The organism is Nonomuraea zeae, assembly GCF_005889725.1.
In the GTDB taxonomy this organism is placed as follows: Bacteria; Actinomycetota; Actinomycetes; order Streptosporangiales; family Streptosporangiaceae; genus Nonomuraea; species Nonomuraea zeae.
In genome coordinates this window covers 1-55,178 of sequence record NZ_VCKX01000004.1, presented here as the reverse complement: position 1 = coordinate 55,178, position 55,178 = coordinate 1, and the positions used below count along the sequence as shown (strand labels likewise).

At 70.6% G+C, this 55,178-nt stretch carries 59 protein-coding genes and 1 pseudogene (1 of these 60 running past the window's edge); 34 read left to right on the top strand and 26 right to left on the bottom strand.

The features are described 5' to 3' along the window. Window positions 1-102, bottom strand: partial view of an MFS transporter gene (locus ETD85_RS02305; protein WP_138687895.1) — the 5' portion only. 1,164 nt of this gene lie to the left of the window's left edge; only the first 102 of its 1,266 coding nucleotides appear in the window; its start codon is at window positions 100-102; its stop codon lies beyond the left edge, outside the window. A 99-nt stretch (window positions 103-201) separates the two neighbouring features. On the opposite strand from ETD85_RS02305, the gene ETD85_RS02300 reads away from it, so the two are divergent. After that, entirely contained in the window at window positions 202-1,287 is a 1,086-nt protein-coding gene (locus ETD85_RS02300; protein ID WP_138687894.1) for a helix-turn-helix domain-containing protein, read from the top strand. A gap of 324 nt (window positions 1,288-1,611) precedes the next feature. Then, entirely contained in the window at window positions 1,612-1,935 is a 324-nt protein-coding gene (locus tag ETD85_RS02295; protein WP_138687893.1) for a hypothetical protein, read from the top strand. 142 nt (window positions 1,936-2,077) lie between these two features. Here the strand turns inward: ETD85_RS02295 and ETD85_RS02290 are convergent, their stop codons facing one another. The 3 genes from ETD85_RS02290 to ETD85_RS02280 form a co-directional block, all read right to left on the bottom strand. After that, window positions 2,078-2,644, bottom strand: coding sequence for a hypothetical protein (locus ETD85_RS02290; protein ID WP_138687892.1), 567 nt, complete (start codon window positions 2,642-2,644; stop codon window positions 2,078-2,080). Between the two features lie 198 nt (window positions 2,645-2,842). Further along, entirely contained in the window at window positions 2,843-3,205 is a 363-nt protein-coding gene (locus ETD85_RS02285; RefSeq protein ID WP_138687891.1) for a hypothetical protein, read from the bottom strand. A 162-nt stretch (window positions 3,206-3,367) separates the two neighbouring features. Further along, window positions 3,368-3,658 carry a hypothetical protein gene (locus ETD85_RS02280; RefSeq protein WP_138687890.1) on the bottom strand — a complete coding sequence of 97 codons (291 nt, stop codon included), beginning with the start codon at window positions 3,656-3,658 and terminating at the stop codon, window positions 3,368-3,370. Between the two features lie 101 nt (window positions 3,659-3,759). On the opposite strand from ETD85_RS02280, the gene ETD85_RS02275 reads away from it, so the two are divergent. From ETD85_RS02275 to gad, 4 genes are all read left to right on the top strand, one after another. Continuing rightward, window positions 3,760-4,641, top strand: a complete 882-nt coding sequence (locus ETD85_RS02275) for a sigma-70 family RNA polymerase sigma factor (RefSeq protein WP_138687947.1) — start codon at window positions 3,760-3,762, stop codon at window positions 4,639-4,641. Window positions 4,642-4,820: 179 nt separating this feature from the next. Continuing rightward, window positions 4,821-5,162: a DoxX family protein gene (locus ETD85_RS02270; protein ID WP_138687889.1), complete on the top strand. Its 342-nt coding sequence runs from the start codon at window positions 4,821-4,823 to the stop codon at window positions 5,160-5,162. A gap of 209 nt (window positions 5,163-5,371) precedes the next feature. Further along, the gene (locus ETD85_RS02265) at window positions 5,372-5,611 is read left to right on the top strand and encodes a hypothetical protein (RefSeq protein ID WP_138687888.1); all 240 of its coding nucleotides are present in this window, start codon (window positions 5,372-5,374) and stop codon (window positions 5,609-5,611) included. 234 nt (window positions 5,612-5,845) lie between these two features. Beyond that, window positions 5,846-7,240, top strand: coding sequence for a glutamate decarboxylase (gene gad / locus ETD85_RS02260; RefSeq protein WP_138687887.1), 1,395 nt, complete (start codon window positions 5,846-5,848; stop codon window positions 7,238-7,240). A gap of 103 nt (window positions 7,241-7,343) precedes the next feature. Here gad and ETD85_RS02255 read toward each other — a convergent pair whose 3' ends face one another. The 4 genes from ETD85_RS02255 to ETD85_RS02240 all read right to left on the bottom strand — a co-directional run bounded on the left by ETD85_RS02255 (window position 7,344) and on the right by ETD85_RS02240 (window position 9,590). Then, the gene (locus ETD85_RS02255; RefSeq protein ID WP_138687886.1) at window positions 7,344-7,745 is read right to left on the bottom strand and encodes a hypothetical protein; all 402 of its coding nucleotides are present in this window, start codon (window positions 7,743-7,745) and stop codon (window positions 7,344-7,346) included. Beyond that, the gene (locus tag ETD85_RS02250) at window positions 7,745-8,302 is read right to left on the bottom strand and encodes an LGFP repeat-containing protein (protein ID WP_138687885.1); all 558 of its coding nucleotides are present in this window, start codon (window positions 8,300-8,302) and stop codon (window positions 7,745-7,747) included. Before ETD85_RS02250 ends, ETD85_RS02255 begins: the two co-directional genes overlap by 1 nt. Before the next feature lie 131 nt (window positions 8,303-8,433). After that, window positions 8,434-9,297 (bottom strand): class I SAM-dependent methyltransferase, encoded by an 864-nt coding sequence (locus ETD85_RS02245; RefSeq protein ID WP_138687884.1) that lies wholly within the window; start codon window positions 9,295-9,297, stop codon window positions 8,434-8,436. Beyond that, window positions 9,297-9,590 carry a hypothetical protein gene (locus ETD85_RS02240; RefSeq protein ID WP_138687883.1) on the bottom strand — a complete coding sequence of 98 codons (294 nt, stop codon included), beginning with the start codon at window positions 9,588-9,590 and terminating at the stop codon, window positions 9,297-9,299. The genes ETD85_RS02245 and ETD85_RS02240 overlap by 1 nt, the downstream gene beginning before the upstream one ends. A gap of 62 nt (window positions 9,591-9,652) precedes the next feature. On the opposite strand from ETD85_RS02240, the gene ETD85_RS02235 reads away from it, so the two are divergent. Both ETD85_RS02235 and ETD85_RS02230 read left to right on the top strand, forming a co-directional pair. Next, the gene (locus ETD85_RS02235) at window positions 9,653-10,297 is read left to right on the top strand and encodes a TetR/AcrR family transcriptional regulator (RefSeq protein ID WP_138687882.1); all 645 of its coding nucleotides are present in this window, start codon (window positions 9,653-9,655) and stop codon (window positions 10,295-10,297) included. Window positions 10,298-10,636: 339 nt separating this feature from the next. Then, on the top strand, window positions 10,637-11,056 hold the full coding sequence (locus tag ETD85_RS02230) for a DoxX family protein (protein ID WP_138687881.1): 420 nt from the start codon (window positions 10,637-10,639) through the stop codon (window positions 11,054-11,056). Window positions 11,057-11,117: 61 nt separating this feature from the next. Here ETD85_RS02230 and ETD85_RS02225 read toward each other — a convergent pair whose 3' ends face one another. Beyond that, on the bottom strand, window positions 11,118-12,086 hold the full coding sequence (locus tag ETD85_RS02225; RefSeq protein ID WP_138687880.1) for a CU044_5270 family protein: 969 nt from the start codon (window positions 12,084-12,086) through the stop codon (window positions 11,118-11,120). Next, the gene (locus ETD85_RS02220) at window positions 12,083-12,673 is read right to left on the bottom strand and encodes an RNA polymerase sigma factor (RefSeq protein WP_138687879.1); all 591 of its coding nucleotides are present in this window, start codon (window positions 12,671-12,673) and stop codon (window positions 12,083-12,085) included. Before ETD85_RS02220 ends, ETD85_RS02225 begins: the two co-directional genes overlap by 4 nt. Window positions 12,674-13,241: 568 nt before the next feature. On the opposite strand from ETD85_RS02220, the gene ETD85_RS02215 reads away from it, so the two are divergent. From ETD85_RS02215 to ETD85_RS65450, 5 genes are all read left to right on the top strand, one after another. Then, on the top strand, window positions 13,242-14,414 hold the full coding sequence (locus tag ETD85_RS02215) for a hypothetical protein (protein ID WP_240778811.1): 1,173 nt from the start codon (window positions 13,242-13,244) through the stop codon (window positions 14,412-14,414). Between the two features lie 64 nt (window positions 14,415-14,478). Then, window positions 14,479-15,321: an SGNH/GDSL hydrolase family protein gene (locus ETD85_RS64410; RefSeq protein WP_138687878.1), complete on the top strand. Its 843-nt coding sequence runs from the start codon at window positions 14,479-14,481 to the stop codon at window positions 15,319-15,321. Window positions 15,322-15,378: 57 nt separating this feature from the next. Then, window positions 15,379-16,080 (top strand): hypothetical protein, encoded by a 702-nt coding sequence (locus tag ETD85_RS02205; RefSeq protein WP_240778809.1) that lies wholly within the window; start codon window positions 15,379-15,381, stop codon window positions 16,078-16,080. Continuing rightward, complete coding sequence (locus tag ETD85_RS02200; protein ID WP_170246464.1) at window positions 16,073-16,666, top strand: hypothetical protein; 594 nt, start codon at window positions 16,073-16,075, stop codon at window positions 16,664-16,666. Before ETD85_RS02205 ends, ETD85_RS02200 begins: the two co-directional genes overlap by 8 nt. A gap of 393 nt (window positions 16,667-17,059) precedes the next feature. Continuing rightward, window positions 17,060-18,934 carry an endo-1,4-beta-xylanase gene (locus ETD85_RS65450; protein ID WP_240778807.1) on the top strand — a complete coding sequence of 625 codons (1,875 nt, stop codon included), beginning with the start codon at window positions 17,060-17,062 and terminating at the stop codon, window positions 18,932-18,934. Between the two features lie 99 nt (window positions 18,935-19,033). Here ETD85_RS65450 and ETD85_RS02190 read toward each other — a convergent pair whose 3' ends face one another. After that, complete coding sequence (locus ETD85_RS02190) at window positions 19,034-19,681, bottom strand: dihydrofolate reductase family protein (RefSeq protein WP_138687874.1); 648 nt, start codon at window positions 19,679-19,681, stop codon at window positions 19,034-19,036. Between the two features lie 107 nt (window positions 19,682-19,788). Here ETD85_RS02190 and ETD85_RS02185 point away from each other — a divergent pair, with 107 nt between their 5' ends. Then, window positions 19,789-20,655 carry a LysR family transcriptional regulator gene (locus ETD85_RS02185; protein WP_138687873.1) on the top strand — a complete coding sequence of 289 codons (867 nt, stop codon included), beginning with the start codon at window positions 19,789-19,791 and terminating at the stop codon, window positions 20,653-20,655. On the opposite strand, the gene ETD85_RS02180 is transcribed toward ETD85_RS02185, so the two are convergent. The 4 genes from ETD85_RS02180 to ETD85_RS02165 form a co-directional block, all read right to left on the bottom strand. Beyond that, on the bottom strand, window positions 20,586-21,290 hold the full coding sequence (locus ETD85_RS02180) for a glycoside hydrolase family 130 protein (RefSeq protein ID WP_206058031.1): 705 nt from the start codon (window positions 21,288-21,290) through the stop codon (window positions 20,586-20,588). The genes ETD85_RS02185 and ETD85_RS02180 overlap by 70 nt on opposite strands. Window positions 21,291-21,411: 121 nt before the next feature. Further along, entirely contained in the window at window positions 21,412-21,924 is a 513-nt protein-coding gene (locus ETD85_RS02175) for a hypothetical protein (protein WP_138687872.1), read from the bottom strand. 135 nt (window positions 21,925-22,059) lie between these two features. Then, complete coding sequence (locus ETD85_RS02170) at window positions 22,060-22,932, bottom strand: hypothetical protein (RefSeq protein WP_138687871.1); 873 nt, start codon at window positions 22,930-22,932, stop codon at window positions 22,060-22,062. 203 nt (window positions 22,933-23,135) lie between these two features. Next, window positions 23,136-23,567 carry a VOC family protein gene (locus ETD85_RS02165; RefSeq protein ID WP_138687870.1) on the bottom strand — a complete coding sequence of 144 codons (432 nt, stop codon included), beginning with the start codon at window positions 23,565-23,567 and terminating at the stop codon, window positions 23,136-23,138. Window positions 23,568-23,784: 217 nt separating this feature from the next. On the opposite strand from ETD85_RS02165, the gene ETD85_RS02160 reads away from it, so the two are divergent. Genes ETD85_RS02160 through ETD85_RS02140 form a run of 5 tightly spaced genes read left to right on the top strand, consistent with a single transcriptional unit; the run spans window position 23,785 to window position 30,040 of the window. Then, entirely contained in the window at window positions 23,785-24,408 is a 624-nt protein-coding gene (locus ETD85_RS02160; protein ID WP_138687869.1) for a GntR family transcriptional regulator, read from the top strand. Continuing rightward, complete coding sequence (locus ETD85_RS02155; protein WP_138687868.1) at window positions 24,405-25,601, top strand: CaiB/BaiF CoA transferase family protein; 1,197 nt, start codon at window positions 24,405-24,407, stop codon at window positions 25,599-25,601. The genes ETD85_RS02160 and ETD85_RS02155 overlap by 4 nt, the downstream gene beginning before the upstream one ends. A gap of 16 nt (window positions 25,602-25,617) precedes the next feature. Then, window positions 25,618-27,621: a hydantoinase/oxoprolinase family protein gene (locus ETD85_RS02150; RefSeq protein ID WP_138687867.1), complete on the top strand. Its 2,004-nt coding sequence runs from the start codon at window positions 25,618-25,620 to the stop codon at window positions 27,619-27,621. Next, window positions 27,618-29,462, top strand: a complete 1,845-nt coding sequence (locus ETD85_RS02145; RefSeq protein ID WP_240778805.1) for a hydantoinase B/oxoprolinase family protein — start codon at window positions 27,618-27,620, stop codon at window positions 29,460-29,462. Before ETD85_RS02150 ends, ETD85_RS02145 begins: the two co-directional genes overlap by 4 nt. Then, window positions 29,459-30,040 carry an isochorismatase family protein gene (locus ETD85_RS02140; RefSeq protein ID WP_138687866.1) on the top strand — a complete coding sequence of 194 codons (582 nt, stop codon included), beginning with the start codon at window positions 29,459-29,461 and terminating at the stop codon, window positions 30,038-30,040. Before ETD85_RS02145 ends, ETD85_RS02140 begins: the two co-directional genes overlap by 4 nt. A 40-nt stretch (window positions 30,041-30,080) precedes the next feature. Here ETD85_RS02140 and ETD85_RS02135 read toward each other — a convergent pair whose 3' ends face one another. After that, window positions 30,081-30,977: a hydroxymethylglutaryl-CoA lyase gene (locus tag ETD85_RS02135; RefSeq protein WP_138687865.1), complete on the bottom strand. Its 897-nt coding sequence runs from the start codon at window positions 30,975-30,977 to the stop codon at window positions 30,081-30,083. Window positions 30,978-31,233: 256 nt separating this feature from the next. Here ETD85_RS02135 and ETD85_RS02130 point away from each other — a divergent pair, with 256 nt between their 5' ends. From ETD85_RS02130 to ETD85_RS02105, 6 genes are all read left to right on the top strand, one after another. Continuing rightward, window positions 31,234-32,577, top strand: coding sequence for an MFS transporter (locus ETD85_RS02130; RefSeq protein ID WP_138687864.1), 1,344 nt, complete (start codon window positions 31,234-31,236; stop codon window positions 32,575-32,577). Window positions 32,578-32,789: 212 nt separating this feature from the next. After that, window positions 32,790-33,179: a ribonuclease domain-containing protein gene (locus tag ETD85_RS02125; RefSeq protein WP_138687863.1), complete on the top strand. Its 390-nt coding sequence runs from the start codon at window positions 32,790-32,792 to the stop codon at window positions 33,177-33,179. Window positions 33,180-33,188: 9 nt separating this feature from the next. Continuing rightward, window positions 33,189-33,551 carry a barstar family protein gene (locus tag ETD85_RS02120; RefSeq protein WP_138687862.1) on the top strand — a complete coding sequence of 121 codons (363 nt, stop codon included), beginning with the start codon at window positions 33,189-33,191 and terminating at the stop codon, window positions 33,549-33,551. A 51-nt stretch (window positions 33,552-33,602) separates the two neighbouring features. Then, a complete protein-coding gene (locus ETD85_RS02115) occupies window positions 33,603-34,055 on the top strand; it encodes a MarR family winged helix-turn-helix transcriptional regulator (RefSeq protein WP_138687861.1) in 453 nt (150 codons plus the stop codon). Next, on the top strand, window positions 34,045-34,848 hold the full coding sequence (locus ETD85_RS02110; protein WP_138687860.1) for an ABC transporter ATP-binding protein: 804 nt from the start codon (window positions 34,045-34,047) through the stop codon (window positions 34,846-34,848). The genes ETD85_RS02115 and ETD85_RS02110 overlap by 11 nt, the downstream gene beginning before the upstream one ends. Further along, window positions 34,808-35,614 carry an ABC transporter permease gene (locus tag ETD85_RS02105; RefSeq protein WP_240778803.1) on the top strand — a complete coding sequence of 269 codons (807 nt, stop codon included), beginning with the start codon at window positions 34,808-34,810 and terminating at the stop codon, window positions 35,612-35,614. Before ETD85_RS02110 ends, ETD85_RS02105 begins: the two co-directional genes overlap by 41 nt. A gap of 133 nt (window positions 35,615-35,747) precedes the next feature. On the opposite strand, the gene ETD85_RS02100 is transcribed toward ETD85_RS02105, so the two are convergent. Then, window positions 35,748-36,440 (bottom strand): glycoside hydrolase family 12 protein, encoded by a 693-nt coding sequence (locus ETD85_RS02100; RefSeq protein ID WP_138687859.1) that lies wholly within the window; start codon window positions 36,438-36,440, stop codon window positions 35,748-35,750. Window positions 36,441-36,668: 228 nt separating this feature from the next. Here ETD85_RS02100 and ETD85_RS02095 point away from each other — a divergent pair, with 228 nt between their 5' ends. After that, a complete protein-coding gene (locus ETD85_RS02095; protein WP_138687858.1) occupies window positions 36,669-37,256 on the top strand; it encodes a hypothetical protein in 588 nt (195 codons plus the stop codon). A gap of 154 nt (window positions 37,257-37,410) precedes the next feature. On the opposite strand, the gene ETD85_RS02090 is transcribed toward ETD85_RS02095, so the two are convergent. Next, window positions 37,411-39,786 (bottom strand): family 20 glycosylhydrolase, encoded by a 2,376-nt coding sequence (locus ETD85_RS02090; RefSeq protein WP_138687857.1) that lies wholly within the window; start codon window positions 39,784-39,786, stop codon window positions 37,411-37,413. A 167-nt stretch (window positions 39,787-39,953) separates the two neighbouring features. Between ETD85_RS02090 and ETD85_RS02085 the strand changes: the two genes are divergently transcribed. From ETD85_RS02085 to ETD85_RS02065, 5 genes are all read left to right on the top strand, one after another. Then, the gene (locus ETD85_RS02085) at window positions 39,954-41,441 is read left to right on the top strand and encodes a sulfatase family protein (protein ID WP_240778801.1); all 1,488 of its coding nucleotides are present in this window, start codon (window positions 39,954-39,956) and stop codon (window positions 41,439-41,441) included. Between the two features lie 43 nt (window positions 41,442-41,484). Beyond that, window positions 41,485-42,489 carry an aliphatic sulfonate ABC transporter substrate-binding protein gene (locus ETD85_RS02080; RefSeq protein WP_138687856.1) on the top strand — a complete coding sequence of 335 codons (1,005 nt, stop codon included), beginning with the start codon at window positions 41,485-41,487 and terminating at the stop codon, window positions 42,487-42,489. A 48-nt stretch (window positions 42,490-42,537) separates the two neighbouring features. Beyond that, window positions 42,538-43,764 carry an ROK family transcriptional regulator gene (locus ETD85_RS02075; protein ID WP_138687855.1) on the top strand — a complete coding sequence of 409 codons (1,227 nt, stop codon included), beginning with the start codon at window positions 42,538-42,540 and terminating at the stop codon, window positions 43,762-43,764. A 100-nt stretch (window positions 43,765-43,864) separates the two neighbouring features. Beyond that, entirely contained in the window at window positions 43,865-44,647 is a 783-nt protein-coding gene (locus ETD85_RS02070) for an ABC transporter permease (RefSeq protein WP_240778799.1), read from the top strand. Next, complete coding sequence (locus ETD85_RS02065; RefSeq protein ID WP_138687853.1) at window positions 44,644-45,414, top strand: ABC transporter ATP-binding protein; 771 nt, start codon at window positions 44,644-44,646, stop codon at window positions 45,412-45,414. Before ETD85_RS02070 ends, ETD85_RS02065 begins: the two co-directional genes overlap by 4 nt. Before the next feature lie 49 nt (window positions 45,415-45,463). Here ETD85_RS02065 and ETD85_RS02060 read toward each other — a convergent pair whose 3' ends face one another. From ETD85_RS02060 to ETD85_RS02040, 5 genes are all read right to left on the bottom strand, one after another. Then, a complete protein-coding gene (locus ETD85_RS02060) occupies window positions 45,464-46,492 on the bottom strand; it encodes a LacI family DNA-binding transcriptional regulator (protein WP_138687852.1) in 1,029 nt (342 codons plus the stop codon). 71 nt (window positions 46,493-46,563) lie between these two features. Beyond that, window positions 46,564-47,811, bottom strand: coding sequence for an FAD-dependent monooxygenase (locus tag ETD85_RS02055; RefSeq protein ID WP_138687851.1), 1,248 nt, complete (start codon window positions 47,809-47,811; stop codon window positions 46,564-46,566). 31 nt (window positions 47,812-47,842) lie between these two features. Then, a complete protein-coding gene (locus ETD85_RS02050) occupies window positions 47,843-48,646 on the bottom strand; it encodes a maleylpyruvate isomerase family mycothiol-dependent enzyme (protein WP_206058030.1) in 804 nt (267 codons plus the stop codon). Further along, entirely contained in the window at window positions 48,643-49,479 is an 837-nt protein-coding gene (locus ETD85_RS02045) for a fumarylacetoacetate hydrolase family protein (protein WP_138687850.1), read from the bottom strand. The genes ETD85_RS02050 and ETD85_RS02045 overlap by 4 nt, the downstream gene beginning before the upstream one ends. Then, window positions 49,476-50,642: a cupin domain-containing protein gene (locus tag ETD85_RS02040; RefSeq protein ID WP_138687849.1), complete on the bottom strand. Its 1,167-nt coding sequence runs from the start codon at window positions 50,640-50,642 to the stop codon at window positions 49,476-49,478. Before ETD85_RS02040 ends, ETD85_RS02045 begins: the two co-directional genes overlap by 4 nt. A 110-nt stretch (window positions 50,643-50,752) precedes the next feature. Between ETD85_RS02040 and ETD85_RS02035 the strand changes: the two genes are divergently transcribed. Next, window positions 50,753-51,550 carry an IclR family transcriptional regulator gene (locus ETD85_RS02035; RefSeq protein WP_138687848.1) on the top strand — a complete coding sequence of 266 codons (798 nt, stop codon included), beginning with the start codon at window positions 50,753-50,755 and terminating at the stop codon, window positions 51,548-51,550. Here the strand turns inward: ETD85_RS02035 and ETD85_RS65445 are convergent. From ETD85_RS65445 to ETD85_RS67405, 3 genes and pseudogenes are all read right to left on the bottom strand, one after another. Next, entirely contained in the window at window positions 51,528-51,692 is a 165-nt protein-coding gene (locus tag ETD85_RS65445; RefSeq protein WP_240778798.1) for a hypothetical protein, read from the bottom strand. The genes ETD85_RS02035 and ETD85_RS65445 overlap by 23 nt on opposite strands. 55 nt (window positions 51,693-51,747) lie before the next feature. Continuing rightward, window positions 51,748-51,981, bottom strand: a pseudogene (locus ETD85_RS67410) (UTRA domain-containing protein); the annotation flags it as partial. Next, a complete protein-coding gene (locus tag ETD85_RS67405) occupies window positions 51,870-52,295 on the bottom strand; it encodes a GntR family transcriptional regulator (protein ID WP_206058028.1) in 426 nt (141 codons plus the stop codon). The pseudogene ETD85_RS67410 and the gene ETD85_RS67405, both read right to left, overlap by 112 nt. Before the next feature lie 200 nt (window positions 52,296-52,495). On the opposite strand from ETD85_RS67405, the gene ETD85_RS02020 reads away from it, so the two are divergent. Further along, a complete protein-coding gene (locus ETD85_RS02020; protein ID WP_170246463.1) occupies window positions 52,496-53,815 on the top strand; it encodes an FG-GAP-like repeat-containing protein in 1,320 nt (439 codons plus the stop codon). A 65-nt stretch (window positions 53,816-53,880) separates the two neighbouring features. Continuing rightward, window positions 53,881-55,178: FG-GAP repeat domain-containing protein (locus ETD85_RS02015; RefSeq protein WP_138687846.1), on the top strand; the 1,298-nt coding region annotated here is incomplete at its 3' end.

The following is a 55,178-nucleotide window of genomic DNA, read 5'->3' as shown; positions in this document are numbered from 1 at the left end:
CATGCCGGTGCCGAGCGCGTCCACGGCCAGGGCGACGGCATAGCGTGGGCCTCCGGAGGCGCGGACGAGGGCGCGCGGCCGGATCTTGGTGGTGGTTGCCATGGCGTCAACGATGCGTTCGGCCGCCGAGCCGGCTGCGTCAGTTGACGGACACCGTCAATCGACGCGGTCGCCGGCCATCCGACCAGCGATGATGAGGGGATGACGTTGAGGATCGACATCGGTGGCCTGCCGTCCGGGCGACTGCGGTTCGCGGCCTCCCCGCTGGCCGAGCTGACCGCGATGCTGCACGTGCTGGCCGAACCCGCGCATCACCCGCAGCTCGCCGGCTGGGCCGCGGACGTCTGGGCCGGGCTGCGGCCGGAGCTGGCCGAGCAGTTGCGGGAGGCGGAGTTCCTCTGGCGTTCCTCACGAGCCGACTTTCTGGTCCCCGCCCGTCCTCGGCAGACCCTCGCCGAGGAGCTGGACGACGTCGACCGGATTGACGATGAAACGTACGTGACCGCCGCGCTCGTCACCACGTGCGGCAGCAACCGGGTCCACTTCGGCGCGCCGTCGCCGCTCGCCGACGCGACGGCGCGCGAGCGGGCCCTGGACCTGGCCCAGGCCCGCGGCGCGCTGCAGGAGGCCTTCGCGGAACGGCTGCTCGCGGACCCGGCCGCCGTGCGGGCGCGGGTGCGTCACACCCTCGAACAGTGCGCCGAGGCCTTCTTCGACGCCGCCTGGGCGGACGTCGCCGTGCGACTCGCCACCGACCTGCGGCTGAAGGACGACCTGCTGAAGCGCCAGGGCATCGGGGCGGCACTCGCGTCGGTCTCCCGCGCCGTCACCCTGGCGCCGGACGGCAACCGCATCATCGTGGACAAGCTGCAGGACAACGCGACCACCGCCCACGGTAGCGGGGTCACCTTCCTCCCCAGCGTCTTCGGCCGCCCGCACCTGGTGGTGGTCCACGCGCCCGGATGGCAGCCGGTGGTGCAGTACCCCGTGGCCGAGGCAAGTCCGTCGGAGCCGGTATCGCTGGAAACGGTGACGCTACGGCTGGAGGCGCTCGCGCATCCGGTACGGCTGCGGCTGCTGCGTACCCTCGCCCGCGGCCCGCACACCACCGGTGAGCTGGCCCACGCCTGGGATCTTACGTCCCCGGAGGTTTCGCGCCACCTGGCTGTCCTGCGCCGCGCGGGCCTGCTCACAGCCCGGCGGCACGGCCGTTACGTCCGGCACTCCCTCAATCTCCCCGATCTGACGGCGCTGGGCGCCGACCTGCTGACGGCCATACTCCGCTGAGCAGCTTCGGTCAGCCAGAACGCGGGCGACCGTCCCTGGGCGAGGCGTATCCGGACGCGGCGGGCGCGCTCGAGTTCCTCCAGACCTGACAGATGTCCGTAGGCGCACTCCTGCCCGGCGCGCGAGTGCGGGGTCAGACGACGGTGCCGTCGACGTCGGAGAGGGGCGCTCGGGCTTCCCCTGTTGCTGCTGCGGGCACATAAGATCCACATTGGGCACTGGGCCAGCGGGCCAGCACGCGGACGCGTCGGGTGGCGTCCTCGATGACGGCCAGGAGTCTGGCCGGCAGGTGCGGGAGGCTCAGCCGCGACGGTCGTGGATGACGTGGACTTCATCGCACCGTCTTTGGACGGGCAGAGCGCATCCGTCCGACTGGTCGCACCGGCAGATGGCTGGACGGTAGAACCAGAACCCTTCGCGCTGCGCCCGGGGGTCCTCTATCACGCGTTCGGCTACCAGGGGCGGGGCCCCAGCCAAGCCACCACCAACCACGTCAGCTTCTCCGCCACCAGCGTGGCAAAGCTCAAGCCGGGGTCGGTGCTGGTCCAGCGGTACGACGAGAAGCTGTCGCCGCCCGGTTTGGCCGACGTCACGATCACACGGGAAGAGTTCGACCGCCAAGGCCAGGATCCGGCCAGCTGCCAGTGACCATTACCGGACTGCGTTCGACACCGAGATCCGCCGAGCGGTGAACGGATGGGGGCATTCCCGAACAAAGCAGGCCACGCTCAAGTGGGTCTATCTGGCGATCATGACCCCGGACCATGTGGGGCTCAACAACCCGCGGTGGTCACCGGCCAGGGGTCACGGTCGCGCCCGGCAGTGACTCCCGCTGAGCCTCCCGCGTGCCGACGACGGCGTTGAGCCCGCCGTTGAAGATCTGCGCGACCGCGTGACCGGAGACGGACGGCTTCGAGGTCTCGCCCTCGACCCTGATCAGCATCCTGGTGGGGGTGCAGAACAGGCTGACCTTGCCCTCGCTGGAACTGCCCACCTCCGGTTCCTCGGGTCCGGAGAATCCGTCTTCCCGCGTGGGGTCCCCTCCATCGGACTTCGTCAGGTCGGTGTACGTGCTCCAGCCGGGGCCGGTCAGACCGCACAGGCCCGAGGAGTTGATCCAGGCGGTCAGGTCGACGGAGCCGACCTTGATCTGCGCCAGCGCCCGCTCCGCCTGCCTGGGCAGCTCGCGATGGCCGGTACGCACGGTAAGCGCGGCCAGTTTGGCCAGCGGCCATTGCGCCGGATCCTTGAGCAGCGGGTCCTTGACCGACGGGCCCTCAGCCGGCCCGGAACACCCGCCAAGGGCTGACGCCATCACAAACGCGGCCACAGCCGACGTCAGACGCCTGATCATCATGGCTCCTATCGAAACAGCACGCAACGACTAGCGGCAACTACTGGCATCGGGCCGTTCCGGACGCCCCGGCGCTGCGGCCGAGCTCGCCATCGCCATCGACATCGACCGGTCCACACTTGACATGATCGTCGATGCCTGGCCGGGGGAGCGGCCCTGGAACGGGCGGGCAGATGCCCGCCCGCAGGGGACAGAAGGTGATCACCATTTCTCCCACTCGCTGGTCTCGAAGCACTTGTGCGCCCACCACGTGAGCTTCGCCGGGCCGGTCCAGCCCAGGTAGGGGCCGTGCCCTTGCAGGCACCGCATCTTCTTGATCGTCGTCGGCTCCCATCTGCCGTGCGAGCAGGCGGGGATCAGCTTCTTGACGATCCGCTTGCCGCACAGCCACCGGACGCTGGGGCGAGGCGCGGCCGTGACCGCCTGGGCGGTGGCGGGAACGGCCGCGGTCATGGCGGTCGTGGTGGCGGGGACGGCCATGGCCGCGCTCGGCGCCGTACCTGCCAAAGCCAGCGAGAACGCGCTCGCCGCGGCCAGGCTCCCCAGCTTCGCTGCCATCTTCATCCTGCTGTCCTTTCTCGTTGTGCATGTCGTGGTGTGAGAAAGGTAGGCCGCTGATGTTGAGCCTCTGTTGAGGGCGCGTTGAGCGGACAAGCGCCTCAGGACACAGCACATGTCCCATTGCTGCTCGCCTGCCGGGCCGGCGACGGGTTACCGTTGCGCCCGTCACCCCTGGTAGTGGCAGGTGGCGATCGTGTCGCGATGGTCGTCGAGAGCGGCCAGGTCGGGGCGGTCGAGGGTCGCCTGGGTGCCGGCCCATTTGCTGTTGTCGGCTTTGTAGGCGGCGATGACGTCACTGGCCGTGGTGCCGGTCATGGTCGCGACGTGCTCTGCCACGTCGAGTGAGAGGCCTTCGGTACGGGCGAGGAACCCGATCGCCTCGGTGAGGTCGTCGCGGTCCTCGCGGAGGAGACGCTGTTCGATCCAGCAGGTGAATCCGCTGCCGAAGCGGGTCACCGGTGCAGCTCATCCGGCATGGATGACATCATGACTCCTCCGTGGGCCGATATGTCCGATAAATAGCTATTCTCTGACGCTGGTTGATGAAGGAACGTGACGTGGACGAACAACATTGGCTGACAGAGCGGTTCGACGAGCATCGCTCGCATCTGCGCGCGGTGGCGTTCCGGATGCTCGGATCGGTGAGCGAGGCCGACGACGCGCTGCAGGACGCCTGGCTGCGGGCCAGCCGCGCCGATGTCGGTCAGGTGCAGAACATCGCCGGATGGCTGACCACGGTGGTGGCCCGGGTGTGCCTGAACATGTTGCGTTCGCGCGGTAATCGCCACGAGGAGCCGCTGGACATCCAGGCAGCCGATCCGCTGTTGGGCCCCGCGTCCATCGGCAATCCCGAGCAAGAGGTGGTGATGGCCGATTCGGTGGGGGTGGCGCTGCTGGTGGTGCTCGACACCCTGAGCCCGGCCGAGCGGCTCGCCTTCGTGTTGCGTGATCTGTTCGCCGTGCCGTTCGAGGAGATCGCCCCCATGCTGGAGCGGTCGCCGGAGGCGACCCGGCAACTGGCCAGCCGTGCCCGCCGCCGCGTCAAGGGGGCCGAACCCGCGCCGCACGTCGATTCGAGCCAGCAGCGGGAGATCGTCGAAGCCTTCCTGTCCGCCACGCGCGGCCAGGATTTCCGCGCTCTGATCACGCTGCTCCACCCCGAGGTCGTGCTCCGGGCGGACAAGGCCGTCATGCTGACCGCCGAGCCCGTCGTGGTCCGTCACGCCGAGCCCGTCGCCAAGGGCGCGATGGCCGCCATGCAGCGGGCCCAGTTCGCCGGGGTCGCCCTCATCGACGGCGCCGCCGGCCTCGTGATGGCTGTCCGCGGCCGGCTGCGGGTGGTCCTGTCGTTCACCGTCGCCGACGGCCTCATCACCGCCATCGACGTCATCGCGGAAGCCGACCGTCTCGATCGACTCAATCTGGCAGTCCTCGACTGACAGGCGCCGGGGAGGTGCATCGCCGGGATTCACCTCCCCGGTCGCGCGCTCCTCGCCTGTGACGCACGTCACCTTCGCCGGTCACATCGCCGTACGAGCCGGGGTCAAGGCAGCGACGGACTCACCGTTCACGCCGCTGCGGCCCCGGCCCAGCGTCGCCGATGCAAGGAGCGCCCCACATGGTTCACGTCATCGTCACCGTTCTCGCCGCCGCCTGGGTGGCCTTCTCCGCCTACGCCATCCTCACCCGCGCCGCGTGGGTGGTCGAGCCGCTGGCCTCGTACGGTGTCCCGAGCTCCTGGTGGCCCTGGCTCGGCGCCGCCAAGGCCGCGGGGGCAGCGGGTCTGCTGGCCGGTCTGTTCGTGCCCGTGATCGGCATCCTGGCCGGAATCGGCCTGGTGCTGTACTTCGTCGGAGCCGTCGTCACGGTGCTCCGCGCCCGCTCGTACGCGACCGTCGCCTACCCCATCCTGTACCTCGTGCCCGTTGTCGCCGCCCTCGCGCTGGGAGTCGCCGCCTGACAGGGCGACGCCCGCACGGGCCGCTGATCCGACGAGGGCAAGGAGTGCATCATGACCATCCTCCACACGGTGGGAGCATCGGTCGGCTGCGTCCTGGCCCTCGTGCCGGCCCTGTTGCCCGCTGCCGGGCCCACCCGGAGGTGGCCGCACGTCGTCATGGCGCTCGGTATGGCGGCCGGGCATCTGGGCGGGTGGTTTCTCATGGCCGGGTGCTCGCGCTGCTGGCCGCCGGCTGGCTGTGCGGCTCCCCGTCCCGCCGCGCGGAAAGCGGTCATCACATCCAGGACTTCGCGGTCATGTCCATCCTCTTGGTGCTGACGGCGTTCGGCAGAACTCCTCTCGGCGGCACTCCCGCCGGCCACGCGCACGCGGGCGGTTCGCCGGCGACGGTGGGCCTGGTCATCGGGCTGGTCCGGGCCTGCGCCCGGCTCATCCGCGTCCTGCCCTAGCGGAGCGGGAAGCGAAGGGCGATCGGCCGGGATCTGTGCTCGGCCGGAATGGCGGCCAGCATGGCGTTCATGGCCGCGTTGCCGTCGTGACGGGTCGAAGCCGGCGTCAGTGGCCGTCCGGCTCAGTGCGGAGCAGCCCGTCGGCTCTCGGCACATACGATCATTGACTCATGGTGAACTCTTGACTACCGTGAGTGTTTAACATGACTCAAAGCTTTTCGAGGGGTGAAGCTCATGCTCAGACGAGTCGAATCCGACCGGTGGCAGGAAGCGCTCGACGTCAATCCCCTCTACAACGGGCTGGTGCCGAAAGGCGGCGTGCCGCGGTTCAAGATGCCGTCCGGTCCGATGAATCCCAGCGCGGCCCAGGCGCTCATCCGCGACGAGCTCCTTCTCGACGGGAACGCCCGGCTCAACCTGGCCACCTTCTGCACGACCTGGATGGAGCCCCAGGCCCGCGAGCTCATCGCCGAAACCCTCGACCGCAACATCGTCGACCATGACCAGTACCCGCGGACGGCCGACATCGAGGCGCGCTGCGTCAACATGCTCGATCATCTGTGGGGCGACCCCAACGGCTCCAGCGTCGGCTGCTCCACGGGCGGCTCCAGCGAGGCGGCCATGCTCGGTGCGCTGGCGATGAAGTTCCAGTGGCGCGAGCGGCGCCGGGCCGCCGGGCTGTCCACCGACAACCCCAACCTCGTGATGGGCACCGCCGTCCACACCTGCTGGCCGAAGTTCTGCCAGTACTGGGACGTGGAGCCGCGCTGGATCCCGATCGAGGAGCCGGCCTTCACCCTCAACCCGGCCCGGCTCGGCGAGTTCTGTGACGAGAACACCATCGGGGTCATCGGGGTGCTCGGCTCCACGCAATGCGGCAAATACGACCCGATCGAGCAGATGTCGGCCGAGCTGGACCGGCTGGAGGCCGAGCGCGGGCTGAACATACCGCTGCACGTGGACGCGGCCGTGGGCGGCTTCATCACCCCGTTCCTGGAGCCCGACAGGGTGTGGGACTTCCGGCTGCCCCGGGTGCAGTCGATCAACACCTCGGGGCACAAGTTCGGCCTGGTGTACCCCGGCGTCGGGTGGATCGTCTGGCAGGAGCCGGACGCGCTGCCGCGGGACCTGGTGCTCTCCTGCGACCTGCTCGGCGGCAACATAGACACCTTCACCCTCAACTTCTCCCGCTCCGGCGCCCCCGTCGTCGCGCAGTACTACAACTTCCTGCGGCTCGGCTTCGACGGCTACCAGGCCGTCCAGCAGACCTGCCGGGACGTGGCGACCTACCTCGGTGAGGAGATCGCGAAGCTCCCCGAGCTCTCGATCATCGCCGACGGCTCCGAGCTGCCGGTGCTCGCCGTGCGCACCGCCCCCGGTTACGACGGGTTCACCGTCTTCGACCTGGCCGACCGGCTGAAGATGCACGGCTGGCAGGCCCCTACCTACTACCTGCCGCCCAACCTGGAACACATAGCCGTCATCCGCTTCGTCATCCGCAACGGCTTCAGCCAGGACATCGCCGCCAAACTGCTGGCTGACGTGCGTACCGAGGTCGAGTATCTGCGTGACCATCAGCTCCCGCGCCACCAGGCGGCGGCCGAGCTGCCCAGCGTTACGGCGGGATGATGACGTCGCGGGGCATTCCCGGCGGCCGAGCCGCTTGACCTGCCCGCCCGACCGCCCAAGGCGGCCGAGCTGCTTGGCCTGGCCGCCCGAGTGGCGGCGGGATTCACGGCTGGGCCAGGCATTTGGCATCGGCGATTCCCACGGAGAGCTCCTTGCCGGATCTGCCGTGCACGCTGATGGAGCTGGTGTCGCCGGAGTAGGCCACCTCGGCTGCTGCGTCGCAGATCTTCTGCGCGGAGCTCGACTCGTCGTCGCCGAGGGTGGTCTCGATCGACACCAGCGTGCACTGGCCCAGCATGGTGACCGATCGGATTCCGGGCTGCCGCACGTGCTGCTCGACCTTGTCGGCGGTCTCGCCGCAGGATCCCTCGGCGGGTGCCGCGGCGGTGCTCTGACCGTCCCCGGGCGGTGGGCTCTGTGCGGGCGAGCCGGATCCGGCCTGGCCGCAGCCGGCCGAGATCACGAGGACGATGGCCAGCAGGGCGTTCCTGGAGATGGTCGCCATCAGGCGGTCACCGACAGGGTCCAGCCCTGCTTGCAACTGGAGCTGAAGGCCTCGTGGTCGCAGCCTTCGACGATGAACCGGTAGCCGCTGGTGGTGCTCACGCGGATGCGCATCCGGCCGCTGGTGCCTCCGCCGACGTCGCGCTGTGTTCCGCCTCTGTCGGCGGCGCTGGTCCAGCGGACGAGGAAGCGGTCGTAGGAGCGGGGGGCGGTCGTGTTCCAGTCGACGTAGGCGTATCCGCCGATCGACCAGGCCGACACCACCAGCTTGGGCCCCTGCCGGGGTGACCAGGTCATCTGCCCGCGAAGGAAGCTCTGCCTGCGTCCGGCCCAGACGCCGTCCAGGTAGACGTCCACCTCGGAGGTGCGCGGGCAGCCCAGCGCGCTGTTCTCACCGCCGAGCGCGGTCCACCGCGCGCCGATCAGGCCGTACGGCTGGATGCCGCAGGCGCTCGTTGCGGCGGCCACTGGGGTGCGGGCATGGGCGGGGACTCCGGCGCACAGCGTCGCGGCCAGCGCGAGCGCGGCACCGGCCGATAGCGTGCGGGATAAGGTCACTGCGGTGGATGTGCGGCTGGTGCCGGCAGTTGCCATGGTGCGATCGTCTCGATTCTGGTGGCGTGCTGAGGTTTCGTCGGGGCGTCCCAAACGCGCGGCATCCTGCGGTCGCGCTGTCCGGGCGTACTCGATCAGGGTGCGGTTTCCGCGGTGACCAGCCAGATCCCGGCCGGGAAGCGGTAGCCGGCGCCGGGCTCGCGGAACCGTTCGAAGAGCCGGGCGACCGCCGCGCGGGCCGCGGCCCGGTCCGGTGCCGGGCCGGCGCGGTAGGCCGGGCCGGCCGGGCCCATCTCGATGAGCCACTCCGCCACCGGCTCGCCTTCGTCCGGGGCGTCCAGGGTGACGTCGTACGGCTGGACCGTGACGGCGTCGAAGCCGGCGGCGGTCAGGATGCGCCGCACCCTGCCCGGGTCGGCGAACGCGAACGGGCCCGGCTCGTCGCCCATCGGCACCGGCGGCAGCGGCCCGACATGGGGCGCGGCGCCGAGCGTGGCCGCGAACATCCACGGGTTGGCGCCCCCGTCACGGAAGACGGTGGCGGCCAGGCGGCCTCCCCGGCGTAGCGAGCGCCGGATCGTCGTGCACCCGGCAACCGGGTCGGCCTGCAACATCAGCGCCATGCGGGAGAACACCGCGTCGTACGGCGCGCCCGGCACATCGCGGACCGTCTCGATGTCCGCCGTGACGAACCGCAGCCCGGGATGGCGTTCGCGGGGGAAGCGCCTCCTGGCGGCGGCCACCATGGGATCGGACAGATCCACCCCCACCGCTTCGCCGCCCGGCCCGGCCGCCGCCGCCAGCTCGGCCGTGGTGCCGCCGCAGCCGCAGCCCACGTCCAGGATCCGCTCGCCGGGCTGCGGCCGCAGCCACTCCATCGCCGCCGCGCCCAGGGGCCGGCCGGCCTTGTCCTGCCGGTCGGCATGACGGATCCAGCCGGGTGCGGCCTGGGCCCAGAACTCGTGGTTGCGGGCCCGCAGGGCGTCGGTGCCGGGCATCAGAACGGCATCTCGGCGCCATCGACGGTCACCGAACGGAAACCGGCGGCCTTGCCGGGATCGAAGCCCGCGTCCTGGGCGGCCAGGCCGGCCGCGCGGATCAGCCGCTGGGACTGGAACAGGCGGAACGCCTCCTCGCTCTCCCAGACGTTGATGATCCGCCAGCCGCCCTCGACCGGACCGGCGACGTGGGCGAGCAGGCCGGGGGGACGATCCGGGCCCAGGTGCTTCTCCACCTGCCGGTACTCCTCCTCGCTGACCTCGGGCATCTCCTGGAGCACTCCGAACGGCACCGCACCCACCCCTTGATTTAGATAGAGTGAACCTCTATCTAATAGAGCACTACACTACGAGCATGGCTGTCAAGAGGCGATACCAGTCGGCACGCAGGCAGGATCAGGCCCGCCAGACCCGCCGGGCGATCCTGGAGGCCGCCGGCAGGCTGTTCGTCGACCCTGGTTACGCCGCCACGCCGCTGACCGCCGTCGCCGCCGAAGCCGGGGTCGCGGTCCAAACCGTGTACGCGGCGTTCGGCAGCAAGCGCCAGCTGCTGTCCGAGCTGGTCGATGTCACCATCGCGGGCGACGACGACCCGCGCGGCCTGCCTGAGCGCGCCTTCGTCGCCGAGATCCGCGCCCTGGCCGACCCGCGCGCCATGCTCGACCGCTACGCCCGCCATCTCACCGAGACCCACGCCCGGCAGGTGGACGTGATGCTCGCACTGGCCGGCGCCGCGAGCGCCGACTCCGACGCCGCCGCCATCTGGCACAAGAACCTGCAAGACCGCCGGCGCGGCATGGTCATGCTCGCCACCGACCTCGCCGCCACCGGCCACCTGCGCCCCGACCACGATGTCGAGACCGCCGCGGACGTCCTCTGGCTGGCCATGGACGTCCGCAACTACGACTGGCTCGTACGCCAGCGCGGCTGGTCGCCGGAGCGATACCAGCGCTGGTATGCCGTCACCGTGGCCGCCGCGATCCTCGACAGCGCGACCTGAAGGGGACTCTGCCGAAGGATCCTTCCTGGCCGATCACCTCCACCAGGTGAAAATTTCACGCTAGAGAAAGTTTTACATGGCGGGTATCCAGCCATGTGGGCCGCATCCAAACGTTTGCGGGCCGAGCTTTCGCGGATGGCGGTTGTTTGACAGGAAGATGCCGAACTCTTGATGCTTATGGGAGCGCTCCCAAGTCTTTTGTCGGTAATTCAGGACAATAGACCCGATGTGACAACTCAACGCAAGCAGCCTGATGTGCCGGCCTGCGCCGCCGAGGCCGGCCGGCGCGTCGGCTCCCAGCAGCAATGGCGGATTCGCTTGGACAGGAAGGACGTTTTCGTGGGCACGCTGCACAAACAGCAGGATCTGTTCCTGGCCTTCTATCGTTTCGTGATCGGCCTATTGTTCGCCTGTCACGGCGTGGCGACCCTTTTCGACGTGCTGGGCGGTTCCCAGGGGCCGGCGCCGAGCTTCGGGCAATGGCCCGGGTGGTGGGCCGCGGTCATCGAGCTGGTCGCCGGCGTCCTCGTCATCCTCGGAGTGGCCACCCGGCCCGCCGCCGTCATCTGCTCGGGCACCATGGCGTACGCCTACTTCGTCGTTCACCAACCCCAAGCGCTGTTCCCGATCGAGAACGGCGGCGAGAAGGCCGCCCTCTTCTGCTGGGCCTTCCTGCTCATCGCCGTCCTCGGCCCCGGCCGCTGGGCCCTGTCCACGCGGCTGGCACCCCCGCGGACCCTCACGCACGAGGAAGCCTGAGAGACGCCGGGCGCCGGCGCACATCGGGTGCGCCGGCGCCGGTGCCCAGGGTGGGCCGTCGCTACCGGTGGTCGCCGGGCCGGTCGACGACCGTGGCCGACATCTGAGCGGTCCACACCAGAGGAATGCCCGCCTTGACGGTATGGGCGGTGCCGCCGGGAAGGTCGAAGGTCCGATCGGCGACGCTCTCGCCGTACGTCCCCAGGAACCGGTAGTCCTGCGCGCTCACAATGATCTCGGAGCGCTCATAGGCTCCCGTGTAGACGAACGCGACCCCGTGGCGCCCGGCCGCGTCGATCGCGTCCGGCTTGACCACGACTCCCTGGATCATCGGCAGCGCCCGGAACAACGCCGCCCGCACCTCGGCGACCAGCGGCTGGCCGCCCAGCAACGCGGAGATCGTCAGGAAGATCCGCTCCTGCCTCGTCACATGGCCCTCGTCGAACTCGGATGGGGGAGTCGCGTCGACGCTCGCCCCGATCCTGGCGATCATCTCCTCGGGGGTGACCGGCGCCTGGGCCAGGTCCGTGCTCGTGAGGCCGGGGCCGGTCGGGTGGATGACGAGCTTGCCGCGTCCGTCGTCCAGCGCGCTCTGCTTGCCGTCCAGGCTGTGCCAGGTCTCGAGGGTGACCCGCCGGGCGCGATCCACCTCGGGCTCCGGCTCCTGGCGGAGCGGAGCGATCGTGCTTTTCACGTACAGCCATCGGCCCGGAGACGGCGTGATCTTGTACGGGTCGGCCTCGGCGCTTCTGGCCGCCTTGTCGCCGAGCTCCCGTACGCTCGCGACCGGAACGACGGCGGGTTGTTCACCGCCGCGTGCCACGAGGACGCCCGCGCCGATCGCCAGCGCGAGCGACGCGGCCAGCCCCAGCCGCCAGGCCAGGCGCGGCCGGCGCCGTCTCGGCAACGGCGACGGCGACGTGGCGACCGGCTCGTGCATGGCCTGCAGCAGCCTGGTGCGTGCCGCTTCCCTCGCCTCATCGGTGATCACCGGGGTGGCCTGGAGGAACCGTCCGAACTCATCCATCATGCGTCCTCTCTCGTCTGATAAACGGTGCCGAGGGCCGCCCGCGCCTGCTTGCGGGCGCGGTGCAGGCGCGAGCGCACGGTCCCTATCGGGATGCCGAGCGCCTCGGCCACCTCCTCGTAGGCCAGCTCTCCCAACGCCACCAGCAGCAGCACGTCGCGATCAGCGCTGGACAGGAGCGTCAGCGCCCCCGCGAGCCGGCGATCCTCCTTCTGCGCGGCGACCCGCCCGATCACGGCATCGGCCATCGGCTCCGGTTGCGGCTCGGCACCAGTACGCGACAACGCCCGCAGGAACCGCTCCTCATCACGCCGTTGCCTGGCGATGAGGTTGGTCGCGATGCCGTACAGCCACGGCCTGGCCAGCGGCTGGGCGTGGTCGTAGGAGGCGCGGCAGCGGAAGGCGGTCAGAAACGTCTCCGCCGCGATGTCATCGGCGACCTGCACGCCGAGCCGCCGCGCCGCATAGCGGTGAATCTGCTCGATGTAGCGGTTGAAGACTCCGGCGAACTGCTCCGGATCGTCGATTGACCGGCGGATGAGCTCGGCGTCGTCCGCCTCGATCATCTCCGCCGGTGGGGTTCGGGTCATACCTGCTGTTTCCCGATGGGACGAATCGAGTTCTCGACGGTCACGAGCCCGGGTCACCACCGACCCTACTGGTGACCCGGGCCGCCCGTGTCCCGCGATCCGGCAACGTTGAAAGCGGGTGAATGACCTCCTCGCCCACCCCTTTTGAAATTTTCAGCGGATATCACCCGCAGGGGCAGGCGATCCGGCGGCCTGGCCATCGTCACTCACGCCGCCGCGCCGGCAATCCATGCCAGAACGGGAACCGCGTTCTACCAGGGCAAAACGTTGAACTCGGAGGAATTTCGCTGCGCCGGCGCCCCGATGAGGCCGGAGAACCTCAGGTTCGGCACGAAGCAGGAAGCTGACAGCGGAATTGACAAGCTTCGGTGGCGTCATATTTGCTCTGGGGCATCACCGCTATCCATCAATGGCGCCCGCGAAGAAATGATTCCATTGAATGTTAGCGCTAACAACTACGGTCCGCATCTCCAGTGAGGCGAAACCGCCGGCCGGGCGCGAGAGCGACCGTGCGGCGCCGACCGGCGGCATCGCCAGCACCAGCTGGGCGCCCCCCAAGGAGAATCCAATGACAGCAGTCACCACGACGGCGCCACGACGGCGCACCCGAATCGTCGCCGCGCTCGCCGCCCTGATGGCCGGCGCCGGGGCCGGCGTCGTGCTCGGCACGTCCCCGGCCCACGCCGCCTGCGGGGACGGCACCTTCCAGTCCCAGGTGACGGTCAGCGGCAGCACCTGGACCGCCCGCAACAGCGCCGGCAGCAGCGTCTACACCGGCACCGACTTCCGGGCGGCGGTCCAGGCCGGCATCGGCAGTCTCACGGCCGGGCGCACCTCGATCCAGCGGGTCGTCGTGCGCGGCAACGGCACGATGAGCGCCGGCACCCGGATCTCGCTGCCGAGCTACACCTCCGTGTCGGTCTGCGGCACGATCAACGTGACCGGCTCCGGCTCCGGCGACTACGCGCCGATCTATTCGCGCGGCACCACGAACATCGAGGTCCCGTACCTCAACGTCACCGGTACCCCGATCTACGGCATCTTCCTGCGCAACGTCACGAACGTCTGGCTCGGCCAGATCGACATGCGGCTCGGCGCCGGCCTCGGCGTGCGCATCGACAACCGCGGCGACACCAGCCAGTGGACCCGCAACGTACGGGTCGACAACGTGTACGTACAAGGAGCCAGCTCGCACGCGATGGAGACCTACGGAGTCGACGGTCTCACCGTCGGCACCGTGACGGCACGCAGCGTCGGCGAGTCCGGTCTGCTGCTCAACCAGACCATCAACGCGACGGTCGGCACCGTCGACGCCGACAACGCCGGCGCCGGCACCGGGTACGCGGCCTTCCGCATGGCCAACCGCAACGGCCGGATCGGCAGCGCGTACCCGAACAACATCCGGGTCGGCACGGTCAAAGCGCGCGGCGGCGGCCGGGGCGTGTTCTGCGTCTCGGAAAGTGGCGGCGCCACCATCGACCGGGTCGACATCGCCAATACCGGCAACAACTCGGTGCTGGTGGAGAACTGCTACAACGTCGTCATCGCCGGCGTGTCGGGCACGATCAGCGGCGGTGGCGAGGTGCGCATCGCGGCCCGTACCGAGTTCGCTCCGTCGTCGGGCATCAGATTCCAGAACCTGACGGTCACCAACACCAACATCAGGTGGAGCCCCTGCACCGGCAGCAACAACACGATCAGCAACGTGACCCGCGTCAACTCGACGCTGACCTGGTGCTGACCCAGCCGCGCCCGCAGCCCGCCGTCCGCTGCGGGCGCGGCCCTTCGCCATCGAGGAGAAACCCATGCGTAAGGTCCTCCTGCCGATCGTCTCCGCCCTGGTGACAGCCTTGTCGCTGGTCGCCCCGAGCCCCGCCGCGGCCACGGTGGCCGGTGCGAGCGGATGCACCACCCGGGTTGCCGGCGCGGCCGCCGCCGCGGCAACGACCACCGTCTGGATGGCCGGCGACTCGACCATGGCCAACCCCAGTGCCGCCTGCCCCGTGGGCTGGGCCACCGAATTCGACTCGCTGTTCCACAGCAACATCGTGGTCAACAACCTCGCCGTCGCCGGGCGCAGCATCCAGACCTGGCTCTACGAGGGCAACGTGACCTCCACGATCGGCTCGAACGGCGAGTGCGTCCTCAGCTCCACGAGCTACTCGTCCCGATGGCAGCAGCTGCTCACCGACATGAAGGCCGGTGACTACCTGTTCATCCAGTTCGGCATCAACGACGGCTCGACGACCTGCCCGCGCCACGTCGGCACCGCGCGCTACCAGGCGCTGATGACGATGATGGCGCAGGCGGCGCAGGCCCGCGGCGCCCATCCGGTCCTGCTCACCGCCGTCGCGGCCATCACCTGCTCGGGCAGCACCGCGGTCAGGAATCGCGGCTTCGTCCCCCAGACCACCGCAGCCGGCGCCGCCACCGGCTCACCGGTCATCGACCTGCAGACCCTCAGCGTCGATTACTACAACTCCCTGGGCCTTTGCCCCAACAACGGCGACTACACCTCCGGGCTGGTCGGGCAGTTCTTCTGCAACGACCACACCCACTTCGAGGCGTACGGCGCCCGGCGGATCGCCCGGCTGGTCACCGGCGCCCTGCGGACGCAGAACATCCCGCTCGCCGGATCCCTGCTGTAGCCCCTGCCGGCGCCTCGCCGCTCACCCGGCGAGGAAGGGGCGTGGCAGTCTGGAAATGTGACACTTGAGGGGTCCCGGCAGGAGGTCCTCGAAGCGGTCAGGACGCGCCTGCTACGTCCGGGCGCTGTGACGGAGGGGTTCTCCGCCGTCGATGTCGTGGCGGAGGCCGACGGCCGGCCGGTGTGCTCGGTCGACGAGTGGGTCTTGGACGTCGGCTCCTTCCTCATGGAAGAGCTCGACACCGGGCTGGTTCGTCGCGGCCGCCGGACGGTCCGGGAGGGCCACGTCCTGCTCGACAATCGCGATGCTCCGGACATCTGGCCCGCCGAGTACTTCATCAGTCCGGTCCCCATCGACGACGACCTCGCGCCGTCGTCGGCGTCCCCGCCCGAGTCCGGCTCCTGGCTGGCCGGGGCGGGGCTGGATGTCGGCGTTCCCCGGCAGCTGATCGCCGAGGCCAGGCTGGCGTGCTGGTTTCAGGCCTACGTCAACAACGACCGCGGGGAGCCTTTCGTCGGTCATGCGGCCGGGTCCTGGGAGGACGGGCGGCGTACCGTCGCCCGTCTCGACGTGGTGCACCTCCGGCCCGGTGTCCCGTCAGAGGTGGGCGAGGCGCTGGCGCGTCCGGCGGTCTGCGAGGTCGCCGAGGCCGGGGCCCTCGGCGTGGTCACCGCGATCGACGCTCCCGAGCTCCGGGGCCTGGGGTTCCGGCCCGCGGATGGTGGCGGCCTCACCCTGCACACCAGGATCGGTGCTTGATCCAGGTGTGCCGGTCGTGGCCGTGGCGTTGGCCGTGGCCCCGCAGCTCCTGCCTCGGCTGAGCGCCATCGCCAGGCAGGTGGTGACCGACCACCGCGGGGTCATGAGCAGCATCGGCCGCCTGCTCGAACACCTGCTGAGGTCACCGCGAGCCAGAAGGATCGACCGGGTGTCCGGCTGCCTGCACGACAAATGGCGTGAAGCGCGCCGGCTGAGCGACGGGACCTTCGATCCCCGGATCAAGAAGACCACCGACCAGGCCTGGGCCAGAAGGCATGGCACGGACGAGGTGGACATCGCCAACACGCGCTACGACGACCTGCCCGTCGACTGGCAGAAGGACAACCGGGAATCGGCGACGGTGGCGGTCAGGGTGATCGACGCCGCCCGCAGGAACGGGGCGGATCTTCGCCATGAAGACTTCATGGAAGACGCCGGCGAGCAGGTGCACGACGAGTGGCTGCGGCGGAACAAGGACTGGGCCCCTCCGGAGCAGAGCCTGAAATATGCCGACCTGTCGGAAGCGGAGAAGGAGAAGGACCGGGTCGTCGTCCGCGAGGCGTTGAACGTACTCCACTCGAAGTAAGGGGACGTTCAGCGAGCCGCTGCACGGCTGCCGAAAGTTTCAGAGGGCCTTTCTCCTGCAAGAAGCCATGTGAGGTGCACGGATCGGCTGGAGGGTGCCGAAACCTTTTTGCGGATTCTTGACATATTTCGGATGGGTTTCCACACTGGGTCCTCGAGGCGGCCTCCCCTGCCCGGTCGGTGGACCACGGCGGGGTGCGCTGCCTCCGACACCCTGGTGGTTCTGCGTCCCATGAGGGGTGCGGCGTCGATCCGGCGGGGGTGTGTCTCAGCGTTCGCTTCGTGATTCAGTAAAGGAAGCTCAGGCATGCGCACAAACGCCTTACCCTCGCCTGGAACTCGACGATCCGCCAGCGGCTTCCGCCGGATCGTGGCCGCCGGTGTTCTCGGCTTAGTGGGTACGATCGCACCGCTGGCGTTGTCGGTTCCCGCCGACGCCGCGGAGACCACGCTCGGTGCGGCGGCCGCACAGAGCGGGCGTTACTTCGGCACCGCGATCAACTCCGGAAAGCTTGGCGACTCGGCCTACACGACCATCGCCAACCGCGAGTTCAACATGGTGACGGCCGAGAACGAGATGAAGATCGACGCCACCGAGCCGCAGCAGGGCGTCTTCAACTTCACCAATGCCGACCGCGTCTACAACTGGGCCGTGCAGAACGGTAAGCGGGTGCGCGGGCACACCCTGGCCTGGCACTCCCAGCAGCCCGGCTGGATGCAGTCCCTGTCCGGCAGCGCGCTGCGCCAGGCGATGATCAACCACATCAACGGCGTCATGGCCCATTACAAGGGCCAGCTCTACGCCTGGGACGTGGTCAACGAGGCGTACGCCGACAGCGGCGGCGGGCGGCGCGACTCCAACCTCCAGCGCACCGGCAACGACTGGATCGAGGTGGCCTTCAGGACCGCCCGAGCCGCCGACCCGGGCGTCAAGCTCTGCTACAACGACTACAACATCGACAACTGGACCTGGGAAAAGACGCAGGGCGTCTACAACATGGTCCGCGACTTCAAGTCCCGCGGCGTGCCGATCGACTGCGTCGGTCTCCAGGCGCACTTCAACAGCGGCAGCCCCTACAACAGCAACTTCCGCACCACGATTTCGAGCTTCGCCGCCCTCGGCGTGGACGTCCAGATCACCGAGCTGGACATCCAGGGGGCCTCGGCCACGACTTACGCCAACGTGGTCAACGACTGCCTGGCCGTCGCCCGCTGCAACGGCATCACCACCTGGGGCGTCCGGGACAGCGACTCCTGGCGCTCCGGCGACACTCCGCTCCTGTTCGACGGCAACGGCAACAAGAAGCCTGCCTACACCTCGGTGCTCAACGCGCTCAACAGTGTGAGCCCGAACCCCGACACCACCCCGCCGAGCACGCCGGGCACCCCGGCCGCCTCCAACGTGACCTCGTCCGGCGCGACGTTGACGTGGAGCGCCTCCACGGACACCGGTGGTTCGGGCCTGGCGGGTTACAACGTGTACCGGGAGCAGGGTGCGAGTGACACGCTGCTGGGTCAGTCGACCACCGGCTCGATCACGTTGACCGGGCTGACCGCCGGCACCCAGTACCAGGTGTACGTGCAGGCGCGGGACGGCGCGGGCAACGTGTCTGGCAACTCCCAGATCGTCACCTTCACCACCCAGACGGGCGGCGGCACCGACACCACGCCGCCGAGCACGCCGGGCACCCCGGCCGCCTCCAACGTGACCTCGTCCGGCGCGACGTTGACGTGGAGCGCCTCCACCGACACCGGTGGTTCGGGCCTGGCGGGTTACAACGTGTACCGGGAGCAGGGTGCGAGTGACACGCTGCTGGGTCAGTCGACCACCGGCTCGATCACGTTGACCGGGCTCACTGCCGCCACCCAGTACCAGGTGTACGTGCAGGCGCGCGACGGCGCGGGCAACGTGTCGGCGAGCTCGCAGACCGCCACCTTCACCACCCAGACGGGCGGCGGCACCGGCGGCTCCTGCACCGTGGCCGCGACCACGCAGACCCAGTGGCAGAACGGCTACGTCATCGACCCGGTCCGGGTGACGGCGGGCAGTTCGGCGATCAGCGGCTGGACGGTGACCTTCACCCTGCCGGCCGGGCACACCGTCACCGGCTCCTGGAACGCCGCGCTGACCGTGAGCGGGCAGACCGTGACGGCCAAGAACGTGGGCCACAACGGCAACCTCGGCCCGGGCGCCAGCACCGCCTTCGGCTTCCAGGTCAGCCGGCCGAACGGCAACACCTCGCTGCCGAGCGGATACACCTGCGCCTGACAGCTGTTCATCCCCTGGCCCAGCCACCCCGCACCGGGCGTGGCCGGGCCAGGGGCCTGTCCGGGGACGAACCACGGGACGTCCGCACCGGTCGTACAGTCACCGGCTCTTGGCCGTGAACGTCAGGTGAGTGACGCCCGAGGGCGTCGAGACCGCCTCTATGTGGTACGCCTCCTCCAGCGACTCCAGGCCGTCCCAGATCCGGACACCGCGGCCGAGCACGATCGGGACCTGCACCAGGTGCATGTGATCGACGAGCCCCTCGGCGAGGAAGTCGCGTATCACCGAGGGCCCGCCGCCGAGACGCACGTCCTTGCCGCCGGCCGCCTCGCGGGCCTTCTTCAGCGCCTCGGCGGGGGAGGCGTCCAGGAAGTGGAACGTGGTGCCGCCCTCCATCTCGATCGATGGCCGTGGCCGGTGGGTGAGCACGAAGACCGGCGTGTGGAACGGCGGGTTGGCGCCCCACGCGCCCTGGTAGCCGGGGTCGTCCTGCCAGCCGGGCGGGCCGAACTTGCCGGCGCCCATGATCTCGGCGCCGACGCCGGGAGTGTGCATCGCGGCGAACGTGTGGTCGGCGCCGCCGCTGCCGCCCCGGCCGCCGCCCATCTCGTGCCAGAACCGGGTGGCGAACATCCACTCGTGCAGGCGTTCACCGGCGTGCCCGAACGGGGCGTCAGGAGCCTGACCGGCACCCGTGGCGAAGCCGTCAAGCGAGATAGAGAAGTTGTGAACTCGTACGTCCGACATCAGATTGCTCCATCACTGGTGTGCTTCCTGGTGAGCACCAGCATGACCCAATAGATATATGACGTCTAATGCTAATATTTCGGCAATTGCATCGATATTGTCGATGAATGCTCAACCTGATCCATCTCAAGGTTCTGGCCGCGCTGGCCCGGCATGGGTCCGTGACCGAGGCGGCAAAAGAGCTGCATTATTCGCAATCGTCGGTCAGCCACCATTTGGCACGCCTGGAGGCGGCGGCCGGCGCCAAGATCGTCCAGCGCGTCGGCCGCGGGATCCGGTTGACCCCGGAAGGGCGGCTGCTGGCCATCCGGGCCGCCGAGATCGTGGGACGGGTCGACGCGGCCACCAACGAGCTGGCAGCACAGGTCGGCTTGCAGTCCGGACAGGTCCGCCTGGCCGCCAACGCGTCGGCGCTGAGCACGATCGTGCCCAAGGCGGCCGTCACGCTGGCCCAGAGCCACCCGGGACTCGAGCTGATCCTGATCGACCGTCACCCGGTCGAAGCGCTGCAGATGCTGCGGCACGGCGAAGCCGACCTCGCGCTCATCTTCCAGCACGCCGCCGCCCCGCTTGAGGAAGAAGAGGGATTCCGCCTCGTCCACCTCTGCGACGACCCGATCTATCTCATCAGCCGGCAACCCGGCGACAGCATCGCCAACCATCGCCACTCCGCCTGGATCGGCGGTTGCCGGCGCTGCCAGGACGAGCTGATCGCCGTGTGCCGGCAGGAAGGCTTCACCCCGCGCATCGCATCGCTCAGCGACGACATGGTCGTCGTCCAAGCCCTCGTGGCTGCCGGCAAGGGCGTCACCACCCTGCCCGGGCTCGCGCTCCAGGCCCACCGCCGGCCCGACATCCACGCCACCGAGCTCACCGGCTCCCTGCGCCAGATCTACGCCGTCACCTACGGCGAACCACCCGACCCGCCCGCCGTCGCCGCCGTTCTGGCGACTCTCGCCGAGGTGGCCAGGTGAGCGACGTCGGATCGCGGCTCTCGATGTGATCGAGGTCGCCCGGGGGTCGGCCCCCGCCTCAGGAGGCCGGCTCGGGAGCGTGCCCGTCGCAGACGGCGACGCCGACGGTCGTGTCGCTCTGGCCGTAGTAGGCGAGCCACCTCCCCTGGAAGCGGACCTTCGACGAAGGTGACGTTCGCGACCATGCCGTGGGTGTCCTCGAAGCTGGTGGGCCGGAGCCACGGCTCCGTCGTGCGGGCCACGACCGTCGCCGGGTCGTCCAGGGCGACCGCGATCTGCCCGCAGCCGTAGCGGACGTCGGCCGGCGAGGACGCGGTCGCGCCGTTGGTCAGGAACAGCAGCAGGCCGGTGGACGTGGCCGCGTGGATGGTGCCTTCGCCGCACCACATCCAGTACCGGCCGTCGATCGGCTCAGGGTGGATGACCCCGGCCTTGCTCCACGGCCGGTCAGGCCCGTACGGCAGGGTCGCCCAGGTGTTGAAGCCGGGGAAGAGCGGGCCGTGCTTCGTCCAGGCGCGCAGGTCGGCCGACGTCGCGAGGCACAGCTGCGCCTGGGCCCCGTCGAAACCGGCGTAGGTCAGGTAGAACGTGTCCGCCACCCGCGTGATGCGGCACGCGGCCCACCGGTTCTTCACTCGCCGCTACCGGGAGCTTCGCGACATCCTCGCCCGCAGCCGTCGACCTCGAGAACGACCTCGACCGCCGTCCTGGACGGATCCTCCGGACACCACCGGCGTGCCCTGGCTCATGAAGCGGTCAGCCGGGCACCGGCCCGGTCAGGGGCGCGTTCCACAGGCGCCGCAGGTTGTCGATGGCGGAGATGTCCGGCAGGTCCTTGGGCCGGCGGGCGGATGCCTTCCACGCGAGGACATCGCCCAGCCGCATGAACGGGATGCCGTCGATCAGGTCGGCGGTCTCGATCAGGTAGTGCGTCGACCATCCGGGTGTCCAGCAGTCCACGAACTCGATGGCGAACGCCGGATGGTTGATCACTTGCCCGTGGCCGGACGGGGCCGTGGTGGGCGCGACCCCGAGGGCGAGGGCGATGCCCCATGCGGCGCCCCGGGCCAGCACGTCCAGGTCGCCCATGCAGCTCCGGAGATTGCGCACGTACAGGACGGCGGAGCCGCACACGACGTAGTCGCCGTGCGGGAGCTTCAGCCGAGCCAGCTCGGTGAACAGGCCCGCCGGGTCGGTCACCAGGGTGCGCGGCCGGGCCACGGCGGCCGGATGCCGCGGCGGCAGATCGGCGCGGAGCCGGTACATCATGCGTTCGTCCTTCCGGCTCAAGGGGGTGTGCCATCAACGGGTTCGCGCGGGCAAGACGAGGCCGGGCGGCCCTTTCGCTCACGGCCGCCCGGCCGTCGTCTCTCGTGGGCAGGGGAGTCAGCTCACCGTGCGCCGTCAGTCCTCCCAGGCGCAGATGACGTACGCCGTGACGCTCCAGTCGTTGTCGTCGCCGTGCATCTCGGCTGTCTCGACCCGCGACAGCGTGTTGATCGAGTAGAAGCCGTCGAGGACGATCCCGCCGCGGAGGCCGCCGTCGATGTCGAACCCGCTCCCCAGCGCGACCTGCCGGTCGCCGGCACCGCCGCAGGCGGCTTCGACCCTCTTGGGCTCGGCGTTGCTGGGACTGGTCTCCGAATAGAGCCACAGCCCAGGCGGCGGCTCGTCGGCGCAGGTCGCGAAGACCCGCAGCGACCAGTCCGCGTTGTACGTCGTCGCCTTCTCGTTCGCGGCCCCGTACACGCTGTTCAGCGTCGGGATGAGGGCGCCCATCCTGGCGCCCCCACGAGCGCCTTCGAGCTCGTATCCGCTGCCCAGCAGCCACTCGCCGGGCTCGCAGGTGACGGTCATCTCGTGGTACGGCGGTGAGGAGTGCGAGGTTTCCAGGGAGCGGGTGCGGATGGCGCCGTGCACGGAGCCGCAGACCGCCCACGCCGTGATGGTCCACGAGTTCCCGGTGGAGTTGCCCTCGACGCCGAACACCTTGACCTTGTCGGCGCTCGGGATGATCTCGTCGATGACGATGTCGCCGCTGACGCTCGCACCGGGTGCGTCGCCGATCCAGGCGCCCCCGCTGAGCACGTGCGTCCCGCCGGGGCAGGTGGCCTCGGCGCCCTTGTCGTCGGAGGACCACTCGCTGGTGTCCGACGCGTGGGTGTAGTTCGGGATGTCCGCGGTTGACGCGCCGGCCGGGACGGCCATGAGGACGGCGGCCAGCGTGGTGAGGAGTAGCGCGGCAGCCGCCCGGCTGCGTCGTGCTGCAATGGGCATAGTGCCCCTTCTGGTGGGCGGGATCGCGGGCTTCTCCCCGATCTACGGGGAGCGCGATTCCTGTCGTCCCCACCATCGCCGCCGGCCGTTGATCTCTCTGCGCACAACGACCCACCGGCTTGGTGTCCCTGCGCACAGCGCGGCCGGACCGGCAGCGGCATGATTGACGTCTGGCGAGGGAGACTCCGGCTCGGCCGCCGCGATCAGTCCTGCCGGCCCGCGGACCAGGTGCCGGGCTCGGCGAGCTCGATGATGTTGCCGAGGTTGTCGGTGACGAACGCGATGCGCTGACCGATCGCCGCGACCTCCATGGGCCCGCCGATCAGCTCCACACCGAGGTCGCGCAGCCGGGAGACGGTCATGTCGAGATCGTCGACGGCGAGGCAGAAATGGTGCAGGCGCGACGGGTCCATGCTCGTCAGGACGTCACCGGCCGGCGCCTGGCGGGTGGCCGCGCCCGCGAGGAGCTCGATCTTGACGTCACCGCTGACGATGAAGACGAACGTGCTGCCGTGGGAGTCGAACCGCTGGTCGACGGCGAAGCCGAGCTTGCCCGAGTACCACTCGATGGTGGCGTCGAGGTCCTCGCGCGTCACGCTGAGGCCGACATGGTCGTGAGAGAAGGAAGTGCTCATGCGATCGACGGTCGCAGGCGGTCGGGAGCGTAACCAGAGACGGATCGACGGTAGGAACCCGCGTACCACCGTCAACCGGCCTCAGCCTGGGGGGCACCGGCGCGAAACGAGGCCAGGAACATCCAGCTGTCCGAAAATCACGTCTTATGTATGCAAAAACCTTGCTACGAAGCCGTGATATGCCCATAATCGGGGCATTCGGCGGGAGGATGTATGCATGTCCGTCATAGATGATCTCAGAGCCCTGATACTCGGCGGCCGGTACGCGCCCGGCGACCGGCTGGGCGAGGTCGAGCTCGCCCAGCTGCTCCAGGTGAGCCGTACCCCGGTGCGCGAGGCGCTGCGCCACCTCCAGGCCGAAGGGCTGGTCGAGGTCACCGCCAACAAGGGCGCCAGGGTCGTCGAATATCCGGCGGCGGACCTGGAGACCATCTTCGAGCTGCGGGCCAGGATCGAGGGTCTGGCCGCCCGGCAGGCCGCCGTGACCGCCACCGACGAGGACGTGGCGCGGCTGCACGAGGTGGCCGTGGCGCTCGGCGAGCACGCCGGGCGGCGGGAGCTCGACGCGGTCTACCGGCTGAACGCCGAGTTCCACCAGGACCTGGTGCGGCTGGGTGGCAGCGCCGTGCTCGCCCAGTCGATCAGCGCGCTGGTCCACTCGCCCATCCTGCTGCGCACCTACAGCGCCTTCGACGAGGAGGCGATGCGGCGCAGCGTCAACCATCACATCGAGATCGCGGCAGCCGTACGGGCCGGGGACCCCGAATGGGCGGAGGCGGTCATGCGGGCCCACCTGTTCTCGGCCCGCGCGTCTCTGCTCGGACCAAGGAAGAGGGCATGACACATCTCCCGTTGGACGACGTCCGGGTCATCGAGCTCGGCCAGCTGCTGGCCGGGCCGTTCTGCGGGCAGCTGCTCGGTGACTTCGGAGCAGAAGTGATCAAGGTGGAGGATCCGGGCCGCGGCGACCCGATGCGGCAGTGGGGCAGGGAGAAGCCGCACGGCAAGTCGCTGTGGTGGCCCGTCGTGGCGCGCAACAAGAAGTCGGTCACCTGCGACCTGCGCACCCCGCAGGGCCAGGACCTGCTCAGGAAGCTGATCGCCGAGGCCGACGTGCTGCTGGAGAACTTCCGGCCCGGCACGCTGGAGCGCTGGGGCATGTCGCCGGACGAGCTGCACGAGATCAACCCCAAGCTGGTGATCACCCGGGTCACCGGGTTCGGGCAGACCGGCCCGTACGCGCCGCGCGCCGGCTACGGGTCGATCGGCGAGGCCATGGGCGGCATCCGCTACGTCACCGGCGACCCCGGCCGGCCGCCGTCGCGGGCCGGGATCTCGCTCGGCGACTCGCTGGCCGCCACCCATGCGTGCGTCGGCACGCTGGTGGCGCTGCACGAGCGGGACCGCAGCGGCCGCGGCCAGGTGGTCGACTCGGCGATCTACGAGGCCGTGCTGGCGATGATGGAGTCGCTGCTGCCCGAGTGGCAGCAGGCCGGCTACCAGCGCGAGCGGACCGGCCCCGTGCTGCCGAACGTCTCGCCCAGCAACGTCTACCCCACCGAGGACGGCGACGCGGTCCTCATCGCCGCCAACCAGGACAGCGTCTTCGCCCGGCTGGCCCAGGTCATGGGTGCCAAGGAGCTGGCCGGGGACGAGCGGTACGCCACCCACGGCGCGCGCGGCGAGCACATGGAGGAGCTGGACGAGCTCATCGCCGGCTGGACCGCCGGGTATCCGGCCGACGAGCTGCTGCGGCTGCTGCACGACGGCGGCGTGCCGGCCGGGCGGATCTACACGGCGAAGGACATGTTCGCCGACCCGCACTTCGCCGCCCGCGAGGCCATCGTGCGGGTGCCGCATCCGGACTTCGGCGAGGTGGCCATGCAGAACGTGGTGCCGAAGCTGTCGGGCACCCCCGGCCGGGTGCGCAGCGTGGGGCCCGCGCTCGGCCAGCACAACGAGGAGGTCTACGGCGGCCTGCTCGGTCTCTCCCCCGAGGAGATCGCCGGCCTTTCCACGGCCGGAATCATCTAGAAGCGAGGAACCCCCCATGCGCTATCGGCTCGGGGTGGACGTCGGAGGGACGTTCACCGACATCCTTCTCATTGATCAGGAGTCAGGGCAGACCTACCGCGCCAAGACTCCGTCCACTCCCCATGACCAGTCGATCGGCGTTCTGGCCGGCGTAGAGAAGGCGTGCGCGGTGGCGGGCGTCTCCCCGGGCGAGATCGGGGAGATCCTGCACGGCACCACCGTCGCCACCAACGCCATCCTGGAGGGCAAGGGCGCCAGGGTGGGCCTGGTCACCACGGCGGGTTTCCGCCAGGTGCTGCAGATCGCCCGCTCGTTCGTGCCCGGCGGCCTCGCCGGATGGATCATCTGGCCCAAACCGGAGCCGCTCGCCGCGCTGGAGGACACCGTGGAGGCCGTCGAGCGGGTCGCCGCCGACGGCTCGGTGGTGACGCCGCTGGACGAGGACGACCTGCGGGCGAAGCTGCGGACCCTGCGCGGCGTCGAGGCGCTGGCGGTCTCACTGATCAACTCCTTCGCCTTCGACGGCCACGAGCGCCGCATCGCCGAGTTGGCGGCCGAGGAGCTGCCGGGCGTGCCCGTCTCGATCTCCTCCCAGGTGCTGCCCGAGCTGCGCGAGTACGAGCGGACCGTCACCACGGTCGCCAACGCCTACGTCCAGCCGAGGGTCGCCACGTACCTCGACAACCTGGGCTTCGACCTGTACGTGCTGCGCAGCGACGGCGGCCTGGCCTCCCGGGCGAACGCCAAGGCGGCACCGGTCAACATGCTGCTGTCCGGCCCGGCGGGCGGGGTCGCGGGCGCGACCTGGGTGGCGGAGCAGGCCGGTTTCGCCGACTTTCTCACCTTCGACATGGGCGGCACCTCCACCGACGTGGCACTCGTCCAGGACGCCCGGCCGCGGGTCGGCCGCGAGACCAAGGTCGGCGACCTCACCGTCCGCTCGGCCTCGGTGGACGTGCGGACCGTCGGCGCCGGCGGCGGGTCGATCGCGCACGTGCCCGAGCTGACCCGGGCGCTGCGGGTCGGCCCGCAGTCGGCGGGCGCCGAGCCGGGACCGGCCGCCTACGGCAAGGGCGGCACCGACCCCACCGTCACCGACGCCAACGTGGTGCTCGGCTTCCTGCCGTCACGGCTGGCCGGCGGCGAGATCGTGCTGGACCGGGAACGGTCCCGCGAGGCCGTGTCGCAGGTCGCCGAGGCGATGGGGCTGCCGGTGGAGGCCGCCGCGCAGGGCATCGTCGACATCGTCAACGAGAACATGTTCGGCGCGCTCCGTCTCGTCTCGGTCCAGCAGGGCTTCGACCCGCGCGAATTCGCGCTGGTCGCCTTCGGCGGGGCCGGTCCGCTGCACGCCAACGCGCTCGGCCGGCTCACCGGCTCCTGGCCGGTCATCATCCCGCCATCGCCCGGTGTGCTGTGCGCGTACGGCGACGCCACCACGTGCCTGCGCGACGAGGCGGCCAGGACCAGCATCAAGCGCTTCTCCCAGCTCACCGACGACGAGCTGTGGCAGATGCTGGCCGAGCTGGCCGAGCGGGCCGCCGCCACCCTGGAGGCCGAGGGGGTGGGCCGCGCCGACCAGGCCGTCACCTACCAGGTCGACGTGCGCTACCACGGCCAGGGCTTCGAGATCCCGATCGACCTCGCCCTGGACACCGGGCTGGAGGCGCTGGGCAAGGCGTTCGACGCCGAGCACGAGCGGCTGTTCTCGTTCCTGCTGAGCAACGAGCACGAGATCGTCAGCGCCCGCGCCTCGGTGAGCGGACCGCGCCCCGACGTCCAGCCGGTCCGCCTCGCCCAGGGCGGTCCCACCGCGGAGCCCGTCGACAAGCACGAGATCTGGATCGACGGCGGCTGGGCCGAGGCCTCGATCTACGACCGCGGCACCCTGCTCGCGGGCAACCGGATCGACGGGCCCGCGATCGTCACCGAGATGGACTCCACCACGCTCGTCCTGCCCGGCCACGTGGCCGAGGTGCACGAGAGCGGCAGCCTGCTCATCCGGCCACTGGAGGCATGATGGCCCAGATCATCCAGACCACGACGGCGCCCCCGGCCGAGATCGAGGTCGACCCCGTCACCCTCGACATCATCGAGAACGCGCTGCGCAACGCCCGCTACGAGATGGACGAGGTGCTCTTCCGCACCGCCCTGTCGCCGGGCATCCGCGAGCAGCACGACGAGTTCCCGCTCATCGCCGACCCCGAGGGGCGGATGGTCGCGGGACAGTTCGGCCTGTCGATTCCGGCGCTGCTCGACCGGTTCGACGGGACCGTGGAGGAGGGCGACGTGCTGCTCACCTCTGACCCGTACTCCTGCGACGGCGCGATCAGCCACGCCAACGACTGGCTGGTGGTCATGCCGGTGTACGTGGACGGCCGGGTGGTCGGCTGGGCCTCGATGTTCGGCCACATGTCGGACGTCGGCGGCAAGACCGCCTGCTCGATGCCCACCGACGCGCGCACGATCTTCGAGGAGGGCGTGGTCATCCCGCCCTTCAAGCTGTACGCCAAGGGCGTGCTGAACGAGGACGCGCTGCGGATCATTCTCAACCAGGTGCGCCGGCCGGACTGGAACCGGGCCGACCTCAACGGGATCGTGGCCGCGTGCCGCACCGCGGGGCGCCGGATCCAGGAGCTGTGCGCCCGTTTCGGCGCGGACACGTACACCTCGGCCCTGCAGGCGTTGCTGCGGCGCAACCACGACGCGATGCGGACGCTGCTCACCACCCTGTTCGCGGACGGCGAGACCCTCACCTTCACCGACTACATCTGCGACGACGGCGTCGGCAACGGCCCGTACGAGCTGGTGCTCTCGCTGACCCGGACCGGCGACAAGGTGCTGCTCGACTTCACCGGCAGCTCGGAGCAGGCCGAAGGGCCGATCAGCTACTACCTGAACGAGAACCTCGCCCGGATGTTCTTCGGCATCTACCTCATCACGGTGGCCGACCCGCAGATCCTCTGGAACGACGGCTTCTACCCGCTGATCGACGTGCGCATCCCTGACGGCAGCTTCTGGAAGCCGAAGTACCCGGCCGCGCTCAACGCCCGCAACCACGGCGTGGGCCGGATCTTCGACCTGTTCGGCGGGCTGCTCGGGCAGAAGACGCCCGACCTGCTGAACGCGGCCGGCTTCTCCTCCTCACCCCACTTCATGTACGCGGGCGAGGGGTTCCAGCTCTACTCCATCGGTTTCGGCGGCATCCCCGGCCGGCCGATCGGCGACGGGCCCGACGGGCACTCGCTGTGGCCGTCGTTCACCAACATCCCGTGCGAGTTCCTGGAGTCGTACTACCCGCTCCGCGTCGAACGCTGGGAGACCGTCGCCGACAGCGGGGGAGCGGGCCTGCACCGGGGCGGCAACGGCGTGGACGTGGCGTACCGGTTCCTGGCGCCGGGCACCATCGCCATCCACGACGACCGCTGGCTGACCTACCCGTGGGGGGTCAACGGCGGCGAGCCGGGCGCGCGCGGCCGCAAGTGGATCGACCGGGCGGACGGCCGTAAGGAGATCCTGCCGAGCAAGGTGCACGACGTGCCGGTCCGGCCGGGTGACGTGCTGCACTTCGTCACCTGGGGTGGCGGCGGCTGGGGTGACCCGCTGGTGCGCGACCCCGCGCTGGTCGGGCTGGAGGTGCGGCGCGGCCTGCTGACGGCGGCGGGCGCCCGCCGCTACGGCGTGGTCTGCGCGGCCGACGGCACGGTGGACGAGGCGGCCACCGGTGACCTGCGGGCGGAGCTCGAACGCACGAGACCGGAGCCGAAGGTGTTCGACATGGGCCCGCCGATGGCGGAGATCCTGGCCCGCTGTGAGGAGGAGACCGGCCTGCCCGCCCCCCGGCCCCCGGCCAGGGCGTGAACCCGTTCGACGGGACGCTCGCGTTCGGCGAGCGTCCCGCGCTCATCCTCATCGACCTGATGCGGGCGTATTTCGAGCCCGGCGCGGACCTGTGCATGGGGTCGCGGGACTGCCTGGAGAGCGCCGCCCGGGTCCTGTCCGCGGCCCGCGCCTCGGGCGTGCCGGTGATCCACACCCGGGTCGCGTTCGGCGCGGGCAGGCTCGACGGGGGGCTGTTCTACCGGAAGGTGCCGCCGCTGCGGCACCTGGCCGGCCCGCTGGGCGAGCTGATGCCGGAGGTGGCGCCCGCCGGGAGCGAGGTCGTGATCGTCAAGCAGTACGCGAGCGCGTTCTTCGGCACCACGCTCGCCTCCACGCTGACCGCGCTGCGGGTGGACACGCTGCTCATCGCGGGCGTGTCCACCAGCGGGTGCGTACGGGCCAGCGCGGTGGACGCGGTGCAGCACGGCTTTGTCCCTGTGGTGATCCGCCAGGCGGTCGGCGACCGGGACCCGGGGCCGCACGAGGCGAACCTCTTCGACATCCAGGCCAAGTACGGCGAGGTCTGGGACGAGGAGGCCGTGCTGCGCCGGCTCTGACACCGCCGCCCTGGACGCCAGGAGCACCGTGACCGTCCTCTCAGGACGGGAAATCGCCCGCCCGCCCGAGCAGGGCGGGCAGCGGCGCGCCCAGCCGTTCGCCGATGAACGCCGCGGCCACGGTCAGCTGCCGCAGGTCGACTCCCGTACGGATCCGCGACCTGCGCAGGGCGTAGGCCAGGTCCTCGGTGGCGATGTTGCCCGTCGCGGCCGGTGCGAACGGGCAGCCGCCGATTCCGCCGCTGCTGGCGTCCAGGGCGCTCGCGCCGGCCTCGACGGCGGCCAGCGCGTTGGCGTACCCGGTGTTGCGGGTGTTGTGGAAGTGGAAGCGCAGCGGCAGGTCCGTGACCGCCCGCACCGCCTCGACCAGGCGGCGCACGTCGGCGGGCACGCCGACGCCGATCGTGTCCGCCAGCGCGATCTCGTCCGCGCCCGCCTCGGCGCAGCGCCGCACCATCGCGGCCACGTGGTCCGGCGACACCTCGCCCTCGAAGGGGCAGCCGAACGAGGCGCCGACCGTCGCGGTCACCCCCAGCCCGGCGGCGTGCGCGCGGGCGGAGATGGCGGCGAAGGAGTCGAGCGCGCCGGCGATGGTCATGCCCTGGTTGCGCTGGGAGAAGGTCTCGGTGGCGACCACGGTCACGTTGACCTCGTCTACGCCGGAGTCCAGAGCCCGCTCCAGGCCACGCTCGTTGACGATCAGCCCGATGTAGCTGAGCCCGTCGCGCCTCGGCACCCTGGCCATCACCTGCTCGGCGTCCGCCATCTGGGGCACCAGGCGAGGGTGGACGAAGCTGACCGCCTCGATCCGGGCCAGCCCGGCGTCGGCCAGAGCCGCGATATAGGCGACCTTGTCGTCGGTGCCCACGAGGACGGACTCGTTCTGGAGCCCGTCCCGTGGGCCGACCTCGACGAGGTTCACTTCGGAGGGATGCATGTGTCCTGGATATCAAATTGTATGCAAAAGATCCAGAATATGGAGGGCGTAGGGCTTGATCTGGAGCTTGTGCATACAATCGCGCGGAACCGTTCCTCATCCGGCCGTGCGGTCGAGGCTGGCGTCCTGGCGGGCCAGGAGCTCCTCATGGGTGCGAGCAACGCGTGCCGCGAGGTCTCCTCACGTGGGAAACGTGGTTTCCGAATAAGAAACGTGATTCGTTGACGGGAAACGCTGTTTCCCCCACGATGGGCCCATGTCCAGCACTGACGATTACGTCGAGATCCCCATGGCGGGGAGGGCGACGCGGCGGGTACGGCTGGCCGCCGCGGCGCCCTTCGGCTGGTGGCCCGCGATCTGCGTCGCGCTGATCGCCCTCGTCGACCGGGTGGAGTTCAACCTGATGGCGGGGGCGCTGGCCGGCATCCAGCGGGATCTCGGTTTCGGCGACACGGCGGGCGGCGCCATCGCGACCGCCGCCGCGCTGGCCGGCATCGTGCTGCTGATCCCCGCCGGACGGCTGGCCGACCGCGGCCGCAGGACCTGGACCCTGGCTCTGGTGGTGGCCGTCTGGTCCCTGCTGACCCTGGGCAGCGGGCTGGTGACCTCGTACGCGACGCTGTTCGCCGTGCGGCTGCTGCTCGGCGGCGCGGGGCTGCTCTACAACCCGGCGGCCTCCAGCCTGCTGGCCGACTACTTCCCCGGCAGCAGCCGGACCCGGGCGTTCTCGCTGGAGCGGCTCGGCTATTTCACCGGTCTGCCCGTCGGCATCGTGGCCGGCGGGGCGCTGGCCGACGCCTACGGCTGGCGGACCATGTTCTTCCTGGTCGCGGTGCCGGGCATGGTGATCGCCCTGCTCTGCCTGACCCTGCGCGAGCCGCAGAGAGGCACCGGTGACCGCATCGAGATGCTCCGGACGGGCCGGCGGCTCCAGCTCGCTCCCGCGCCGGAACGCCGCGGCTCGGTCCTGACCGAGATGCGGGAGCTGCTCCGGATCAGGACCCTGCGCGCCATCGCGGCCGGGCTCGGCACGGTCTTCTTCGGGCTGGGCGGGCTGATGTTCTGGCTGCCCACCTTCTACCAGCGCACCTTCGACCTGCCCGTCGGCGTCGCCTCGGGGATGGCCGGCGGCGTCGGGCTGCTCGGCATGGTCGCCGGCAGCGTGCTCGGCGCCCGGCTCGGTGACAAGGGGCACCTGGTCAGGCCGGGCTGGCGGGTGAGCGTCGGCTCGTGGGGGCTGCTCGTCGGCGCGCTCGCCCTGGCGGGCGCGGCGATGCTGCTGGTGCTGCCCGTGCAACTGCTCTGCCTGGCCCTCTCCACGGCCGGGTTCCTGGTGGCCATCCCCAACCTGACCGCCGCCACCGCCGACGTGGTGCCCGCCACCCGGCGGGGGCTCGGGTTCGCGCTGCTGCAGTTCCTCATCTCCCTGGCCGGCTCGGCGGGGCCGCTTCTGGTCGGCGCGTTCTCCGACGCCACCGGCTCGCTGCGCTGGGCCTACGCCATTCTCGTGATCCCGCTGCTGGTGGGCGCGGTGCTGGCGTTCCGGGGCAGAGCCAGCCTGGAGGACGATCGGCAGGCCGCCGTCGCGGCCCTGCGGTGATCACGCGGGGGAGCCCGCCGTCCACCTCGTCCGCGAGGCCGTCGCCGCGCCCGGCCGTACGCGAGCCGGGGCGCGGGCACGCGTGGACGATCCGGGCGCACGGCAGGGGAGTGGTCCCGAAGTGTTAATCATGCTTTTGCGGATCATCTCGTCTATTTGCACCTAAGGGTCGGTAAATATGACGGTGTCTGTCGCATCTCCAAGGAGGCTCTGTGCGCGCTCCGCAGCGGCTCGCCGCCGTCCTGGCGGCCATCGTGACCCTCGTCGCCCTGGTCGGCATCACCCCGGCCGGCGCCACCGTCTACAACTCCTGCACGATCGCCAGGTGCGCCGACGCGCGCTCGGCCGACGCGATCTGGGAGTCCAAGGGCTACCCCACCTCGAGCAACTGGTACTCCTGGCCCGACGGCAGGTACAACTACACCGGCGGGCGCTTCTACAACCGGGAGGGCCAGCTCCCCGGCGGCGCTACCTACTATGAGTACGACGTCTACTCCCGGTCCCGTGGCGCCGCCCGGGACGCGTACCGGATCGTCGTCAACCGCAGCACCGGCGTGACGTGGTTCTCGCCCAATCACTACACCGACTTCTACCGGCTCTAGGGATCTGCGATGACCTCACGTCCGCTGCCGTCCTGGCTGACGGTGTCCACCGGCCCGGCCCCGGCGGTGGTGGACGGGAGGGCCTGCCGTGCCCGTACGGGCTTCTTCGAGGAGGTGGCACGGGCGCTGCGCCTGCCCGACTACTTCGGCCGCAACTGGGACGCGCTGACCGACTCGCTGCGCGACACGGGACCGGTCGCGCTGGTCGTGGAGCACGCCGAGGAGCTGCTCGTCGCCGAACCACCGGCGCAGTTCGCCGCCATGCTGGCGGTTTTCGCCGGCGCGGCGGGGGACGGGCTGACGCTCGCCCTCCACACCGACCCCGCTCACGAGGAGCCGCTCAGGCGGCGAGTCACCGCCGCTCTGTCGTGACAGGCCCCCCCGGCCTTTCAATAGCTCTTTAGCAGAGCTAACATTCTGGGTATGGGGACCGACGACCTTCCCGAGACGCTCGCGGGGCTTCTGGCCGGCATCCACCGGCTCCTGCGGCGCAACCTCCGCCACGGCCTCGAAGAGCCGCACCTGCGCGGCGCCGAGGTGGAGTTGCTCCGCCTGGTGCGCGCGAACCCCGGCATCGGCGTCTCGGCGGCCGCGCGCGAGCTGCACCTGGCGGGCAACTCGGTCTCCACCCTGGTCAACCAGCTCACCAAGCGCGGCCTGCTGCGCAGAGAGACCGGTCAGGACCGCAGATCCGCCTGCCTGACGCTCACCCCCGAGGCCGAATCCCGGCTGACGCGGTGGCAGCAGCGGCGGATCGCGCTGGTCGCGGAGCAGCTCGACAGCCTGCCCGAGCAGGACAGAGCCGCCCTGGAGGCCGCGATCCCCGCGCTACGCAGGTTCGCCGAGGGTTTGGAGGCGAATCTCGATGAGCGATGACGCATTGACCTGTACGGGCCTGCGATATTCCTTCGGCGGGACCGAGGCGGTCGCGGGCGTGGACCTGACCGTGACGCGCGGTGAGATCTTCGGCCTGCTCGGGCCGAACGGGGCGGGCAAGACCACCGCGATCCGCTGCGTCACGACCCTGCTGCCCGTGCCCGAGGGGATGGTCAGCGTGTTCGGGCACGACGCCGCGCGGGACAAGATGCGGGTCCGGCGGCTGCTGGGCTACGTCCCGCAGCAGCTGTCGGCGGACTCCGGGCTGACGGGCCGGGAGAACGTCGCGCTGTTCGCGCGCGTCTTCGACGTCCCCAGAAAGGAGCGCGGCGAGCGGGTGGCGCGGGCGCTGGAGTCCGTGGGGCTGGCGGAGGCCGCCGACCGGCTCGCGGCGACGTACTCCGGCGGCATGGTCAGGCGGCTGGAGCTGGCGCAGGCGCTGGTCAGCGCCCCGAAGCTGCTCATACTGGACGAGCCCACGATCGGGCTCGACCCGATCGCGCGGACCGGGGTCTGGGAGCACATCAACGCCGTCTGCGCCGAGACGGACATGACCGTGCTGGTCACCACGCACTACATGGACGAGGCCGAGCAGTACTGCGACCGGGTCGCGCTCATGCACAAGGGCACGATCAGGGCGCTGGAGACGCCCGCGCGGCTCAAGGAGCAACTCGGCGCGAACGCGACGCTGGAGGACGTGTTCCGCGAGGTGGCGGGCGGCGGCCTGACCGAAGAAGGGGGAGGTTTTCGTAGTGTCCGTAGCACCCGTAGGACGGCTTCCCGCGTCAGTTGAGCCGCTGCGCACCGGCTGGTCGCGCACGGTCGCGATGTGCGTGGTGGAGCTGCAGAAGATCCGTCACGACCGGTCCGAGCTGTACACGAGGGCCATCCAGCCCGCGCTGTGGCTGGTGATCTTCGGGGAGACGTTCACCAGGATCCATCTCATTCCCACCGATGGCATCCCGTACCTGGACTATCTGGCCCCGGGCATCATCGCGCAGTCGGCGATGTTCATCTCGATCTTCTACGGCATCCAGATCATCTGGGACCGCGACGCGGGCATCCTGACCAAGCTCCTGGTCACGCCCACCCCGCGGGCGGCGCTGGTGGTGGGCAAGGCGTTCGCCGCCGGGGTGAAGGCGGTGATCCAAGCCGTCGTCGTGCTGCTGATCGCCGCCCTCCTGGGCGTCGGCATGACCTGGAACCCGCTGCGCCTGCTCGGCGTGGTTGCCGCCGTCGTGCTCGGCGCGGCCTTCTTCTCCTGCCTGTCGGTCACGATCGCCGGCATCGTGCTCACCCGCGACCGCCTCATGGGCATCGGGCAGGCCATCACGATGCCGCTGTTCTTCGCCTCCAACGCCCTGTACCCCACGGCGGTGATGCCGGGATGGCTGCAGGCGGTCAGCGCCGTCAACCCGCTGTCGTACCAGGTCGACGCGCTGCGCTCGCTGCTGCTCGGCACGGGGGGCCACCTCGGCCTCGACTTCCTGGTGCTGCTCGTCGCGGCGGCGGCCGGGATCACGGCGGCGTCCCTCCTCCTGCCCCGCCTGGCACGCTGAGCGCGAGCGCGTCCCGGGCGGTCCTCGCTGCCGAGGCCGGGCCGCACGCCGCGCACGGCGGTGCGTACGGCGGTGCGTACGCGCGGCGGCCTCGGCGGGCTTCACCCGCGCGGGACGGGCGGCACGAGCCGCATCAGGAGGCCGACACCGAGAAGCTGTTCGTGACGAAGTCCATCCCTCCGCTTGAGGAGGTGATCTCGTAGCCGAACTGCACGTCGCCGAGGGTCACGTCCCCCATCCAGCCGTTCGTGCGCAGCCAGTTGAGCACGGCCTTGACGTCCACGGTGCCGGAGTTGGCGTTACCGGTTCTGACGAACGAGAAGACCTGGTTGGCGCCGTTGCTGCCGCGGTAGACGTCCCAGCTGTGGCCGCCCACGGTGGCGCCGGTCTGGCGGGTGCCGAGCGGGCCTACCGCGCCGCGCTTGTTCATCCAGAGCATGATCTCGTACGCGTGTCCGGTGTCCCAGATGTCGTACGCCGTCGCGTACGATCCGCCGCCGGGCACCGTGACGTTGAACCTGCTGGTGACGCTGCCGAGGGCGCTGATGCGCTTGCCGACGTACTTGGTGGCGTTCGGGTACGACTTGACTCCTCCGGTGTTGGGGTGGTTCGCCCACACGCCCCAGTTGCTGTAGGAGTTCGCCCAGATCGTCTGGGGGCCGGCGCCGCTGCCCCAGATGTTGTTGTAGAGCGTGTAGCCGCCGTTGGACCAGGTGCCCCATCGGTCGGTGGAGGACCAGGTGGCGGCCAGGGCCGGTGGGGCGAAGAAGCCGACGACGAGCGCCAGCACGCAGACGGGCACGGCGGAACGTGCGATCTTGCGCATGGTGGGTCCCTTCTGCCGATGACAGTTCGTTAGTTTGGATAGAGTCCAAACTAAATAACAGCCCCACTGTGTGCTTGCTGACTCACCCAGTCAATCCGGCGTGAAACTTTCGCCGGTCGGCTCCCGGGTCCTTCGGTGGAGGGCCGAGCGACCTGGACCCTCCGATGTCGATAACCGAATGTTGGCATTCCGCTACCCTGCGTCGAAACCGTGCCCGATGATGCTTTCGTGGAACTCAACGTCGTGGCTCCGATCCTCAGCGCCGTGATCACTTCGGTCCCGGGATTCCTCGCCTGGCGGGCGGCTCGTGCCTCCGCCGAGGCCGCAGCCGTTCTCACCCGCATCGAAGAGCGGCGCTACCACCACCAGCACGCGCCGCAGCTCGTCATCACCTGCACGCCCCAGCAGGGCGAGACGGCCCTGCTCACCGTGCGCCTCGATGGGCCGGACCTGCTCGACCGGGTGAGCGTCCACCCGATGATCCGCGACGACAGGCCGGTCACCGCCCGGCCGGGCGGAGTGCCGCAGGAGCAGCTCGACACGGTGATCTGGGGCCCCTACCGGTTCCGTCCCGGGGTGGACGACGCGCCGCCGTCAGGACGCGAAGTCAAGGAATTCGCCATCGAGGTGGGCCACACGCACCAGCTGCTCCTGGAGCGTACGCTGCCGCCGCACTGGGCCCAGCCGGCGGCCTGGCGGCAGGACTATCACGACGGCCCGGTGCTGCTGCGCCTGCGTTGCGCCAGCGAAGGCTTCTCGCCGTGGACGATCAACGCGGAAGTGCGAACCGACGGCATTCCCTTCCGGTGCGCCTAGCCGCCGGTCGTTGCCCGGCCCCGGTGTTCCGGAGCCGGGCGCGCGGAGACCGGCGAAGCCGCGACGCCGGATCGGCCCGGCGGCTCCACGCCCGCGTCAGGCGCGCGGTGCGCGGGCGGTGACCGTCAGGTGCGCGGTCCGGGGACGGTGACCGTCAGGAGCGGGGTCCGCGGACGGTGACCGTCAGGGTGCCGGTCACCGGGGCCTGGCCGGGCGTGCGGACCGTGAGCGTGCCGGTGTGCTTTCCCGGCTCGGCGAAGGACCTGCCCGACGTGACGCTGAAGGAGTCGTTGACGCGCATGCCGGGGATGCTCGCCTGCCGGGCCGTGACCGGCGTCGGGTGCTCCACGGTGCCGTCGCTCCAGGTGATGACCGCGTCGAGCTCGGCCGGGGACCGGCCGGGGGCGGTGACGGTCCAGGTCGCGCCGGTGGGCCGGCCGGCCTCGGCGGTCACCGGCGGGCCCAGGATCTCCACGCGCCACGGCACGCCGGCGGTGGGGAAGAAGTTGGTGCCCTGCACGGTCAGCCGTCCGCCGATCTTCGACAGCCGGGTCGTGAAGCCGGTGTAGTCGCGCTGCGCCTGAGGGGTCCAGCCGACCTCGGCGGTGGCGATGAGACGCGGGTAGGAGTAGTACTGCGCCTGCGCGAGGCGGCGGATGAACTCGCCCCACAGCGCCGACTCGACGCCCAGCACGCTGCTCTCCCGGATGCCGGGGATGTAGGTGCCGGGGTCCCAGTTGTAGTGGCGGTCGAGACCGCAGACCCCGCCGCACGCCCAGGTGCCGCCCTCCGGCTGACGGGGGTCCTGCTTCTGCGGCACGTACGTGTTGGCCGCCGGCGACAGCACGACCTTGGCGCCGCGGTCGTTCACGGCGCCGGCCACGGCGGCGCGGTCGCCGTTCCAGAACTGCACCACGGCGTTGTCCTGGGGCAGCGCGGTGCCGGTGTACTCGTTCCAGCCGACGACGGTCTTGCCGAGTGCGTGCACGCGGGCGGTGAAGGCGTCCACCATCTTGACGTAGTCGGCGTGGCTGGTGACGTGCGCCTCGTCGCCGCCGGTGTGCAGGTACGGGCCGGGGGTCATGGCGGCGATCTCGGTCAGCACGTGCTCGGCGAACTCGTAGGTGACCGCGCTGTTCGCGTCGAAGGAGGAGTAGCCGACGGAGCCGGTGCCGTTGTGCGGGACGGTCGTCTCGCCCGCCGCGGGCCGTGGCCGGGAGCCCGCGGTGTTGAGCTGCGGGATGGAGTGCAGCGCCGAGTTGACGTGACCGGGCATGTCGAACTCGGGGATCACGGTCATGCCGTTCTCCCCGGCGTAGCGGACGATCTCGGCGTAGTCGGCCTTGGTGTAGAAACCGGTGATGCCGGGCTCGGTGCCGCGCTCGGTCATCGCGGTGCCGCCGCCGACCCGGGTGAGCAGGCCGTAGTCGATGCCGGACGGGCTGACAGGCGGGTTGCCTACGGCGATGCGCCAGCCCTGGTCGTCGGTCAGGTGCAGGTGGAGCCGGTTGATCTTGAACGGGGCGGCGGCGTCGATGGCGGCCTTGACCTCCCCCACCGGGTAGAAGCTGCGGGCGACGTCGAGCATCATGCCCCGGTGCGCGAAGCGCGGGTAGTCGGTGATCCGCACGGCGGGCACGGTCCACGCGGTGTCGACGACGTCTTTCGACTCGATCCACTGCGGGAAGAGCTGGCGGAGCGTCTGGACGCCGTTGAGCGCGCCGTTCGGGGTCGCGGCGCGCAGGCGGATCTCGGCGGCGGTCACCGAGAGCGTGTAGCCCTCGGCCTCGTGGCCCTCGGGGCCCTTGCTCGCGCCGACCTCGACGACGATCGGGGCGGGTCCGGAGCCGTGCGCGGCGACCTTCAGCTTCTGGCCGGTGGCGCGGCGCAGCAGCCTGGCCAGGTAGCCGGCCGGCGCCTGCGCGCCGTCGCCATCGGCCAGGATGCGGGTGTTCGGGTGCAGGGTGAACGGGGTGGCGCCGGTCTCGGTGACGGACACCGGCTGCGGGATCAGGCCGAGGGTGGGCTCGGGGGCGGCGGGCGGCCCGTCCCAGATCTCGAAGGCGGAGATCGAGTAGCCGTAGGCGCCCCATCGCTTGCGGCCCTGCACGCGCACGTACCCGACGGGCTGGTCCGAGCGCACGTCGATGACGTCGGTGCGCGGGCAGGTGTCGCGCTCCAGCGCGGCGACGTCGGTCCAGGTACGGCCGTCGGCCGAGGTCTGCAGGACGAAGTCGCGGGCGCAGGCGTTCGGCCAGTGGAGCGTCACGTGGTCGACCGCGGCCGGCCGGGCGAGCTGCACCTGCACCCAGTTGTCGTCCTGGTACTTGGACGACCAGCGGGTGGCGGTGTCGCCGTCGTTGACGTGGGCGGCCACGAAGTCGGCTCGGTCCAGTTCGACGCTGGACGCGGTGGCCGTGCCGGTCCGGGCGAGGTCGGACGGAGGATCGGCGGCCCGGGCGGCGGGCGCCGGGACCAGGAGCACGGCCGTGAGCGCGGTGGCCGCGAGGGTCGCGAGGGGGCGGCGCATGGGACTCCTTCTCTTGGGGGGCGTGAGCGCTCAGTGTGGCCACGCCTGACGATTTAGGTCAATAGACGGGAATAAAAAACGCCCAATTGCCCGCCAACTCCTCTTGTGATCTCATCAGCTCGCCGTTTAACGTAAACGCTCTGTACTAAATGGCGATCGGAGCATGAGTGACCAGTCCACGCAACGTCCTGTTCCTGATGACCGACCAGCATCGGGTGGACACCCTCGGCTGCTACGGCAACCCGGTGATACACACGCCCGCGCTGGACGGCTTGGCGGCGGAGGGCACGCGCTTCGACCGGTTCTACACGCCGACCGCGATCTGCACCCCGGCCCGGGCCTCGCTGTTCACCGGGCTCCACCCGTTCAGGCACGGCCTGCTCGTCAACCCCGAGCGCAACGGCGGCGGCCGCGACGAGGTCGCCGAGCAGCACCCGGTCATTTCCGAGCCGCTGCTGGCCGCGGGCTACAACATGGGCCACGTCGGCAAGTGGCACATCGGCCGGGAGCGCGGGCCCGAGCATTACGGCATGGACGGCGAGCACCTTCCCGGAGCGCTGAACCCCTTCCACCACCCGTCCTACGAGCAGTGGCTGAAGGAGCGGGGGCATCCGCCGTTCGCGGTGGAGCGGGCCGTCTTCGGCAAGGCCGCGAACGGCACCGGCCGCGGCCACCTCATCGCCGGGCGGCTGAAGCAGCCGGCGCAGGCCACGGTGGAGGCCTTCCTCGCCGACCAGACGCTGGAGCTGCTGGAGGGCTACGCCCGCGACTTCCACCGGTCCGGCCGGCCGTTCATGCTGTCCTGCCACTGGTACGGCCCGCACCTGCCGTATCTGATCCCGGACGAGTACTACAGCATGTACGACCCGGAGCGCGTGCCGTTGCCGGCGTCCATGGCCGAGACCTTCGACGGCAAGCCGGAGGTGCAGCGGCGCTACTCGGAGTACTGGTCGGCCGACCACTTCGACGCCGCCGGCTGGCGCGAGCTGATCGCCGCCTACTGGGGCTACGTGTCCCTGATCGACGCCCAGATCGGCCGCCTGCTGTCCGCGATGCGCGAGCTGGGCCTGTGGGACGACACGGCGGTGATCTTCACGGCCGACCACGGCGAGTTCACCGGCGCGCACCGGCTCAACGACAAGGGCCCGGCCATGTACGAGGACATCTACCGCATCCCCGGCATCATCCGGGTGCCGGGCGCGCCGGCGCGCACCGTGGACGCGTTCGCCACGCTGATCGACCTCAACCCCACGATCCTCGACCTGGCGGGGCTGCCGCCCCAGGAGCCGTGTGACGGCGAGAGCCTGCTCCCGCTGGTCTCCGGCGCGCCCGCCGAGGGCAGGGACTCGGTGACCACCGAGTTCCACGGCCACCACTTCCCCTACTCCCAGCGCATGTACCGGGACCGCCGCCACAAGCTGGTGTTCAACCCCGAAGGCGTGCACGAGCTGTACGACCTGGACAGCGACCCGCACGAGCTGCGCAACGTCTACGCCGTGCCCGCCTACGCGGAGGTCCGCAGGGACCTGACCGTGCGGCTCTACCGGGAGCTGCTGCGCCGCGGCGATCCCGCGTACACCTGGATGAGCTACATGGCCGACATCGGCGAGGGCCGCGCCCCCGACGTGGACGGCGTCGCGGACGAACTGGTCTGAGGCCGTCCCGTCATCCCCCCGATCAACGAGAAAGGATCCGCCGATGAGGCGTCCTCGCATCCTGGCAGCGGCCCTCGCGGCGCTGGCCGTCCTCCTGCCCGCCGCCGGGTGCGGCTCCGAAGCTCCTGAGAGCGCCGGCGCCGAGCCGGCGACGGTGCGCTTCGGGTACATCGCCGACTTCTCCGGCGCGGCCGTGCTCGCCGCCGCCGACAAGCAGGGCCTGTGGGCCAAGCACGGGCTGGAGCCGGAGCTGAAGGTGTTCACCAACGGCCCGCTGCAGATCCAGGCGCTGGGCTCGGGCGACATCGACTTCGGCTACATCGGCTCCGGCGCCGCGTGGCTGCCCGCGAGCGGCAAAGCCAAGATCATCGCGCCCAACATGCTGGGCCAGGCCGACCGGGTGATCACCTATCCGGGCTCCGGCATCACCTCCATCGCCGGCCTGAAGGGCAAGAAGGTCGGGGTGCCCGAGGGCACCTCGGGCGACATGATCCTGGAGCTGGCGCTGAAGGAGGCCGGCCTGTCCGGCAAGGACGTGCAGAAGGTCAACATGGACCCGAGCACGGTCGTGACGGCCTTCAGCGGCAAGCAGATCGACGCCGCGGCCATCTGGTACCCGCTGATCGGCACCATCAAGAAGAACGTCCCCGACCTGGTCGAGCTGACCAAGAGCGAGGACTACTACCCGAAGCTGAGCTTCCCCAGCTCCTTCGTGGCCCGCAACGAGCTCGTCGCGGAGAACGCGGGCACGGTCACCAAGGTGCTCAAGGTGCTGCAGGAGGGCAACGACTGGGTGGCGGCCAACCTGACCGAGGCCGAGACGCTGACGGCCACGTTCCTGAAGGCGCCCGCGGAGCAGTTCAAGGGCGCCTCGACCGTGACGAAGGTCCTGCCGACGCAGGAGCTGAAAGGGCTCGTCGCGGACGGCTCGGTGGCCGGATGGTACAAGGGGCTGGCCGACCTCTTCGTCACCATGGGCAAGCTGCCGAGCTCGCCCGATCCCGCCACCTATCTCACGGCCGACCTCTACACCGCCGCGGCGGGCTGACGCGGCCAGGAAAGTTCATGAGACGCCTTCTCCCACCATCATGTAGCCATGTCGACCCCCACTGACGCCCTGCAGCGGCTGCGGCGAGTGCACGAGGACGCCGTCCTGTCCGCGCTGCGCGCCGCCGGCGGGCTGAGCCGCGCCCAGCTCACCGAGCGCACCGGACTGTCCCGTACCACCATGTTCGCGATCGTCTCCGGCCTGCTCGAACGCGGCGTGGTGATCGAGACGGAGGGGTCGGCGGCCGAGCCGCGCGGGCGCGGCAGACCGGCCGCGCTGGTCTCGCTCAACCCCGACGCCGGCCTGCTCCTGGGGCTGGATCTGGGACGGAGCCGGGTACGCCTGGCCGTGGCCAACGCCGCGCACCAGGTGGTCGCCACCGCCTCGGCCGACCTGCCCGAGGACATCGGCCCGGAGGAGGAGGCGGAGACCGCGGTACGGCTGGTCCGCGAGAGCGCGGCCGGGCGCGGCCTGAACCTGGACGCCCTGGAGTCGATCGGGCTCGGCCTCGTCGGCGTGGTCGACGAGCACCTGCCGCACGTCACCGTGACGAGCGGGCTGCCCGCCGCCGACGGAACGCCCCCGGCCGTCCCCTCGCGCTACCTGCCGCTGGCCCGGCGGCTCGGCGAGGAGTTCGGCGTGCGGCTGGCCGTCGACAACAACGCCCGGCTGGCCGCGCTCGCCGAGACGACCTGGGGGGTCGCCCGATCGGTGCGCGACATGGTGTACGTGCGCTGGTCGGTCGGCGTCGGCGGCGGCTTCATCGCCGGCGGGCGGCTGATGCGCGGCGCGCACGGCGCGGGCGGGGAGCTCGGCCACGTCTCCATCGACCCCGAAGGCCCGCCCTGCCACTGCGGCTCGCACGGCTGCCTGGAGGGACGCATCGGCGGCCGGCGCCTGCTGGAGGAGTGCGCCGCGCGCGGCGTCCCGCTGCCCGCGCTGGACGCGCTGGTCACCGCCGTGCAGGACCGGGTGCCCGCCGTGTGCGAGGTCGTCGCCTCGGCCGCGGCCGACCTGGGGCGCGTGCTGGCGGGCACCGTCACCCAGCTCGACCCGGCGCTGGTCGTGATCGGGGGCGAGCTGGCCGGGCTGGGCAGCCTCGTCCTCGACCCGATCCGCGAGGCCATCGCCCGCCAGGCGCTGCCGCGGTCCTCCCGCGACATCGCCGTCGTCCCCGCGGACCTCGGCGTGAACGCCTCCGCGATGGGCGCGATCGCCCTCCTCCTGCACGAGGAGCCCTCGATCCCCGCCCACCTCCGCCCCGACGTCCCGTGACCCGCGTCCGTGCCGCCGCGGTCACCGCGACCACCACCGACACCACCACCGAGAGGACCCACGACGCCATGCAGAGCTCAGAGCCATGACCGCGGCGACCATGAGCGAGCCTTCCGCCTCCCCCCGGCGTCGCCCGCGCCCCGGCCGCACGCTCGTGCTCAACGTGACGGCAGTGATCGCCGGGCTCGTCATCTGGACCGCGCTGTCCCTGGCCGGCATACAGGGACTGTCGGGCCCGGCCGAGGTGATCAGGCGCGGTGCCGAGCTGGTCGCCGACGGCACCCTCCCCGCCGACATCCTGGCCAGCCTTCGCCGCGTCTTCACCGGGTTCGTGCTGGGGACGGTGCTGGCCATCCCCGTCGGCTTCCTCATGGGCTGGTACGCGACCGCCCGCGCCCTGATCGAGCCGTACGTGCAGTTCTTCCGTACGATCCCGCCGCTGGCGACCATCCCGCTGGCCATTCTGCTGATGGGCATCGGCGAGACGCCCAAGGTGTTCGTCATCTTCCTGGCCGCGTTCCTGTCCAGCGTGGTCTCCACCTTCCAGGGCGTGCTGGACGTGGACAGGACCCTCATCAACGCCGCCCGCGTGCTGGGCGCCTCCGACCGGACGATCTTCGTCAAGGTGGTGGTGCCGGCCTCGACGCCGTTCATCATCGTCGGCATGCGCATCGGCCTCGGCGCGGCCTGGGGGACGCTCGTGGCGGCCGAGCTGATCGCCGCCCAGGAGGGGCTGGGCTATCGCATGCAGCAGGCCCAGCTCTACTACGACCTTCCCACGATTTTCGTCGGCCTGATCAGCATCGGGGTGCTCGGCCTGGTCATGGACCGGCTCCTGCTGCTGGCCGAGCGCCGGCTGACCGGATGGCAGGAGCGCCGATGACCCCCAAGATCTCGTTCCGGAACGTGTCGAAGTCGTTCACCCTCAAGGGCGGCGACTTCCTCGCCCTCGACCGGGTGGACCTGGACATCGCCGACCGCGAGTTCGTCACCGTCGTCGGCCCGTCCGGCTGCGGCAAGAGCACGCTCATGAGCATGGCGGCCGGGCTGGTCGAGCCGGGGACGGGCCAGATCCTGCTGGACGGCACGCCCGTGGCCGGCCCCGGCCCCGACCGTGGGGTGATCTTCCAGCAGTACGCGCTGTTCCCGTGGCTGACCGTGCGCAAGAACGTCGAGTTCGGGCTCAAACTGCAGCCGATCTCCCCCCAGGAGCGGCGACGGCGCGCCGAGCACGCGATCGACCTGGTCGGGCTGACCGACTTCGCCGACGCCCTGCCCAAGACTCTGTCCGGCGGGATGAAGCAGCGGTGCGCGATCGCGCGCGCGTACGCCGTCGGGCCGCAGGTGCTGCTCATGGACGAGCCGTTCGGCGCGCTGGACGCGCTCACCAGGGTGCAGCTGCAGGACCAGCTCCTCGACACGTGGAGCCGCGAGCGGCGCACGGTCATGTTCATCACGCACGACGTGGACGAGGCGGTCTACCTGGCCAACCGGGTCGTGGTCATGGCCGCCCGGCCCGGCCGCGTCCACCGGGTCATCGACGTGGACCTGCCCTACCCGCGGACCGAGGAGGTGCGGCTGTCGCCGGAGTTCGCCCGCATCCGCAACGAGGTCTGGCACTCGGTGTACCACCAGGCGGCCGCGGCCTGACGGAACTTTCGGAAGCCGCCACCACGCCGGGCGGACACCGCCCGGCACCTCAGGGGCGCTTCTTCGGGGGAGGGGCCGTGCTCTTCCGGATGACGAGCTCGGTGGCGAGCTCGACGCGGCTCTGCGGCAGCGGTTCGCCGTTCGCCAGCTTCACCAGCATCGTGGCGGCCACCGCGGCCATCTCGGCGAGGGGCTGGCGGATCGTGGTCAACGGCGGGATCGCCCACCGCACCGACGGCAGGTCGTCGAAGCCGATCACGCTCAGCTCGTCGGGAATGCGCACGCCCAGCTCGTGGGCCGCGTGGTAGACGCCGATGGCCTGACCGTCGTTCGTGGCGAAGATCGCGGTGGGCGGGTCCGGCAGGCGCAGCAGCCGGCGCGCCTGGGCCAGGCCGCCCTCGATGAGGAAGTCGCCCCGGCCCGCCAGCTCGGGGTCGGCGGCCACGCCCGCCATGTCCAGGGCGGTGCGGAAACCGTCGAGCCGGGCCCGGGAGGCCAGCGCGTAGTCCGGGCCCGTGATGACGGCGATGCGGCGATGCCCCAGCCCCAGCAGGTGACGGGTGGCGGCCAGGCCGCCGTTCCAGTTGCTCGCGCCCACCGACGGGACGCCCTTGCCGGGGTCGTCGGCCGGATCCACCATGACCAGCGGGATCTCGCGGTGCGCGAGCTGCTCGCGCTGGGCCTCGCTCAGGCTGGAGAACACGGCGATCACCCCGATGCCGGTCGGGCGGCGGCGCAGCACCCCGTCCAGCCAGCCCTGGCCGGGGGCGTCGCCGCGCTGCAGCTCCGACACCCCCACCGTGAGCTCGTGCTCGCGCGCGACCTCGTCGACGCCCTTGATGATCTCGATGGGATAGTCGCCCTCCAGCGCGTGGAAGACCACCTCGACCAGGGCGGCGGAGGCCGAGCGCCGGCGCTGCCGGCGGTAGCCGTGCCGCCTGATGAGCTCCTCCACGGCCGCCCGGGTTTCCGATGAGACCTCGGAACGGCCGTTCACCACCTTGGACACCGTCGCGGTGGACACCCCGGCCAGCGCGGCGAGCTGCGCGGTGGTGAGGGGAGACGACTCCGCGGTCATGGGCGCAGTCTAGCTACGCGATGACCATCAACGGGGAGGCGTGTCGCCGGGCTACGAGCTGCGCGAAGGGGTCACTCGCCGTACTCGGGGAACATCGGCGGCAGGTGCCCGGGGGTGAGAGCCGTCGGCCCGAAGAGCCAGTCCACATAGCCGTAGTCGTAGACGTCGCGCTCACGGAGCACCGCGTTGCGCCACTCCCGCTTCTCGCCGTCGTGGTGCCACAGGTTCCCCCAGGCCCGCGCCGTGGTCTGCACCCTTCGGCAGTGCTGGGGGCGGACGGCGTTGTAGGCCGCCAGCGCCGCGTCCCAGTCGACGCCCGCCGAGGTGCCCGGGGCGCCCGCCCCGCCCCGCGCGCCCACGTGCTCCGACAGCACCCACGCGTCCTCCATCGCCATGACCGCGCCCTGCGCCAGATACTGCAGGGGCGGGTGCGCGGCGTCCCCGGTGAGGGCGATCCGGCCTCGCACCCAGTTCATGATCGGCTCGCGGTCGTACATCCGCCACCAGCGGTCGCGCCACATCAGCGGCAGGCCGGCGCGCACCTGGTCGCAGGTGGCCGCGAACGCCGCGTCCAGCTCGTCGGGGGTGCCCCAGTCCGCCTCGCCCGCCAGCGCCTTCGGCGACTCGAACACCGCGACCTGGTTGAACATCTCTCCCTGGCGCAGCGAGTACTGGACGAAATGGCACCGAGGCCCGACGTGGACGACCACGTCCTTGGGCTGCGCGTCCAGGCCGGCGACCTGGTCGAAGGGCACCGCGCCCCGGTAGGCGACGTACGCGGAGCTGACCGGCTCGTCGTCGCTGACGATCCGGCGGGCCACGGAGCGGAGCCCGTCGGCGGCGAGCACGACCTGGGCGGACTCGCGGCCCCCGTCGTGCACCGCGACGGCGCCGCCTTCGGCCTGCTCGTACCCGGTCACCGCGACGTCGTTGACGAGCTCCACCCCGGCGCGCCGGCACGCGCGCAGCAGCGTGCCGTGCAGGTCGCTGCGGTGGATCACCATGTAGGGGAAGCCGTAGCGCCGCTCCACGTCCCGCAGGTCGAGCCTGGTGAGGACGTCGCCGTTGAGCGCGTCCTTCATGACGATGCTCTCGGGGAGCACGCCGAGTGACTTGACCTCGTCGAGCAGGCCCCAGTGGTGCAGGATGCGGGTGCAGTTGGGCGCGATCTGCAGGCCGGCGCCGACCTCGCCGAACTCGTGGGCCTGTTCGAGCACCCGTACCCGCAGGCCCTTGAGGGTGAGCGCCAGGGCGTTGGCCAGCCCGCCGATGCCTCCGCCCACCACCACGACGTCGACGCCGGGGCTCTGTTCAGACATGTCCTGTGATTCCTTTCTCGACTGGCGCCGGCTAGAGCCACCGGGGAAGCCGCGGCGCCGGCTCGCCCCTCGCGCCGGTGACGCCGTCCGACCGGCGGCCGGAGAGGTAGGCGGCCAGCCCGGCGAGGGTGCCGGTGACGACGGCGGGCTCACCCGAGCCGGTGCCCTGGGCGGGGTCGCCCGAGCCGGTGCCCTGGGCGGGGTCGCCCGAGCCGGTGACCTGGGCGGGCTCACCCGAGCTGATGACCGCCCACGTGCCGCCGTGGTCGGTGGCCGTGAGGGTGAGCGCGGGCTCGGCGGCGGCGGAGCGCTTGGCGGTGATGTCATCGATCAGCGCGGCGAGGAAGTCCGCAGGAAGATCGCCGAACTCCACCCCCGCGCCGAGGTCGACGGCGTGCACCATGACCTCGCGTGCGCGCATCCAGGGGATCTCTTCGGCGGTGACGGTGCGGCCCTGGGCGGTGCGGACGTTCCGCCGCCACTGCCGCTCGTCCAGCTCGGCGAGCCGCGCGTCCAGGGTCTCGGCGGCCCGTACGGCCCAGGCCCGCAGCTCGCTCGCCGGCGACTTCGCGCCCGCCTCGATGTCCTCCTCGCGCTGCGCGGGGGAGGAGTACATCGGCCGCTCCTCGCCCGTACGGGCCCAGTGCGCCAGGTTGACCAGCGCGTCGGCGTTGGCGGCCACGTGCGCCAGCAGGTGCTTGCCGCTCCAGCCCGCCAGCGCCGTCGGCCGGTCCAGCCGGTCGTCCGGCAGCGCGGCCAGGGCGCCGAAGAAGAGCTCGCTGCCCCGGGCCGTCCACCGCAGGCCATCAGCCCTGCTCCGGTTCGCGGCCATCATGTGACCGGCTCGGCGACGGCCTTGACCTCCGAGCGGCCGAGCCCGGTGATCTCGGTGGCCAGGACGCTGCCGTCGGTGAGGTAGCGGGCCGGCTTGCGCGCGTGACCCACCCCGCCCGGCGTCCCGGAGGCGATGACGTCGCCAGGGGCGAGCGTGAGGATCGTGGAGACGTACCTGACCAGCGCGACGGGGTCGAACACGAGGTCGGAGGTGTCGGCCTGCTGCACCACCTCGCCGTCGACCGACCCGGTCAGGGTGAGAGCGGGCCGGCTGCCGCCGGGCAGCTCGTCGGGGGTGACCAGGTAGGGGCCGAAGGGGGTGCTGCCCTCCCAGGTCTTGCCCTGCAGCCACATGGGGGAGCGGTACTGCCAGTCACGCATGGTGACGTCGTTGAGTACGGCGAACCCCGCGATGGCCGCGGCGGCCTCGTCCTCGCCGGCGCGCCGCACGCTCCTGCCGATGACGATCGCGAGCTCGGCCTCCCAGTCCACCTGATCGGACTCCGGCGGGAGCCGGATCTCGTCGTACGCGCCGACGAGCGCCTCGGGATACTTGGCGAACAACGTCGGGTACTGCGGCAGCTCCCGGCCCATCTCCAGAATGTGGTTGCGGTAGTTCAGCCCGACACAGACGATCTTGCCGGGCCGGGGCACGACGGGCGCGTAGCCCGCGCTCCCCGCCACGGGCTCTTCTGCCCGCGCGGCGTGCTCCGCCCAGTCCGGCCGGGCCAGCAGCTCGCCGACGTCGGCGAGGCCCAGGTCGATCAGGGTCTCCCCCTCGACCCGGGCGGCGCGGGTGCGGCCGTCGGCGGTGCGGATGGTGGCGAGCTTCATGCGTTGGTTCCTTTCACACGGGGTTCCACCTGCGCGCGATCCAGGTGCAGCGCCTCGAAGATGGGCCCGTCGCTGAATCGGAAGAGGTCGAGCGCGGCGGAGTCGGAGTCGGAGTCGGACGCCGAGGCCTCGGACTTCGCCGAGAACGGCGTCCAGGAGGGGACGACGAACAGGTCGCCCCGGGTGACCGACCAGGACACGTCGCCGACCGTGACCCGCCCGCTCCCGTCGAAGACCTGGTACACCGAGGAGCCGGCCTCCCGGCGGGGCGCGGTTTCCGCGCCGCTGCGGATGCGGTGCATCTCGACCCGGATGGTCGGCAGGACGTCGCCTCCGGTGGTGGGGTTGACGTACCGCACCGCCGCGTGGCCCGGCTCGACCGTCCCCGCATGGCCCTCGGCCTCGAGTTCGAGCTGGTCCGTCAGCGCGCGGTCGGTATCGGCCCAGCGGTAGGCCAGCAGCGGGGTGCCGGGCCGGGCGCCGAGCAGCGAGGCCGGGCGCAGCCCGGGGTGCCCCCACAGCCGTTCCGACCGGGACCGTTCGGGGGTGGTGCGCTCATCCGCGCTGATCTGGTCGCGGCCGAACTCGAAGAACTGGGATTCGGTGACGTACTGGAACGGGATGTCCAGGCCGTCGATCCACGCCATCGGCTGGTCGGCCGCGTTGTGATGGGCGTGCCAGTTCCACCCGGCCTGGGGCAGGAAGTCGCCGCGCCGCATGGGCACCGGATCGCCCTCGACCACCGTCCACACGCCCTCGCCCTCGACGACGAAGCGGAACGCGTGCTGGGTGTGCCGGTGCTCGGGAGCGTCCTCGCCCGGCATGAGGTACTGGATCGCGGCCCACAGCGTCGGCGTCGCGAACGGCCGGCCGCCGAGCGCGGGGTTGGCCAGCGCGATCGCCCGGCGTTCCCCTCCCCGGCCGACCGGCACCAGGTGCCCGGAGCGGTCCGCCAGCGCCAGCAGGTTCTGCCACCGCCACAGGTGCGGGACCGCCTTGGACCGGGGGTGCGGCGGCATCAGGTCGCCGATCTCGGTCCACAGCGGGACCAGCAGCTCCTTCTCGAAGCCGCGGTACAGCTCCCGCAGTGCCGCCGACGGCGTCGGCTGGTCCGGCGAGTCGACCGCGGTGAGGCGAACGGGGGAGTTCGCGGTCTCGATCATGTCTACTCCTAGCTCCTGCGACGCGGGGGTGCGCGGCGGCGACCGGCCGCCGGTCCCGCGCGGGTTCCAGCTTGTATCGTGGGGGACGGAAAAGAATAGGAGATTCTGCTGTGAAGAATCCTCCCAACTACCTGGTACGCAGCGTCGATCACGCGCTGCAGCTCGCGGTCATGCTGCAGGTCGAGGGCCCGTTCGGCGTGGGCGAGGCCGCGCGGCGGCTCGGGGTGGCGCCCTCCACCGCGCACCGGCTGCTGGCCATGCTCGTCTACCGCGACTTCGCGATCCGCCGCGAGGACCACCTCTACGCCGCCGGCCCGGTGCTCTCGCTGGGCGGCAGCTCCCAGTCGCGCACCGCGCTGCTGCGCTCGATCGCCATGCCGCACCTGGCCGCCCTGGTCGAGCGGGTCCAGGAAAGCGCGAACCTGCAGATCCTGTCCGGCGACCACGTCCGGTTCATCGGGTCGGTCGAATGCACCAGGGCGCTGCGGGTCGGCAACCGCGAGGGCATGGTCTTCCCCGCGCACCTCGTCTCGGGCGGCAAGGTCATGCTCGCCGACCTGCCGCCGGAGCGGCTCGACGCGCTCTACGACCCGGAGAAGTGGGGCGACCGCCTGGACCAGCGGCCCAACCTGGCGGCGCTGCGCCGCGAGCTGCGCAACGTCCGCGACCGGGGGTTCGCCATCAACGCCGGCAAGACCGAATCGGGCGTCACCGCCGTCGGCCGGGCCGTACGCGGTGAGGACGGCCGCGCCCTGGCGGCCGTGTCGGTGTCGATGCCCACCAGCCGCTTCTCGCGGGACCGGCTCCCGGAGCTGGTCAGCGCCCTGTCCCTGACCGCCCGCGACATCGAGGAGGAGATGGGCGGCGCCGGCCGGCCCGCCCCGGCTACGGCGCCTTACGGGTCGTGAACGGCAGGACGAGCCGCGACTGGTGGGCGGCGTCGCGATACACCTTGTGGCTCGTCGCGCGACCCGACGGCAGGTGCATGGCCTCCGGCGGCAGCAGGGAGTTGTGGGCGTCGGCCAGCGGCTCGTTGCACGAAAGCTCCACCTCCAGGCGGTGCCCCGGCCTGAAGGCGTTCGCGAAGGGGTAGCGTGATGGCGAACTCGCTCTTCAGCAGCTCGAAGGCGGAGCCCTTGTCCTCCAGCTCCGCGGCCGTGGGGCTGAACTCCTCGGGCGCGCGGACATAGACGCTGGCCTCGACGAGCGGCTCGTCCTCGACCGAGATCAACCGGGTGAAATGCAGGAGCCGCTCATCCGCCCCGATCTCCAGGCGGTGCCTGATCCGGGCGGGCGGCTCCGCCCGTTCGATGCCGGACACCTTCGACGCGGGGTGCAGGCCGCTCTCGGAGAGGTACTGGTACAGAGCCCCCGGCCGGACGTCGGCCGGACGTCGGCCGGCCGGCGGACCCGGGCACCCGGAACCGGGAACGTCCCCTTGCCCTGCTTCCGGTAGACGTACCCCTCGCCGGCCAGCTCCTTGAGCGCTTGGCGGATGGGTGCCCGGCTCACCTCGAAGCGGCTGAGCAGCTGCTCCTCGGTCATGGGTTTGTGCGGGTCCGCGAGCCCGCCGGTGATCTCCGCCAGCAGGATGTCTTTGATCTGCCGATACAAGGGGACCCCGGACGAGAGATCGAGTTCGCTGTTCGCCATGAGTGTTCGGGTCCTCCACTTGCTGATCACCGGGGTCCATCTGCAGGCAGTCAAGCACATTGGCGCAAATTTGAGCGATGGCCGCGACATACCTGGGATATACCGCCAGAACCTACTGTCCGGTAACGTACCGGCACGCACGACGGAGGTTCCTCCGTGTGTCGGGCCTTTCTCCGCAAACAATCTGCGAAAGGTACGACGTGCTGAAAAGACGCTTAGCCGGCGCGGCCATGTTCCTCGCGGTCGTCGCCGGTGGCCTGGTCGTGACCTCGACCCCCGCCGCCGCGGCCCCCGACTTCCAGCTGCCCTTCCCGTGCGGCCAGAAGTGGCGGCTGAACACCTGGGACTCGACCCACGCCCCCGCGCTGGACATGGTCCGCGAGCCGCAGTCGGAAACCGAGGGCTCGCGGCTGGTCGCCCCCGCGGCCGGCGAGGTGAACCAGTCCTACTACCACTCCAACGCCGGCAACATGATCCAGATCGATCACGGCGGCGGCCACTTCACCACCTACATCCACCTGCAGTCGCGCTCCGTGAGCGTGGGCGACCGGGTCACGCAGGGCCAGACCATCGGCCGGGTCGGGCACACCGGGCCGACCTCGAACGGGAGCCCGCACCTGCACTACGAGCAGGGCTACGACGCCAACGGCGACGGCTCCGCCAGCTGGGGCTTCGAGGGGGCCGAGCGCGTCACGGCCAGGTTCGACGGCAAGGCGTACGGGCCCGCACCGGGCGGCGAGTGGCGCAACGTCGCGAGCCTCAACGGCTGCACGAAGCCCAACCTGTTCGGCGCGGACTTCAACTCCGACGGCATCGGTGACATCTTCTCCGAGGCGACCGGGACGTTGCACGTGTGGAACGGTAGGGGCAGCAACAACTTCACCAGCCGGATCGAGATCGGCCCGAACTGGGAGCAGTACAGCCGGCCCATCAGCGGTGACTTCAACAGTGACGGGATCAGCGATCTGCTGGCGGTCAAGGACGGCACCCTGCACGTGTGGAACGGCAAGGGCGCCAACAACTTCGCCGGTGCGATCGCGCTGGGCCCGGGCTGGACGCCGTACGCCGCGACGCTGATGAACGTGGGTGACATCAACGGCGACGGCAAGACCGACATCGGCGCGATCGCCAACGACACCTTCCACGTGTGGAACGGCAAGGGCGCCAACAACTTCTCCAGCCGCATCGAGATCGGCGCGAACTGGGGACAGTACAGCCGGCCCATCAGCGGTGACTTCAACAGCGACGGCATCGGCGACCTGGCCGCGGTCAAGGACGGCACCCTGCACGTCTGGAACGGCAAGGGCAGCAACAACTTCACCGGCGCCATCGCGCTGGGCCCGGGCTGGACCCCGTACGCCGCCACCCTGATGACCTTGGGCGACATCAACAGCGACGGTCACACCGACATCGCGGCCGTACTCAACGACCATCTCCAGGTCTGGAACGGCAAGGGCGCCAACAACTTCGCCGGCCGGATCGAACTCGGCCCCGGCTGGACGCCGTACTTCCCGGTCTGACCCCCATTTCCCCGGGTGCCGGCCCTGCCCGCAAGGCCGGCACCCCGCGTTCGAAAGAGCAGCAGATGATCTCGAAGAGAGTGCTGACCGTTCTCACGGTCCTGGCCTTATGCTCTGCCACCCCGGCGTACGCCGCGGACGACCCCGAACCGCTGTCCGGCGACGTGACCATCGCCTACGCCACCGCTCCCTGCGACCCCAAGGGCACGACCAGCCGCGACGCCACCCTGGCCACGCAGCTGAACCGCGTGCTCACCGGCAAGATGGACGGCTACATGTCGGCCTACCGCGTCTCGTGCGCGCGCAAGGTCGTGCAGGCCGTACAGGACCGCGGCATGGCGCAGCGGGCGGCGGTCATCGCGGTCACCACCACGATCGTGGAAACCAGCATCCAGAACATCAGCGAGACGGTCGACCACGACAGCCTGGGCCTGTTCCAGCAGCGCGCCTCCTGGGGCAGCGTGAACGAGCGGCTCGATCCGATCTGGGCGACCAACGCCTTCCTGAACAAGATGGTCCGGATCTATCCGGGCGACAGCTGGAAGGGGGAGCCGATCGGCGAGGTGTGCCAGGCCGTCCAGGTGTCCGCCTACCCGGACCGCTACCAGCCTGAGGCCGGCGACGCGCAGAAGATCGTCGAGGCGCTCTGGACCACGCCTGTGCTGCACGGCGCGGACTTCAACTCCGATGGCATCGGTGACATCTTCTCCGAGGCGACCGGGACGCTGCACGTGTGGAACGGCAGGGGCAGCAACAACTTCACCAGCCGGATCGAGATCGGCCCGAACTGGGAGCAGTACAGCCGGCCCATCAGCGGTGACTTCAACAGTGACGGGATCAGCGATCTGCTGGCGGTCAAGGACGGCACCCTGCACGTGTGGAACGGCAAGGGCGCCAACAACTTCGCCGGTGCGATCGCGCTGGGCCCGGGCTGGACGCCGTACGCCGCGACGCTGATGAACGTGGGTGACATCAACGGCGACGGCAAGACCGACATCGGCGCGATCGCCAACGACACCTTCCACGTGTGGAACGGCAAGGGCGCCAACAACTTCTCCAGCCGGATCGAGATCGGCGCGAACTGGGGACAGTACAGCCGGCCCATCAGCGGTGACTTCAACAGCGACGGCATCGGCGACCTGGCCGCGGTCAAGGACGGCACCCTGCACGTCTGGAACGGCAAGGGCAGCAACAACTTCACCGGCGCCATCGCGCTGGGCCCGGGCTGGACCCCGTACGCCGCCACCCTGATGACCTTGGGCGACATCAACAGCGACGGTCACACCGACATCGCGGCCGTACTCAACGACCATCTCCAGGTCTGGAACGGCAAGGGCGCCAACAACTTCGCCGGCCGGATCGA

Bases quoted from the DNA above. Each gene is read 5' to 3' on its own strand.
- ETD85_RS02300 (WP_138687894.1), top strand. From the start codon at position 202: ATGACGTTGAGGATCGACATCGGTGGCCTGCCGTCCGGGCGACTGCGG.
- ETD85_RS02290 (WP_138687892.1), bottom strand. From the start codon at position 2,644: ATGATGATCAGGCGTCTGACGTCGGCTGTGGCCGCGTTTGTGATGGCG.
- ETD85_RS02285 (WP_138687891.1), bottom strand. From the start codon at position 3,205: ATGAAGATGGCAGCGAAGCTGGGGAGCCTGGCCGCGGCGAGCGCGTTC.
- ETD85_RS02270 (WP_138687889.1), top strand. From the start codon at position 4,821: ATGGTTCACGTCATCGTCACCGTTCTCGCCGCCGCCTGGGTGGCCTTC.
- gad (WP_138687887.1), top strand. From the start codon at position 5,846: ATGCTCAGACGAGTCGAATCCGACCGGTGGCAGGAAGCGCTCGACGTC.
- ETD85_RS02255 (WP_138687886.1), bottom strand. From the start codon at position 7,745: ATGGCGACCATCTCCAGGAACGCCCTGCTGGCCATCGTCCTCGTGATC.
- ETD85_RS02245 (WP_138687884.1), bottom strand. From the start codon at position 9,297: ATGCCCGGCACCGACGCCCTGCGGGCCCGCAACCACGAGTTCTGGGCC.
- ETD85_RS02235 (WP_138687882.1), top strand. From the start codon at position 9,653: ATGGCTGTCAAGAGGCGATACCAGTCGGCACGCAGGCAGGATCAGGCC.
- ETD85_RS02225 (WP_138687880.1), bottom strand. From the start codon at position 12,086: ATGATGGATGAGTTCGGACGGTTCCTCCAGGCCACCCCGGTGATCACC.
- ETD85_RS02220 (WP_138687879.1), bottom strand. From the start codon at position 12,673: ATGACCCGAACCCCACCGGCGGAGATGATCGAGGCGGACGACGCCGAG.
- ETD85_RS02215 (WP_240778811.1), top strand. From the start codon at position 13,242: ATGACAGCAGTCACCACGACGGCGCCACGACGGCGCACCCGAATCGTC.
- ETD85_RS64410 (WP_138687878.1), top strand. From the start codon at position 14,479: ATGCGTAAGGTCCTCCTGCCGATCGTCTCCGCCCTGGTGACAGCCTTG.
- ETD85_RS02190 (WP_138687874.1), bottom strand. From the start codon at position 19,681: ATGTCGGACGTACGAGTTCACAACTTCTCTATCTCGCTTGACGGCTTC.
- ETD85_RS02185 (WP_138687873.1), top strand. From the start codon at position 19,789: ATGCTCAACCTGATCCATCTCAAGGTTCTGGCCGCGCTGGCCCGGCAT.
- ETD85_RS02175 (WP_138687872.1), bottom strand. From the start codon at position 21,924: ATGATGTACCGGCTCCGCGCCGATCTGCCGCCGCGGCATCCGGCCGCC.
- ETD85_RS02170 (WP_138687871.1), bottom strand. From the start codon at position 22,932: ATGCCCATTGCAGCACGACGCAGCCGGGCGGCTGCCGCGCTACTCCTC.
- ETD85_RS02165 (WP_138687870.1), bottom strand. From the start codon at position 23,567: ATGAGCACTTCCTTCTCTCACGACCATGTCGGCCTCAGCGTGACGCGC.
- ETD85_RS02160 (WP_138687869.1), top strand. From the start codon at position 23,785: ATGTCCGTCATAGATGATCTCAGAGCCCTGATACTCGGCGGCCGGTAC.
- ETD85_RS02155 (WP_138687868.1), top strand. From the start codon at position 24,405: ATGACACATCTCCCGTTGGACGACGTCCGGGTCATCGAGCTCGGCCAG.
- ETD85_RS02150 (WP_138687867.1), top strand. From the start codon at position 25,618: ATGCGCTATCGGCTCGGGGTGGACGTCGGAGGGACGTTCACCGACATC.
- ETD85_RS02145 (WP_240778805.1), top strand. From the start codon at position 27,618: ATGATGGCCCAGATCATCCAGACCACGACGGCGCCCCCGGCCGAGATC.
- ETD85_RS02135 (WP_138687865.1), bottom strand. From the start codon at position 30,977: ATGCATCCCTCCGAAGTGAACCTCGTCGAGGTCGGCCCACGGGACGGG.
- ETD85_RS02130 (WP_138687864.1), top strand. From the start codon at position 31,234: ATGTCCAGCACTGACGATTACGTCGAGATCCCCATGGCGGGGAGGGCG.
- ETD85_RS02120 (WP_138687862.1), top strand. From the start codon at position 33,189: ATGACCTCACGTCCGCTGCCGTCCTGGCTGACGGTGTCCACCGGCCCG.
- ETD85_RS02115 (WP_138687861.1), top strand. From the start codon at position 33,603: ATGGGGACCGACGACCTTCCCGAGACGCTCGCGGGGCTTCTGGCCGGC.
- ETD85_RS02110 (WP_138687860.1), top strand. From the start codon at position 34,045: ATGAGCGATGACGCATTGACCTGTACGGGCCTGCGATATTCCTTCGGC.
- ETD85_RS02100 (WP_138687859.1), bottom strand. From the start codon at position 36,440: ATGCGCAAGATCGCACGTTCCGCCGTGCCCGTCTGCGTGCTGGCGCTC.
- ETD85_RS02090 (WP_138687857.1), bottom strand. From the start codon at position 39,786: ATGCGCCGCCCCCTCGCGACCCTCGCGGCCACCGCGCTCACGGCCGTG.
- ETD85_RS02080 (WP_138687856.1), top strand. From the start codon at position 41,485: ATGAGGCGTCCTCGCATCCTGGCAGCGGCCCTCGCGGCGCTGGCCGTC.
- ETD85_RS02075 (WP_138687855.1), top strand. From the start codon at position 42,538: ATGTCGACCCCCACTGACGCCCTGCAGCGGCTGCGGCGAGTGCACGAG.
- ETD85_RS02070 (WP_240778799.1), top strand. From the start codon at position 43,865: ATGAGCGAGCCTTCCGCCTCCCCCCGGCGTCGCCCGCGCCCCGGCCGC.
- ETD85_RS02065 (WP_138687853.1), top strand. From the start codon at position 44,644: ATGACCCCCAAGATCTCGTTCCGGAACGTGTCGAAGTCGTTCACCCTC.
- ETD85_RS02060 (WP_138687852.1), bottom strand. From the start codon at position 46,492: ATGACCGCGGAGTCGTCTCCCCTCACCACCGCGCAGCTCGCCGCGCTG.
- ETD85_RS02055 (WP_138687851.1), bottom strand. From the start codon at position 47,811: ATGTCTGAACAGAGCCCCGGCGTCGACGTCGTGGTGGTGGGCGGAGGC.
- ETD85_RS02050 (WP_206058030.1), bottom strand. From the start codon at position 48,646: ATGATGGCCGCGAACCGGAGCAGGGCTGATGGCCTGCGGTGGACGGCC.
- ETD85_RS02045 (WP_138687850.1), bottom strand. From the start codon at position 49,479: ATGAAGCTCGCCACCATCCGCACCGCCGACGGCCGCACCCGCGCCGCC.
- ETD85_RS02040 (WP_138687849.1), bottom strand. From the start codon at position 50,642: ATGATCGAGACCGCGAACTCCCCCGTTCGCCTCACCGCGGTCGACTCG.
- ETD85_RS67405 (WP_206058028.1), bottom strand. From the start codon at position 52,295: ATGGCGAACAGCGAACTCGATCTCTCGTCCGGGGTCCCCTTGTATCGG.